Here is a 57,671-nt window from a genome sequence, read left to right on the forward strand (position 1 = left end):
CGATAGCTGCTGAACGGGCTGTCGGCAATGACGCCGCGCACATTGGCCTTATGCCCCCGTTCGGCAACCAGGGTGATCGCCAGCGAGGCGCCGAGGCTCTGGCCGAAGACGATGAGTGCGTCCGGGTTCACGTCGTCGCGTTGCCGCACCAGGTCCAGTGCCGCCTCGGCATCCCGATGGACGCCGGCGAAGTCGGGCCGGCCCTCGGATTTGCCGAAGCCCCGGTAATCCAGCAGGAAGACATTGAAGCCCTGTTCCGGCAGCCAGTGGACCGCGCCGATATGGGTGCTGATGTTCTGGGCATTGCCGTGCAGGAACAGCACCGTGCCCTCTGCCTCGTTATCCGCCGGCAGCCACCAGCCATGCAGGCGCACGCCGTCGGTCGACTCGAAATAAACGTCCTCGTAGACGATGCCGTGATCGGCCGGGTCCAGGTAGTGTTCTTTGTCGGGGAAGAAGAAAAATCCGGCGCAGCCGCTCAGCAGCAGGCAGCAGAGAAATAGCAGGCAGAACCTGATTGCACTCATGGGTCAATGTACCAGTGCAGGATCAGGTCGACACGGTTCACGTGATGATCGAAATCCTGTTCCCGGCTGGCGCTCAGTCGCAGGCCGAGATGCCGGTTCAGGCTCAGATCCTGTTCCAGGGCCAGTCGCCACTGGAACTGGTGGTCGGTGAATGCGCCACCCTCGGCACGCAGTCGGGTACGCCAGCGTTCGCCGCCGTACAGCAGGTCCAGCCGCGGGCCAAGGCCAGCCCGAACCGTATCATCCAGGTGAGCGGCGCCCCAGGCCGCGCCGCGTAATCCGGCATAGAACAGCCAGTTGTCTCCGGCCAGCCAGCTGAAACCGCCTCCACCCTCCAGACCGGTTTGCAGACCATAGCCACCTTGCGGGCGCAGGCGTTGCTCCAGGCCACCGCCGATATGCCAGGAACGGCTCTGGAAAAAGGGTTCCCGGGGCACCAGCGACTCCACGTCCACCAGGCGCAGGCGGTCCAGCTGCAGGCGGTCGCGGTCCAGGTCATACAGCAGCCGCGTATCACCAAAGCTGATATGGGCGCCGTCCCGGTAACCCGGCGCCGGATCCAGCAGGTCATGGTAGGCGGGCCGCCAGTGCAGGCCGATGTGGTTGGCGTCGTCCCGGCGGCCGCCACCGAATCCCAGGCGCAAGGTGCTATGCCCTTCGTCCGGTCGCGTATCCGGCGTCGGCGGTTCATTGCTGTCCGGCGGCGGACCCAGCTCGCTGCGGGCGACGAGTAGCGAGCGCAGGCGCTCGCGCTGGACCTCATCGCCGGCCTCCATACGGTAATGCAGCAGATCATGGGCGCTTTCCAGCATCACCTGTTGGCGCTCCGGTTCCGCGTTGCCGGCCAGGCCTTCCGGGCCGTCCTCCAGCAACCGCCGCACCTGGTCGATTTCCTCGTCGTCGAGCCCGTCCAGCTGGTGCTCCAGACGGGTTCGGCTGGCCGGCCGGTAGCGCGTATCGGCCAGCATGCCCTCGGGTTCCAGGGCAACACGGATGGTGTCTGTGGGTGTTGCCCACCAACTGAACCGGTCGCTCAGGGTCAGTCCGGGGCGGGCCACCTCCAGCAGCTTGAGCAGGCGGTAGGAACAGTTCTGATGCAGGAAATAGTAGGGAAAGGCGATGCCACGCAGTTCCCAGACGTGGCGCATCATCTGGTCGACTTCGTCCTGGTCAAGCGCCAGCTCGTACTCCCACAGGTCCCGGTTCTCCAGATGGTTGTATTCCTGCACCTTCTCGTAATAGGGCATGACCGAGAAGCGGCCCGGATAGCCGCCCGTCAGGCCGCGCACCGCGAACACCAGGCCGCTGGTCTCATCGGTATCCGCCGCATGGTTGATGACATAGGACAGCAGGCGGCTGCTGTCTTCGCCGGGCGGGTCGACGCGCAACAGCGTGTGGCCGTACATGGATGCCGGGTTGTTCATGTAGGCGTCGGCAAAGACGATGGTCACCGCGCCGGGGTTGATGGCCTCGATCCATTCCTGATAACGCTGGCACGGTGCCTCGGGGAAGTCGCCCGGATCGATCTCCAGCTGTTCCTTCAGCCAGTGATAGCGGGCGATGAACGCGCATTGCGGGTGTTGTTCGTCGCTGTCCGGCTCTACCGGCTGGAACAGGCCGCGCAGGGTCGCCTGCAGTTCGGCCTCGGGATCACGCCAGCCGTCGCTGGCGAGGAAGAATGCGGGATCGCGGGTGCCACTGCGCTTGCCCGGCAGTACCCGGCGCTGATCGTAGTGCAGCAGGTCCAGCCAGCCGCGTGATTCGGCCAGGCGCAGTTCTGTCGCGCGCTCCAGCAAGCGGTCGAGCTTCTCCTGGTCGGTTGCTGCCGCCATCGGAAGGGAGAGTCCGAGCAGTGCCAGCAGCATCCAGGTCCATCCGCGCATGGGCGGGTCTCATCCGTAAAAAAACGGCCGCCCGAAAGGGACGGCCGTTGTCGAGGGTGACGTCGATCAGACCGCGTAGCGGCTCAGCTCTGCATCTTCACGCAGGGCGTCGTCGATGGCGGAAATGACGTCGTCGGCAGTGACTTCGCTGCTGGAGAAGATGCTGCCGTAGTTCTGCTGCAGGGTCGTCTTGAAGGCCTGGCGATCCTCGGCTTCGATGCCCATCAGTTCGGCCAGCACGTCCAGGGATTCACCCTCGCCGACGGACATGTCACGAGCGATCAAATCCATGTTGCTGCCGGTGTACATGCCGAGGGCGGCGGTGGAGCGGACCACGCCGTCGCGGGTGCAGCCCAAGGTGCCGGAGGTGATGCCGAAGGTCTGGTTGCCGGAGGTGCCGTTGGTGGTCACGGCCAACACCTGCGGTGCAATCCCCGACTGGCCTTCCCAGGCCATCGAGCCGAGGCCGCAGCCGGTGTTTTCGGCCTGGGCGGAAACCGACCACAGTGCCCCCAAGGCGACGGCAGCGAGCAGTTTGGTTTTCATTGAGAACTCCTTTTTATCGATCCATCGCATGAAATCGGTGCGCTATGCCCGACGGGCAGCCTGGCCGACGCCATCACGCCGGCTGCTCCCGAGTCCTGAGTATCACAGCAGCGCCTGCCTGGTCTATGGATGCGGACCCAAAAACTGTTTTAGTTAAAAGCGTTTAGCGTCGATTTGATCGGCACCAGGGAGGTCAAGAGTGGCAAGCTGGCTGCGAGGGGACCCGCCCTAACGGAACCTCTTGCATATCGTGTCATCATGGTGGCATCCGTTGCCTGGCTGTTAGTCCGAGATCCGGCTTCAGCCTAGATCACCGGTCCTGCGACACTCGACGGCGTCATCGCCGTTGCCCGGGAGGCCCAGGCAAGTGACCTTGCACATTCCTTTCGACAACAGTTATCAACACCTGCCGGAGGTGTTTCACAGCCCGGCCGCTCCGGCGCCGTTCTCCGCCCGGAGGCTGCTGGCGGTCAATCGTGAGCTGGCCGAGGAATTGCGGTTGCCGTTCGGTGGCTACGACGAAAACCGCCTGGCCGGCACCTTCTCCGGTGTCGAGCCGCCTCCGGGTGCGGCGATGCTGGCCCAGGCCTATGCGGGTCATCAGTTCGGCAACTTCGTACCCACGCTTGGCGATGGTCGGGCGGTGCTGCTGGGCGAGGTCATGGACCGTTACGGCCGGCGGCGTGATATTCACCTGAAGGGGGCGGGGCGGACGTCGTTCTCCCGCAGCGGCGATGGGCTGTGTCCGCTGGGTCCGGCCCTGCGGGAGTATCTGGTCAGTGAGGCGATGCACGCCCTCGGCGTGCCCACCACCCGGGCGCTCGCGCTGGTGTTGACCGACGCCACCGCCTGGCGCGAGCAGCCGAAGCCTGCCGCGGTCATCGCCCGGGTTGCCGCCAGTCATGTCCGGGTGGGAACGTTCCAGTATGTCGCGGCGCGGGGCGACGATGACAATGTGCGTCGGCTGGCGGATTACGTCATCCAGCGGCACTATCCGGCGCTTGCCGAATCCGATACGCCGTATCGCGACCTGCTGGCGGAGATCGCCGATCGTCAGGCTCGACTGATCACCGACTGGATGCGGTTCGGTTTCATCCACGGCGTTATGAACACCGACAACATGGCGGTTTCCGGCGAAACCATCGATTTCGGGCCCTGTGCCTTCATGGATGAATTCCGGGCCGATGCCCGGTTCAGTTTCATCGACCAGCACGGGCGCTACGCTTACGCCAACCAGCCGTCTCTGGCGCTGTGGAACCTGAGCCGTTTGGCCGAGGCGATATTGCCTCTGCTCGATGCCGATCAGGACCGTGCAGTCGCCATCGCGCAGGATGTCCTGGCCGGTTTCATGCCGGATTTCGAGGCCCGTTGGCGCAAGGCCATGGCCGCAAAGATCGGCCTTGCCGAAACACAGGAAGATGATGCGGCCCTGGTCCAGTCGCTGCTGGAAGCCATGCAGCAGAATCGCGTTGATTTCACCCTGATGTTCCGGCGGCTGTGCGATGCGGTTGCGGATCCTGCTGCCAATGACGGCCCACGGGCGCTGTTCGAGAATGACGCCGACTGGACGGCCTGGGAGGCCCGATGGCGGCGGCGGCTGCAGGCAGAGGCGATGAATCCTGGCGAGCGGGCAAGGCGGATGCGGGCGGTGAATCCTGCGGTCATCCCGCGCAACCACTGGATCGAGAAAGCCATTCGCGCGGCCGAAGATGCGGATGATTTCAGCGTGTTCGAGCGATTGCGTGGCCCGCTGATCAGGCCGTTCGAGGACACCCCGGACAACGCCGACCTGGTGCAGCCGCCGGCACCGGCGGAACGGGTCACCCAGACTTTCTGCGGCACATAGCGCAACGCCGCGAAGGGCCAAAACCGGTCTCGGGCGCAGACGCGGTAATAAATCCGCGTTTCCCTAGCCCAGCTCGACGCGATTGCGGCCATTGCGCTTGGCCCGGTACATCGCCTGATCCGCGCGATCCACCAGTTGCTCCGGCGTGTCCGAAAGGCGGTATTCAGCAACGCCGAAGCTGAGGGTGATCGGATGGTCGATACTGAACGCGGTTTGGGCCACCACCTTCCGCAGTGCCTCGGCCAGCACCCCCGCGCCGGCCGCGTCGGTTGCCGGGCAGATCAGCAGGAATTCCTCGCCTCCCCAGCGGCCGAGGCAATCGGATTGTCGCGAGCGCTCCAGCAACAACGTCGCGAGTTCGCGGAGCACCCGATCGCCGGCGTGATGGCCGTAACGGTCATTAATCGACTTGAAGTGATCGACGTCCATCAGCACCACGGACAGGGGCTCGGTGCTGCGCTCCCGGCGCCGGATCTCGTCACTCAGGACATCATCCGCCTTGGCCCGGTTGAACAGTCCGGTCATGGTGTCGGTGACGGCCAGTCGCTCCAGGCGACGCTGGGCTTTCTCCAATGCCTCGGTGCGTTCCTGGACCATGCGTTCCAGCACCCGCGTCCGGTCCTCGATTTCCTTCAATGGGTAGGGTTCACCTGGTCCGTGAGCAGCGCTGGGCTGCGACAGGTGTTTGTGTACCACTTTCCATGCGCGTTGTTCCCGCTGCATGACAAGCGACATCCTGACGTGCCGCATGGTCACGGCCTGACCCTGGATCTGCATGTCCCAGTCGCACTCGGCCATCACCAGGCCAACGTCTTCACTCAGGGCAATGGCGCGACTGTTGTGGATACGGCAATGGATCGGTGTCGGCACCTCGGCCACATCCCGTGCATATAATTCCAGTGCGCGGTCGAGGGCATAGACGCGTTCGTCAAGTCCGGTGCCGAACCCGGTGATCCGGTCGCTGGCCAGTGCCGCCGACGCCTCGGCATCGCGCTGCTCCCAGAACGTCCGGATGTAGGTGTGGAATGCCTCGAGCAGGGATCGCTCCAGTGTCGGCGTGTTGTTGCATTGGTCTGACATGCGCTGAAGCTATAGCAGGGATTCGCGGCTGGCAACGCGTTTTTTCGGGGCATCGGGGACTCGTGGAAAACCCTGGCAGGGAGCCCGGTTCTCGGCCGCTTTTCCGGCGGTATAAGTGGCGTCGTGCCTGGCACGTAGCGATCGGGTAGGCTGACATCACACGAGAGGCCGCCGAAGCGGCCCGGATTCACGACGACGAGGAGAGACCTATGCTGCGGCGGATTCTGGTTCCCGTGAATTTCACGATGCCCTCGGCTAGGGCTGTCGCGGTGGTCCGCGATTTCTGTCCCCCCGAGGCCACGATCCGACTGTTGCATGTGATTGATCCGGGGAGCCTCGCCGAGGAAGAAGACAATGCCGTCACCAATCCGATGCTCGCGGGGGATGAGCGGACCCTGGCCGAGAAACGGGCGCAGGAGCGCCTTGACGCCTGGCTGCGCGATGGTGAGGAGTCCGTGGTGGAGATCGGCAACGCCGCCGACCGTATCGGCGAACAGGCGGACCTTTGGGATGCCGACATGATCGCGATGGGTACGCGCGGCCGCAGCGGTATCAAACAGGTATTGCATGGTTCCGCCACCGAATGGCTGGTGCGTCATGCGAAGCAGCCTGTTCTGGTGGTACACGATGTGGAACTGGGCGAGGATCAGGCACGGCACCTGCCGCCGATGGATTAATCGCAGGCCGCCGTTGTCACGGAAGCGATGCGCCACACTGGATCAGGGCTCAAACTGTTCCTTGACGATGCGCTCCTCCAGATTGTGCTCCGGGTCGAACAGCAGGGTCAGGGCGTGGGCATTGTCTTCGCGCACCGAGACGTAGCGCACGTCCCGCACCTCGGTGAAATCCGCCACCGCACTGACCGGGCGCTTGGTCGCCTGCAGGATCTCGAATTCCACATGTGCACTGTTGTGCAGTACCGCGCCGCGCCAGCGCCGTGGGCGGAACGCGGCAATCGGGGTGAGCGCCATGATGGCGGCACGCAATGGCAGGATCGGTCCGTCCGCTGACAGGTTGTAGGACGTGCTGCCGGCAGGCGTTGAGACCAGAACGCCGTCGGCTGTGAGTTCCCCCAGCCGCACCACGCCATCGACGCTGATGCGGATTTTGGCAGTCTGCCGAGTTTCACGAAGCAGCGAGACCTCGTTGATCGCGCGTGCCTCGCGCAGGCTGCCGCTGGCCGTCCGGGCCTGCATGTGCAGCGGCTTGATGGTGACCGGCTCGGCGCGGTCCAGGCGCTCCAGCAGGCCGTTGTCCCTGGCCGAATTCATCAGGAAGCCGACGCTGCCGCAGTTCATGCCGAACACCGGTTTGCCGAGATTCATGTAGCGGTGCAGCGTGCGCAGCATCAGCCCATCGCCACCGAGCGCGATGATCACGTCTGCCTCAGTGGCGGGCACATCGCCATGGCATCGACGCAATACTTCTGCGGTGCGCTGTGCCGCCTCTGAGGTACTGGCAACGATGGCAATGCGTGGATCAGACATGCGTAAACCCGTTGTTCTTGTTGCGGCTGTCCCATTCCTCGGCGCGTGCCTGGCCCCGGGCCTGGCTGACCGCCAGGCAGATCAGCATTGCCATGATAAACAGGGCGGCGCAGAACAGGATCGACGCCTGTAGCCCGACTGCCGCCTGCAGCAGGCCAAGCCCGAGTATACCGATGACGCCGGCGAGTTTGTTGGCGAGGCCCCAGAAACCGTAGAACTCGGCGGCCTTGCTGGCCGGCGCCAGAATGCCGACCAGAGCGCGGCTGGCGGACTGGCTGGAACCCAGGCTTAGCCCGGCCAGGCAGCCCACCACCAGGAACAGGTGTTGCGCCTCCCAGTCAACGCCGAAGGCCGCGTTGATGGCCTCGGTGACCACGGGCGTGCCCCAGATCGCCAGGATGGCCAGCACCCAGAGTCCGAGCGCGCACTGGTAGGTGAACTTCGCTCCAAGTCGATCCTGGAGGAAGCCGAAGCCGATGGCGCCCACGGCGGCGGTGATCTGTACCACGATGAACATGATGTTGCGCACCGATTCATCCCAGCCGATGACTTGTGCGCCGTAGATGAAGGCGAAGGTGATGATGATCGAGATGCCGGCCATTGCGAACAGCACGGAGACCAGGAAGATGCTGAGGTCGCGGAACTGCCGTAATTCTTCCCAGGTGGTCTGCAGGCGCGCCAGTCCGGCACGGAAATAGGTTTGGCCGGCGGGCAGTGCGCGCGGCACGCCGCGTTCCTTCAGCCAGACGAAGGTCGGAATCGCGGCCACCAGGAAAAATGCGGCGGCGAACGGGCCAACCCAGCGGATCCGGTCGAAGTTCTCGGCCGTGGCGTCACCCAGATAGGCCAGCGTGAAGCCCGCTGCGAACAGGCCGCCGACATAGCCCAGCGCCCAGCCAATGCCGGAAATCGTTCCGAGATCCCTGGACGGCCCCAGCTCCGGCAGGAAGGAGGCGATGAATGACTCGCCCACCGAATAGGCGTAGTTGGAGACCACCAGCAGCAGCATACCGAGCACGATGTAACCGGGTGCGACGAAATAGAGCAGGGCGGTGCTGATCACGGTCAGCACGTAGCTGGCAAACAGGAAGCGCTTCTTGGCGGCCGAGAAGTCCATGATCGCGCCAAACAGCGGCGCGCTGATCACCACCAGCAGGTAGCCGGTGGAAATCGACAGGCTCCAGAGCAGGTTGCCAAGGCGGTAGTCGTCGCCGCGATCACCGACGATCACGGTGGTGAACAGCTCGCCGAAAATCACGGTGACGATCAGCAGGGTGTAGGCCTGGTTCGCAAAATCGAACATGGCCCAGCCGAAGATCTCCCGCTTCGGCGCGCGTTGCGTTGGCCGACTGAGTCCGATCTGGCTCATCGCAGGCGTTCGCGACCGTCGGCGGTGCGCCGGTAGCGCTGCCAGTCATCGGCACCACTGCGGCACATACCGTAGGTGAACGGCGTGCGCATGCCCGGAGTCTGGAAGCGTAGATCACGGAACCAGACGCAGCGTTCGCCGTCGACGGTCTCGATCGCATACAGCGCCGGCGCGTCGGCGAACCAGTGGTAGAATTGCATCGCATCCTCGGCCCAGACGGTGCGGGCCGCGGCGTCTTCCTCGCCGTCGCCGAATTTCCGATAGCTCTGCCAGACGGCCTGCTCCACCGGCGGATAGGCGGCATGCAGCCGGCGCAGGAAGCCGGCGTCCGGACCCGGGTCGGCAAGAGCCTCGCTGCGCAGCAGATTGAACCGCGCCAGAGTGTGTCGCTCCGGTTCGCTGATGATGACCTTCCAGTTGAACCAGGAAAGCGCCTGCGGGTAGGCCTCGATGCGCTCGACGGTCAGGCCCCGCTGTTCCGCCTGGGCAATACCGACCGCCAGCGCAGCCCGGTATTGGGTGTACTGCAGCAGCACCGCCGCGGTAATCGCGACCAGCGTCAGGCTGGCCGCGAGGCGGGGTCGCCAGACCAGTGACAGCAGCAGGCCGAGCACCAGGATGGCCGAGAACCAGGGGTCGATGATGAACGTCGTGTTGAAGCCCGGGGCCCAGTTGCTGAGCGGCGCCAGGATCTGGGTGCCGTAGCTGGTGATCAGGTCGCCGAGGATATGGATCCCCAGGCCCAGGAAGCAGACGCCGTAATAGGCTTTCCAGGAATGCCGCCGGCCACCGAGCAGGGCGAAACCGATCGCCAGCACCCAGGCCCAAGCCGGCAGCAGCAACAGTGAATGGGTTTCGGCGCGATGCTGCTCCAGATACGCCACCTGGCCCCAGAGCCGGATCAGGATATCCGCGTCCGGCGCCCCGCCGGCGATGAAGCCGACGATGGTGCGCTCGCGCAAGGACAGCGTGTTGACCCGGTGTTCCGGCGCGGTGGCACGGGCAAGCACGGCGCCGCTGATGGCGTGAGTCAGGGTATCCAGACGGTACTCTCCAGATGGCTGTTCTACTAACTTGCAGGCACTCGGCCGGCCGGATCGTCGGGCCCTGCTGTCGGCCGCCGCCTAGTTCACACGATCCGGCGACGTGGCCTGTGCTGGCGGCAGGGCCTCCAGAATTGTCGCGGCCTGCCAGCCGAAACGCCGGTTGATACCGTGCACCCCCCGGCGGAACAGTGCACGTGCCTGCTCCGGCCCTGACTCCGCATCACGCAGCCAGAGCACGAAGCTGGAGACAAACAGGCTGGTCAGCGCGGTTTCCTCCAGCGCCCGGCGCAAGCCGCTGGCATTGCAGTGGGCCGCCTCGCGCAGCCACTGTACCGTGCGACTGATGCGAAGCACAGACGGAATCTGGATGTGGATGTGGCCTGGTTCCAGCTTGCCGAGGATCATTTGCCGGGTCACACGATGGCGTGCCTGCATGGCATCGAGCCAGCAGAACAACAGGTGCTCCAGGCGTGACTCCACCGGCAGGCTGACCAGTGCCGGGTCGGCGGCGGCCCGCAGCATGGCCTGGTCGGCGCGGTCAAACCAGGCGTCGGCCAGCTCCTCCTTTTCGCGAAAGTGATTGGACAGCTCCTGCAGCGGGCAGTCCAGTCGGTGCGCCACGTCCTGCAGGCGCACCGACTCCCAGTCCGCCTGCTCGGCGAGCTCCACGGCGGCATCGACTATCTGGTCACGGGTCGGGTTCATCGGTGTCATTCTCGCAACAAGACCATCATGGGGCTGAGTATAGAAAGCCAACATCGTAAACTCGCCGGTTTCCGGAACTGACAAGCAGGAAGTGACATGATTCGACACGTCTGGTTTGCCCACGGCAAGGAAAGTGGCCCCTGGGGGCGGAAGATCAGCGCGCTGGCGGAGCAGGCCAGAGATCGGGGGCTGAACGTCGAGAGCCCGGACTACGGGTTTACGATGGACCCCGACGAGCGGGTGCGTCACCTGTTGTCGCTGCGCCCTCCAGTGGACGAGGGACTCGCGCTGGTGGGTTCCAGCATGGGCGGTTACGTCGCTGCCGTGGCGAGTGGCAGCTTGCAGCCCGACGGCCTGTTTCTGATGGCTCCGGCGGTGGATATTCCCGGCTATGAAGCCGATACCACACCGCGGGCACCGGTGGTGTCCGTCGTGCACGGCTGGCAGGACGAGATCATTCCGCACGACGTTGTTTATCGCTGGAGTGAGCGGCATCGGGCACCATTGACGCTGGTCGACGCCGAACACGCACTGAACTCGCGGCTGGATGAGGTCAGCGCCCTGTTCGAGAACTTCCTGGACCGCTTGCAGGCATGAGCACGGAAAAACCGATGAGTGATTCGATACGCAAGACGCCACCGCGACTGGCGCCCCTGCTGCACGGCGTGCTGGCCCTGATCGCGGCCAGTGTGCTGTATGTGCCGGTGCTGCGTCTGCGCGAGGCCGAGGACCTGAGCATTGCCGCAATCGGTGGCGCCTGGACCACGGTGTCGCTGGTGCTGCTGATCGGGCTGCTGGTAGCCGCGGTGCTGGTGGTCGTTGTCGACCGGGGTACCTGGTCACGCCTGCTGTTGCTGGATCTCGGGGTCATCGTCGGCCTCGTCCCCGCCGTGATCGGGCTGGTGCTGGGCTGGTCGGCCCCGGAAGGCGGTGTCGACGGCCTGGCCTGGGGCTTCTGGCTGGCCATGCTGTTGCTGGTCGCCCGGATTCCACTGACCTTGTGGATCCGCACCCATGCGGCACGCATGCCGCGGGACCGGTGATCGGAACGATCGACAGGGTTTCGCGGTCGGGAAACCGTTCCCGGTTCTTTCTGATCCCATTAACGGAGACTGCCCATGCCCCGATTTCTGATCCTGCCCGGCCTGCTGCTAGCCACCTTGCCGTTGATCCTCGCCGCGGGCGACGGTATCTCCTCGGCCGAGCTGGAGGAACAAGAGGTATTGGGTCACGTCGAGGACGTGCGGCTCATGCCGGACGATATTCCGGCGCAGGCGCGGCTCGATACCGGGGCACGGCGCAGCTCCCTGCATGCGCGGGACATCGAGACCTTCGACAAGGACGGTGAGGATTGGGTGCGGTTCCTGTTCGACGACCATGACGGCGGCAAACACGATTTCGAGCTGCCGCTGGAGGACGAAATCGAGGTGACCCAGGCCAGCGGCCAGGAAACGCGGTATGTGGTAAAGATCGGTCTCTGCGTTGCCGATCAGTACGAGGAAACCGATTTCACGCTGACCGACCGCAGCGCGCTGACCTATCCAATCCTGGTCGGCCGGACGTTCCTCTCGGAGGGGGTACTGGTCAGCTCGGAGCATGACCGGACGGTAAAACCTGGATGTTAGTTTTCAGATTTCAGTGTTCAGTTTTCAGACGTCGAAGATCTGCAACGCATGGCCGTTAGCCGAATGTTTGTCTGAACACTGAAACCTGAACCACTGAACACTCGCTCATCATAGATGAGCGTTAATCACCGGCTCTAACTCCTCCCGCGTGATCTCGCGGGCGAAGCGATGCACGATATGGCCGTCCTGGTCGATGATGACGGTGTACGGCAACGTGCCGCTCTGGTTGCCGTAGGTCTCGAGGATTTCGGAAACGGCCTGTACGCCGATCAGGCTGGGGTAATTGACCTCGAACTCGGCATAGAAATCGCGGGCATCGTCCTCGCGGTCCATGGCAACGCCGAGGAAGCGCACGCCCCGTTCCTCGTACTCGTCCTGCAGTTCCATGAACATCGGAATCTCGTGCACGCAGGGCGGGCACCAGCTGCCCCAGAAGTTCAGCACCACCAGGTAGCCATCCCACTCGCTGATCGAGCGTTCCTCGCCGTCAAGATCAGGCAGCACAAACTCGGGCCGTGTCTCCGGGCCGCGCTCCTGCCAGGCCGTCCAGGCAAGGAAACCGCCAGCGCCGGCGGCGGCACCGAGCACAATAACGAGTAAAAGGGTGATCAGTTTCGGCATATTATTCCCGCGCCGCCTCCACAACCTGCACGAACTCATCCGGCGGCATGAAGCCGACGACCCGCTTGTCTTCGCGTTCCTGGCCGTCGCTGCCGTAGAAGATCACGGCGGGCGGCAGGAACACGTTAAGGTGTTCCAGCAGGGCCCGGTGGGAGCTGTTCATGCCGGTGACATCCACCTTCACCAGCTTGGTGTCCTCCAGCGCATCGCGGACCGTCTGATCGGCGAAGGTGTTCCGTTCCAGTTGCACGCAATAGACGCACCAGTCCGCGTACACATCCACCATCACCGCACGATCATCGGCATTGGCAGACGCGATGACCTGCTCCAGTTCCTCGACGTTCTCGACCACGCGCCACGGCAGCGGCTCGCGATCGTCGACCGCCAGCGGTGTCCAGAAGCTGTGGCCACCGATGGCGGCACCGGTGATCAGCACTGCACCCCAGACGCCGGCCGCCGTTCCGGCCAGGCCGCGAGCGATGCCGGCGCCACCACCGACCTGGCGCCGGAACACGGCACTAAGCAGCCAGCCGGCAACGCCGAACAGGAGCATGGCCCAGAGTGCCAGTGCCACCTGGTCGGGCAGCAGGCGACCAAGCATCCAGATGGCGACACCGATGAAGATCACGCCGAACACCCGGCGGACGGTGATCATCCACGGGCCGGAGCGGGGTAGCCAGCGGCCTGCCGCGGTGCCGATCAGCAGCAGCGGCAGACCCATGCCGTTACCCATCGCGAACAGTGCCAGACCGCCGAGCACCGCATCGCCGGTGTTGCTGATGAAGGCCAGCGCGGCGATCAGGGCGGGGCCGGAGCAGGCGCCGACGATCAATGCCGACAACACGCCCATGATGCCGGCGCCAATGAAGGTGCCACCGCGTTGCCGGCGGGACAGCGCGCCCAGCCGGTTCTGGATGGCCGTTGGCATCTGCAGATTGAAGACGCCGAACATGGCCAGCGCCAGGAACACGAACAGGGCCGAAAAGACCCCCAGCACCCAGGGACCCTGCAGGTCGGCCTGGATCGCCGAGCCGGTCATGCCGGCCGCGGTTCCGGCCAGTGCATAGGTGACGGCGGTGGCCTGGATGAACACCAGCGACAGCAGGAATGCGCGGCCGCTTGATCGTTTGGCGTCGCCGGCGATGATGCCGGACAGGATAGGGATCAGCGGGTACATGCAGGCGGTGAAGGCCAGCAGCAGGCCGGCCATGAAGAAGCCGCCGAGGATCAGCGGCAGGCTGCCGCCACCGAGCAGGCCCTGCAGATCCCCTCCAGGCAATCCGGCGATGCCGCCATTGGCGCCGCCACCCGGACCGCCGCCAGCGGTGAAGCCGGTACTCTGGGAGCCCGCCGCCATATCGAAGCTGTTCTGCATCGGCGGATAACACACGCCGTTGTCGGCACAACCCTGATAATCCACGTGCAGCACGACGCGATCGCCGTCCACCGGCCCGTCGAGCTGGATGTAGACCTCCAGGGTGCCGTAGTAGACCTCCATCATCCCGAAGTTGGGATCGTCCTTCTTGATGCCGTCCGGCATTTCGTAGCCGGCAATCTCGGCGCCGTCGACGGCGAAATCGAGCCTGTCGCGGTACAGGTAGTAGCCGTCGGCGGTGCGCCAGCGGGCAATGATGATGTCGTCGCCAATCAGTTCCGCCGAGAACGGGAAGGCCTGATCCGGTGGCAGCAGGTCATCGTCGCCGCCACCACCAAACAGGGCCCGCAGTCCCGAGGACTGGCTGCTGCCTTCCTGGTACATCGGGATATCGCCACCGTTGCCGCCGTCCACCGCGGTCGCGGTGGCAGGCAGCAGCAGGCCGATGCAGAGCATCAGCAGCAACAGCGGCAGGTGATGGAAGCGCAGTGTTGGCATGTTCGGATAGACCTGCGACAGGTCGCGGCGTTCAGCCCTCGGCGGTGGTTTGATAGCCGACCCAGGCCAGGTAGTCGTTCAGCCCGGTACTGATCGGCAGCGCAATGACCTCGGGCAGTTCGTCCGGATGCAGCCGGAGCACGGTTTCCTCCAGCTTTTTCCAGCGCCCGCGGGTGGTCTTCATCACCAGCAGCCACTCCTGGTCGCGGCAGGTTTCACCCTTCCAGCGGTAGACCGAGGTCAGGCCGGGGATGATGTTCACGCAGGCGGCAAGATTTTCCTCCACCAGGGTGTCGGCGATTTCGTTGGCGGTGTCCGCATCCGGACAGGTGGAAAGGCCCACCAGGTGTTCGGCGCTCATGGGTTGACCCTCGTCGCAATCTCCGCGATGCGCGATTGTAGCAATGGATGCAGCGTTTGGGATGCCGCGCGCGAATCAATCGGTAGCGGTGGGTCAGCGCTCGTCCGGGTCCGGCGGCTGAGCCGGCCAGTCGACGATCCGCTCCTCGATGTGTTCGGGGTGCACATGCTGCTCGTTGACCACGCGGCCGCGCACCGATACGCCGGCCCGGTGCACGGTCTCCGGGTCACCGGAAACCAACGGGTGCCACCAGGCCAGATCCCGGCCCTCGGCCAGCCGCCGGTAAGCGCAGCTTGGCGGCAGCCAGTCGGCATAGCGGGCGGTGTTCAGGGTCATGTGGAGGCACTCCGGCACCCGCCCGAAGCGATTCGTGTAGTCGCCGCAGCGGCAGCTCTGCGTGTCCAGCAGGCGGCAGGCGATGTCCGTGTGCACGACCTCGGCGGTGTCCTCGTCCTCGAGTTTCTGCAGACAACAGCGGCCGCAACCGTCGCACAACGATTCCCACTGACGCTCGCTCATCTGCGCCAGCGGCACGTGTTTCCAGAAGGCCTCGTCGCTCATGGCGCGCTCAGTTCAGCACCCAGATACCAGCGTTCAGGCTGACCGCATTGCTTACCCAGAGCAAGTACGGCACCAAGAGCCAGCCGGCCAGTCGGTGTTGCCGGAAGAAGGCCACCAGCGTTGCCAGCAGCAGGACCCAGAGCAGCAGCAGGTCCAGCAGCGCCAGCCCGACCCAGTGCAGGCCGAAGAACAGCCAGGACCAGAGCCCGTTCACGATCAACTGTGCGACGAACAGACCCAGCGCGGTGCCGGCCCCCGGTTGCTCGCGGCGGCACCAGACCAGCCAGGCCGCCACCGCCATCATCGCGTAGAGCGCGGTCCACACGGGTCCGAAGAGCCAATTTGGCGGCGTCCACGGCGGCTTGTCGATGGCCGCATACCATTCGCCCGGCGTGAACCAGGCACCGAAGGCGGCTACCGCGAAGCAAATCACCAGCCAGGCCAGCAGCGCGGGCAGTCGGGCAATGGACATGCGAGGACTCCAACGTCGGGGTCGGATCAGACAGCGCCTAACTGTATACTCTGCGCCCTCCGCGGAGACAGCCCCGTCTTCGCACCCCATTCGCAGGCAGGATCAGGAACCCGATGAGCGCCCTTGCTGAACAGGTGAACCGACGCCGGACCTTCGCCATCATCTCGCACCCGGATGCCGGCAAGACCACGGTGACCGAAAAGCTGCTGCTCTACGGGGGTGCGATACAGGTCGCGGGCACCGTCAAGGGCCGCAAGGCGTCGGCCCATGCCACCTCGGACTGGATGGCCATGGAAAAGGAACGCGGCATCTCGGTGACCTCTTCGGTGATGCAGTTTCCCTACCGCGACTGCGTCGTGAATCTGCTGGATACGCCGGGTCACGCGGATTTCTCGGAGGACACCTACCGGGTGCTGACCGCGGTCGATTCCGCGCTGATGGTGATCGATGCGGCCAAGGGCGTCGAGGAGCGCACCATCAAGCTGATGGAGGTCTGCCGGCTGCGCGACACGCCGATCATGACCTTCATCAACAAGCTGGACCGCGAGGGCCGCGATCCGATGGAGGTGATGGACGAGGTGGAATCGGTGCTGGGCATCCAGTGCGCCCCCATCACCTGGCCCATCGGCATGGGCAAGCGCTTCAAGGGCGTGTACCACCTTTACAATCAGACCGTGCACCTATTCAGCCCCACCCACGGCGGCAAGGTGCAGCAGGGCGAGGTGATCGAGGGGCTGGACAACCCGCGCCTGGACGAACTGTTCGGTGGCATGGCCGAGGAATTGCGCGAGGAAATCGAGCTGATCCGCGGCGCCAGCCACGATTTCGACAGGGACGCCTATCGGCGCGGCGAGCTGACGCCGGTGTTCTTCGGCTCGGCGATCAACAACTTCGGCATCCGTGAACTGCTGGACGATTTCGTCAGCTACGCACCGCCGCCGCAGCCGCGGCCGGCGCTGGAGCGGCACGTGGAGCCGTCCGAGGACAAGCTCACCGGCTTCGTGTTCAAGATCCAGGCGAATATGGACCCGAATCACCGCGACAGGGTGGCCTTCATGCGGATCTGTTCCGGCCGCTTCCAGCGCGGCATGAAGATGCGCCATGTGCGTATCGGCAAGGACGTGAAGATTGCCAACGCCATCACCTTCATGGCCTCGGACCGCGAGGCCGCCGAGGACGCCTGGCCCGGCGACATCATCGGCCTGCACAACCACGGCACGATCCAGATCGGCGACACCTTCAGCGAGGGCGAAGCGCTCAAGTTCACCGGCATTCCTAATTTCGCGCCGGAGCTGTTCCGCCGGGTGGTGCTGAAGGACCCCCTGCGCCTGAAGGCCCTGCAGAAGGGGATCCAGCAGCTTTGCGAGGAAGGCGCCTCGCAGCTGTTCAAGCCGCTGAACAACAATGATCTGATCGTCGGTGCCGTCGGCGTCCTGCAGTTCGACGTGGTCGCCTACCGGCTAAAGGCAGAATACAACGTCGACGCGTTGTTCGAGCCGGTGACCATCAACACCGCCCGCTGGGTGGAATGCGATGACCCGAAAATGCTAGAGGACTTCAAACGCAAGGCCGGCGACAACCTGGCGCTGGATATCGGCGACAACCTCACCTACCTCGCGCCCAGCCGCGTCAACCTGGACCTAACCCGGGAACGCTGGCCGGATGTGAGGTTTGAGGCAACCCGCGAGCATTGAGCAGCGCCATGCGCCGCTCAATGCTCGCGGGCGTTTTCAGGTTTCAGTGTTCAGTTTTCAGACAAACATCCGGCAGTTGGGTACTCGTTGCAGGCCTGCAATCTACAGGCGGTGGCCGCGTGTTTGTCTGAACACTGAAACCTGAACCACTGAAAACTTTTCTTATCAGCTTCCAACCAACCGCTCAAAAATCCGAAAGCCCGCAATATACGTCCCCGCCGCCGAGCCCAGCGTTGCGAACAGGAACACCAGCAGCGTGCGTGAGACGCGGTTGGTCCACCAGCCGCGGAGTCGGGCGACGTCCTGGCGCAGGCTGGCGAAATGGGAGACGGTCGGGCGGCGCAGGTAGAGCTCCACGCCGGCGGCGACGAAGCCGGCTCCTATGGTCGGGTTGAGCGAGGTCAGTGGCGCGGCGAAGAAGGCGGCAATCACGGTGCCGGGGTGGCCCCAGGCCAGCGCGACCCCGAGTGCGGACAGGGTGCCATTGATCAGGAACCAGTCGGTGATCAGCTCCATGCCGAGCTCGAAGTTGCGGCTGAAACCGATCACGAAACCGGCTAGCACCAGGGCCACGATGATCCAGGGTATATAGCCGGTCCACTTGCTTGGCGGCGGTGTCGCCTCCAGTGACCGCCGCTCGGGTTCCGGGTCTGCCGGGAGTTCAGCCCGCAGGTGCTCGCCCAGCCCCTTCAGGTGCCCGGCACCGATGACAACCAGCACGTTGCGATAGCGGCCGGCCGGGTTTTTCTCCACCAGCCGCAGCGCCATAAAGCGATCGCGTTCGGCGATCAGCGGCCGGTAGAGGGCTTCGGACTGTGCGGCGAATTCGTTGAAGGTGGACTCCAGCACGTCGCCCTGCTTGAGTCTCTCGATCTCTTCCTCGCTCACGGTTTGCCGCGACAGCAGGCTTGCGAACAGCCCGGAGATAAGCCCCATCCGCTGCCACCAGGGCACGCTGCGATAGACGCGCTTCAGGGTCACGCCCACCTCGCGGTCGACCAGCAGCACCGGGATGCCGGCCTTCTCCGCTTCGCTGATTGCCATGCGCATCTCGGCGCCCGGCTCGATGCCGGATTGCTCCGCGACCCGCTGCTGGAAGGCGCCGAGTGCCAGGCTGGCCGCGACCATGCCGGCCTTGCCGCTGCGGATCACCTGGAACAGGTCCATGCGCGCCATTGCATCCGGGTCGACGATGCTGCGGTGCCGGGTCTGACACAGCTCGATGGCCACCGCATCGAACTCGCCGGACTGGATCAGCTCGGCAACCTCCTCGGCGCTGGCGCGCGAGACATGCGCCGTTCCCAGCAGGGTGTAACGGCATTGGCCCAGATCGACAATATCCCGTGGGCCCTGAATGGCACTGTCCGACATGAAGGCGCTCTCTGCTTCGCGAAGGCGATGATTATCCATGCCCGGGTGCCGTATTGCGAGGCGCCGGCCGCAGGTGGGAATGTCGCAGGCCGCCATGGTGGAATACGATGCAGGTTCGGCGTTTCGCCGGCGGACAGATGAGGAATCCCAATTGCTTGACCGACTGCGGGCCTGGCGCCGCCAGCGGATCATCGAGCGCCGCGCGCCGTCACAGGCGCTATGGCTGGAAGTTGTCGGCAGCCTGCCGGTGCTGCGCGGGCTGGAGCCGCCGCAGCAGCAGGCACTGCGCGATCTCTCGACGCTGTTGCTGCACAAGGTTCAGCTGGTGGAGGTGGCCGACGTCCGTCTCGGCGAGCGCGATGTCTGGTCTCTGGCGGCGCAGGCCTGTCTACCGATCCTGGAACTGGGCCTGGACTGGTACGAGGCCTGCGCGACAATCGTGGTCTATCCCGGAAACTTCGTTGCCCGTCATCGCTACCGCGATGAGGTGGGGCTGGAGCACGAGGACGTCGTGCCGTTGTCCGGCGAGGCCTGGGACAGTGGCCCGATCGTGCTGTCGCTGGACGATGTCCGCGACGCCGGAGCCGCGGACGGGTTCAATGTTGTGATCCACGAGTTCGCGCACAAGCTGGACATGCTGAACGGCGATGCCAATGGCCATCCGCCCCTGCACGGCAACATGCGCCTGGCGGACTGGACCAGTGCCTTTACCGATGCCTACGCGGATTTCACCGCCCGTGTCCTCGCCGGGGAACATCCGGACGGCCTGGACACCTACGCGGCCGAGAGTCCGGCGGAATTCTTCTCCGTGGCCAGCGAGAGCTTTTTCGAGATACCGGGCCGGCTGCGCCGGCTGTATCCCGAGGTCTACCGCCAGTTGGCCCTGTTCTACCGGCAGCGCCCCGACGAGCGCCTGGGCTGAGCCGGTTCAGTCGTCATCGTCGCCGCAGTTCGGCTCGGCGGTGTACTTGCTGCCCGAGTCAACCAGGATGTGGTCCTTCATGAAACTGCGGCCGATCAGCATCTGGTAGCTGAGCCCGCTGCGATCCGCCAGGTTGACCTCCACCTCCCGCACGGTATTGCCGAGGCAGATCTCCATTTTCACGACGGGCCGCTCGCTGGTGCCGCTGGCGCTGCGGATTCGTGCTGTCCGATGCAGCGGTTTCTCGAAGGTGGCTTCCTCGTCTTCGCCGTTACCGACCGTGAAGCGCACCCAGGTGTCGCCATCCTTCTCGAACTCCTCCACCTCCGGTGCGTTCAGCGAGGAGTTGTCGGCACCCGTGTCGAGCTTGGCGTCGACGGCGAATCCTCCGGCCTGCAACTGCACTGTCTCGATCCAGCCCAGGATGTCCATCTGGCGTTCGGTGGACTGGCTCGGGCCGGCGATCAGCATGAGGCAGGCGGTCAACACCGACAGCGTCAACGGTTTGCGGAGGGGGTGAAAAAGCATAGGGCGGACTCCCGGAAATGTGACGTGTCCCGCATTTGTGGACCGGACTATACGCTACTACCAATTATCGGTTTGAATCGCCCATGCAAACATGTCTCAATACGGAGACAGCTTGCGCGCGTGCATTCCATTCGTGCAAGCCAGGGGACGGCTGCAAACGCGGCCAGCAGGGTGGGCGAAACAAGAACAGACCGGCCATGCCGGTTTTTTTCACAAGGGGTGTGAAAATGTTTAAAACGGCGAGAACAAGCCGTCGGGTGGGATTGGCGTCCGGCGCTCTCATGGGGCTCATGCTCTCCTCTTCCCTGCATGCTGCGAGCAACGCCACCGAGGCGGCGCAGCGTGCCATCGACAACAACCCGCAGGTGCAGGCGCTTTACCACGCCTTCGCTGCCTCCGGCGACGAGAGGCGCGAGGCCTGGGGCGGTTATCTGCCGTCCATCGATCTCAATCTGCGCGGTGGCCGGGAGTACCGCGAGCGCGATAATCGCGGCAGTTTCACCACCGGCACCGCCGAGATCCAGTTGACCCAGATGCTGTACGACGGCTTCTTCACCCGCAGCGAAGTGGAGCGGCTGGACAAGGCGCGTCTGGTTCGCTACTACGAGTTGCTCGACGGCGCCTCCGATGTCGCGCTCGAGGCCATGCGGGCCTACGAAGACGTGGTGCGTCAGCAGACTCTGGTGGAATTGGCGCGCGACAACTACGCCCGCCATCGCGAGGTGTTCGACCAGATCGAGGAGCGGACCCGCACCGGTGTGGGCCGCGGTGTGGACCTGGAGCAGATCAGTGGTCGTCTGGCCCTGGCCGAATCCAACCTCTTGACCGAGGCCTCCAACCTGCATGACGTCACGGCCCGCTACCAGCGGATTGTCGGCGAGTTGCCACAGGATAATCTGGAGCGCACCGAACTGGACGGCAGCTCGATCCCCGAAGATGTGCGTGACGTGCTGACCATGGCCTACGAGGGCAACCCGGGCTTCCATGCCGCGATCGAGAACATCTCCTCGGCCCAGGCCAATGTCAGCACCCAGCGTTCCGCGTTTCATCCGCGTCTGGACCTGCAGGCGCGGCAGTCCACCAACCGCAACGCCGAGCCGTTCCTCGGCACCGGTGACCGCGACATCACCGGAGATCGAGGCGTGGTGGAGCTGGTGCTCTCCTTCAACCTGTTCCGCGGCGGTTCGGATCGCGCAGCGGTAAGTCGTGCCACCAATGAATTGTTCGAAGCCATGGACCTGCGTGACCAGGCTTGTATCGACCTGCGGCAGGATGCCCAGGTGGCCTTCAACGATCGCCGCAGACTGGCACAGCAGAAGGATGCGTTGAACCAGCATCGCCTGTCGGTGGAAAAGGTGCGCGTGGCGTTCAAGGAACAGTTCGATATCGGTCAGCGCACGCTGCTTGACGTGCTCGACACCGAGAACGAGTTCTTCCAGGCCAGCCGTGCCTACGTCAATGCGATCCACGACCAGACCATCGCCGAGGGGCGGGTGCTGGATGCCATGGGCCGGCTGTTGCCGGCACTCGACCTGAGCCAGGATCCGGCATTGCTGCCGGGACTGGAGCAGGTGGGCGCCGATCCGGTTGTGCCCGATGGCGACAGTGTCTGCCCGCCGGACGAGGTGGGTTACATGGATCTGGACCAGCTCACCGCTGACCTGGAGCAGATGCGGGAGCGCGAACCGGATGTGGTGCTCGCCTCGGATACACTGTTCCAGATCAACAGTGCCGAGCTGATGGACCAGTTCCAGGAAGACCTGGATCGGCTGGCCGATCAGTTGCAGCGCATGGGCAACCTTGAGCGGGTGTTGATTGTCGGACATGCCGACAGCACCGGTACCGACGCGATCAATGATCCGCTGTCGGAGGCCCGCGCGCAGAGTGTGAAGGATTTCCTTGTCGAGCGCGGCGTTCCGGCGGATCGTATCCACACCGAAGGGCGTGGTTCGAGAGATCCGGTTGCCAGCAACGACAACCCTCGCGGTCGGTCCCAGAATCGACGGGTGGAGATCACCATCGACGGCGAGTGAACGGCCGGCACTGTAACGTTGCCGCCTGCACGTTGCGGGCGGTGCCACTGGTTGAAGGGCGCCTGACTGGCCGTATGGCCAGTCAGGCGTCTGTCCGGACGGCTCACCGCACATGCAGTGGCTGTTCCGCGCAGCGAGCGGAAGGCAGGACGTGGTAGAACCCCATTTCGCACGGGCCGAGGAATTTTACGAAGGTGACGGCCTGCTGGCCTGTCTGCTTGCCGTGGCGCACAGCCACGGCCGGAGCGTCACCGGCGAGGCCCTGGTCCACGGCCTGCCGCTGGAAAACGGTCAGCTCACCCCCACCACATTTCATCGCGCCGCCTCACGGGCGGGGCTGTCCTCGCGTGTCGTTCGCGAGCGGCTGCGCAAGCTGAACCCGATCCTGTTGCCGGCGATCCTGCTGCTGGAGGACGATCAGGCGTGCATCCTCTGGGAGGTCGACTGGAGTGCGGGCCAGGCCCGGGTCTCGTTCCCGGAACTTGACGATGCCGCCGTGGACATGCCGCTGAACGAGTTGACGGCGCGCTATACCGGCAAGGCAATCCTGGCGCGGCCGAATTTCCGCTTCGACGCGCGGACGCCGGAAGTTCGCAAGAACCTGCGCGAGAAGCACTGGTTCTGGGGCGTTATCGCCGAGAATCGTCGTCTCTACCGCGACGTGCTGCTGGCGGCGGTCATGATCAACCTGTTCGCAGTGGCCATGCCGCTGTTCGTCATGAACGTCTATGACCGGGTTGTACCCAATCAGGCCACCGAGACGCTGTGGGTACTCGCCGCCGGGGTCTTCCTGGTGCTGACCGCCGATCTGATCCTGCGCGTGATGCGTGCCTCGTTTGTCGATCTGGCGGCCAGCAGGGCGGATGTGAAGCTCTCTTCCTCATTGATGGAGCGCGTTCTGGGGATGCGCATGGAGGCACGGCCACAGTCCACCGGCTCGTTCGCCGCGATGATGCAGTCCTTCGAGTCGGTGCGTTCGTTCATCGGTTCGGCCACCGTGGTGTCGCTGGTGGACCTGCCGTTCGTGCTGCTGTTCGTCGGCATCATCGCGATCATCGGCTGGCCGTTGATCATCCCGATCCTGATCGGCGGTACCGTGGTGCTGCTCTACGGGCTGGCGATCCAGAGCAAGATGCACAGCCTGTCGGAAAAGGCCTGGCGAGCCGGGGCGCAACGCAACGCGACCCTGGTGGAGAGCCTGAACGGTCTGGAGACCATCAAGACCCTGGGCGCCGAGTCGCGCACCCAGTTGATCTGGGAGCGGACCACCGCCTATCTGGCGCGCACGGCGGCAAGCCTGCGCTTGCTGTCCGCCTCGGTCAGCAACGGCGCCACCTGGGCGCAGCATACCGTGGGGGTCTCGGTGATCATCATCGGCGTCTACCTGATCATGGCCGGCGAGCTCAGCCAGGGTGGCCTGATCGCCGCCTACCTGCTGTCGTCCCGGGCGATGGCGCCGATCTCGCAGACCGCGGCGCTGCTGACCCAGTACCATCAGGCCTCGACGGCACTGGAGTCGCTGGATCAGATCATGCAGGTGCCGGTGGAGCGGCCCGAGGGCCGCCATCCGATCAGTCGCGACACCTTCCAGGGTGATATCGCTTTCCGTGGCGTCAACTTCCGTTATCCGAACGAGGAATCGGATGCCCTGCGCGACGTCTCGTTCCGCATCAAGGCGGGCGAGCATGTCGCCGTGCTAGGCCGCACCGGCTCCGGCAAGACCACGCTGCAGAAGCTGGTGCTGGGGCTGTACCAGCCCAGCAGCGGCACGATCACCATTGATGGTGTGGATCTGCGCCAGCTCGACACAGCCGAATTGCGGCGCAGTGTCGGCTATGTGTCGCAGGACATCATGCTGTTCCACGGAACCCTGCGCGAGAATATCGCCGCCGGGGCGGTCCGTGCCGAGGATGCGGACATCATCCGAGCCGCCGAGGCCGCCGGCCTGGCGCGTTTCGTCAACAGTCACCCAATGGGGTTCGACATGCCGGTGGGCGAGCGCGGCCAGCAGCTCTCCGGCGGCCAGCGCCAGGCGGTGGCGCTGGCCCGGGCGTTGCTGCACGAGCCGCCGATGCTGCTGCTGGATGAACCCACCGGCGCCATGGACAACGCCACCGAGGAAGAAATCAAGACGCGACTCGGTCAAATCTCTGAGGGCCGGACACTGGTGGTCGTGACACACAGGACGTCACTGCTGGCGCTGGTGGACCGGATTATCGTTGTGGACTCCGGCCGCATCGTGGCCGACGGGCCGAAGGACCAGGTCGTCGAGGCATTGCGGCAGGGCCGGATTGGCAGCGCGCGATCATGAGCAGCAAGAAGTCGGCTACCGCCGAGCAGAAAGGGTTCGATTTCGTCGGCAAGGTCAGCGAGAAGGGCGCGAAGCCCGGCCGTTCACTGGTGGACAGGTTGTTTTCACGCTGGGTGAGTTCCGCCGACCGGCTGCCGGCGGACTGGGAGGCCGACGCCGACTGGGCGCGGATCCAGCAGGAGCCGCTGCGCGCGCGCAAGCTGCTGTTCGGCGTCTTTTTGACCCTGATCGCGCTGGTGATCTGGTCCGCCTACGCGGAAGTGGACGAGGTCACCCGTGGCGACGGCCGCGTGATTCCCTCGCAGCAGTTGCAGGTGGTGCAGTCGCTGGACGGCGGCGTCATCGAAGAGGTGAACGTACGCGAAGGGGACATGGTCGAGGCCGGCGATGTGCTGATGCGCATCGAGGCTACCCGGTTCGTTTCCACCTTCCGCGAAAGCCGTGCGCAGTACCTGTCCACCCTGGCCCGGGTGCATCGCCTGCGGGCGCTGACCGAGGGCGAGGAGTTCGTGGTGCCCGACGAGGTTGCGGAGGAGTCGCCGGAGATTGCGCAACGCGAGGAGCGGCTCTACCGCACGCGGATCGAGGAACTGGAGGAACAGTTGGAGATTGCCCGATCCCAGTTGCAGCAGCGGCAGGAGGAATTGAGCGAGGCGCGGGCCAGGGAACGGCAGGCCTCACGTGCACATGATCTGGCCTCGCGCGAGCTGGAGATGACCCGGCCGATGCTGCGTTCCGGTGCGGTGTCCGAGGTGGACATTTTGCGCCTGGAGCGGGAAGTGTCCAATGCCTCCGGTGAGCGGGAACAGGCCCGGTCCCAGATCCAGCGTTTGCAGTCGGCCATCAGCGAGGCGGAAACCAAGATCCGCGAGGTCGAGGTCAGCAAGCGCAACGAATGGCGCGAGAGCCTGAACGAGGCGCTGGGTGACCTTGCCAGCCTGTCCGAAGGTGGCCTGGGACTTGCCGACCGGGTGCGGCTGGCCGAGATCCGCGCACCGGTGCGCGGCACCGTGCAGCGCGTACACCACAACACCATCGGCGGCGTGGTGCAGCCCGGCGGCGAGGTAGTGGAAATCGTACCAATGGATGACCAGTTGCTGGTGGAGGCACGCATCCCGCCCAAGGATATCGCCTTCCTGCGCCCGGGTCAGGAGGCGACCGTGAAGTTCAGCGCCTACGACTTCACGATCTTTGGCGGCATGACCGGTACGCTGGAGCACATTAGCGCCGACACGATTACCGACGAGAACGACAACACCTATTATCTGGTGCGGGTGCGCACCGAGCAGGCGGATTTCGGCGAGGATCGCGCGATCATTCCAGGGATGACGACTCAGGTCGATATACTCACTGGCAAGAACACGATCCTGCAGTACCTGCTGAAGCCGGTCCTGCGGGCCACCTCCAACGCGCTGAGCGAGCGATGAGCAGACAGGTCTTCATTGGCCATCGACCGGATTCCATGGCGGCACGCTGGCGTGCGGCCTTTCCCGACCTTGTGCTCGCCGAAAGGGCCGATTCGCTCGATGACCTGTCCGACGCGGACAGCGTCTGGATCGTCACCGACCTGCCCGACTGGAAGGCGCAGATCGAGACTGCCTCCGCCACCGGCGCCACTGTGGTGGGCCTGAGCCTGAACCCGAATCAGGAAGAGGGCCTGCAGGCACTGGAGGCCGGTGCCCGCGGCTACCTGCATGCCCTGGCCACCGCGGAGGTGCTGCAACAGGTGGTCACCGCCGTGCGCAGCGGCGGTCTCTGGGTCGGTCCGGAACTGCTGCGGCTGGTGGTGCGCACGGTGTCCGCGCGTCTTTCTGATGGCCGACCACCGAATTCCTCATTGCTGGATTCGCTCACCCCTCGAGAACGCCAGGTGGCTATGGCCGTCGTCACCGGAGCCAGCAACAAGGAGGTTGCGCGCTCGCTCGACATCACCGAACGCACGGTCAAGGCGCACCTGGGCGTTGTGTTCGAGAAACTCGGGGTCCGCGACCGCCTGCAACTGGCCCTTCGACTCGGCAACACGCAGACCGAGGTCGAGACCACGCAGTAGCGAATCCCCTCGCCGGAGTGCCAAGCTCCGGTTCCACTGACGCGTTTCCCCTCCACCTGTCCATCGGTCCAATAGGCACTGCTTGCCTCCTTTCCTAGGGTGTTGCCTATCAGCACCAGTTTGTTGATCCGGACAGCACATACGCGCGGCCTGATGCCGGCGGAACCGAGAACAAGAGGAATGGTGTCATGGGTGATGTGATTGCGACGGTGACGTTTATCCAGGGTGAGGTCATTGCACGGGCGCCGGATGGCTCCGAACGGGTCCTCCAGATCGGCGACGAGATCCGCGAAGGCGAGGTCATCATCACCAGCGCCGGCGGACGCGTCGAATTCGACTTCGTCGATGGCGGCTTCTATGTCATGACCGAAGATGAAGAACTCACCGCGTCGATCGAGCTTGCCCAGGACACCGCGCCGACCGATGACGAGGCAGTCACCGATGACGACGTCGTTGCGGAAGTGCTTGAGGCCCTCGAAGGCGACGAGGACCTGCTGGAGGTCCTGGAAGACCCGGCTGCCGGCCCGGGCGGCGGCGACGGTGCCGGCGGCGGCCGCAGCTTCGTCCAGCTCGCCCGCATCAGCGAGCTCACCGGTGACTTGAGCTTTGCTTTCGGACAGAACGAACCGGGTGCATTTACCGGTTCCGAGGAAGAACTCTTTACCGAAGTGGCGGAAGACGAAACCACGCCGTCCACCGAACCCGAACCGCCCGCTGAAACGCCGGCATCGGGAAGCATCTCGGTGCTTTTCGAAGTGGGTTTTGCCACCAACTTGGAAATTCCCGACCGCCCGGTGCTTGAAGCCTTTGCTGTCGAGGGCGGCGAGCGAGATGTTGGTGACGACGTGCGCCTGGCACCGAGGAACCCGGACTCCACGGGGCTCGAAGGCAGCATTTCCGGCACGACCGAGAATGTCCCTGCTGGCAATGAGGTGACGATTGTCATCACTGACAGTGACGGCAACACCCTGGAAGTCGATGGTCCGGTAACGGTCCAGGAAGACGGCAGCTATGCAGTTGACGGCATCGACCTGTCCAGCTTAGTTAATGGTGAGCTGACTGTTGATGTGAGCGTTGCCGACCCGAACGGCGATACGCAGACCGACACGACCACCGGCGAAATCTTCGACGCGCCGATGGCCGACATCACCTTCAACGTGACCGCATCCGGCTTCGTAGACGGCGAAGGCTCCCCTGACATCGTACTTAACGGCTCCGTCAGCACGGAATCCACGCTCGATCAAACCATCACCGTGACTATCAGCGGGCCTGAAGGCTTCGAAGATGTGTCGTTCGACGTCGTTGCCGACGCGAATGGTTTCTGGGAAGCCAGCGAAGACGATTTGAACGCCCTGGATCTGGAAGACGGTGCGGAATATACCGCTTCGGTGACTTTTGATGATGGGCGTGGCGAGGCCACTGGTAGCAGTGCTTCCGGATTCGACCTTCCGTCCGTAGAGATCGATTATGGTCTGGAGTCGGAAGCGCTTCTTGTCGACGAACGCTTCCTCGATAACGGAACAGCCGCCGGTGAGGGTGAACCGACTGACTCAGGGGTCATACGCATCGATTCCGCGGGCGGCTTCACATCAGTAAGTATCGCCGGTCAGAAGGTCGAATTCTCGACTTTGGCAAACGACCTGCCCAGCGTCGGCGTGATTTCCACGGAAAAAGGTGAGGTAACCCTTACAAACTTCGAGGAGGTCAGTGATGGTGTTTACGACCTGACTTTCGATTATCTGCTCACTGAGAACAGTCTCGAACACAGTTCCGAAGTGCCACGGGACCAGATTTCGAAAGATCCGATTGACGTTAGCGTTGAGGTGGCGGGGAATACTGCGACCTCTCAAATAGATGTCACGATCGTCGATGATGTGCCGGTGGACAATAAGGATGCCGAGGCTGCTCTGAGCGTCCTGGTCAGCGAAATCGATCAGAACTTCGTCGATAGTGACGGCGAGTCTGTCGACGCACCCAAGGCCTCCGGCTCCTTCGATGCCGACTGGGGTGCCGACGGTCCGGCTGATGACGACGCCATCCAGTTCGGCATTGTCGGTGATGAAAGCAGCCTTGTGGGCTTCGCCGAGGCCGCGACGGAACTGACCATTGAAGGCACCTACGGCAGCCTGGTGGTCACCGACGATGGTGAGGGCAGTTTCAGCTATACCTACACGTTGAAAGACGACGCCGGCGCGGCCGTGCTTGAGGCTGGTAGCCCACAGGATGTGTTCACCTATGTGCTCACCGACGGTGACGGAGACACTGTCGACACCAACCTCACCTTCGATATCTCCGCCGAGCTACTCGAGTTCGACGGCCCGCGTATCGAGGGTCTGGTCGGCGATGGCGGCGACGCTACCGTCTACGAAGCCTTCCTCGAAGGCGGCACCCGGGTGGGCCCCGACAACGGCAACACCGACAACGGCAGCTTCAACATCATCGCCGCCGCAGGCGTGGCCAGCCTGGCATTCGCCGGCGGGGACACGGACGCCGGAACAGACTTCAGCGCCTCGTTCGATCTCGGTCAGCTCGAAGATGCCGCCGAGTCAGAGCCCCTGACCGTCACCACCACCAAGGGTGTGCTGTCGATCACCGGCTTCACCGACAATGAAAACGGCACCTACACCGTTAACTACAGCTACGAGCTCACCGAAACGGCTGATCACCCCGAACAGGGACGTGATGAACTCGAAAAGGATGTCATCGACGTCACCGTCACGGACAACGCCAACCGCACAGCCGAAAACTCCGTCGACATCACCATCGTCGATGACGTGCCGGAATTTGAAGAGGGCGGCATTGACGATGCGGCGTTGTCGGCCGCCGAAGGCAGCAATTTCTCCGGTGACCTGAACCTGACCATCGGCGCGGACAGCGAGGGCGCGTCGGTTCAGAACGTGACCCTGCAGGAGAATTCCGCTGGCTTCATCGAGGTGCAATACACAGAAAACGGAGCCAGCAAGTCAACGCTGTTGACTTCCGGTGGCAGTAAGCTGCAGTACGAATTCGATCAGGATGCGCAGCAGTTGATCGCCTTCAAAGAGGGCGAGAACAGTGATGATCCAGTGTTCACTATCGACTTCGATATCGAATCCGGCGACTACACTGTCAACGTGATTCAGGAGTTGGATGCGGTAGCAACGAGCTTTGTCGATGCCAAGGTTCCGTCCAAGAAAGGCGGCGGCGTCGCACTGGATCTGACTCTGGATGGAACCGATCTCACCGCACAGTTCACGATGCTGAAAGGCGGGAATGTCAACTGGTCGAATCAGGGGATTGGTGGTTCAAACAACCTGATCTCCGATGGCGACACGCTGGTTGCCAACTTTGATCAGGTGCTGACCGAGCTCAGTTTTACTGCGTCTCGCGGTCAAGGAAACTCCCAGACTGCAAAGTGGGAAATCTACCGTGATGGTGGGAAAGTCGGGGAGGGAACAGGTAACAGCATCGATTTTGCTTCCGGATTCGATGAGGTCCGCTTCCTTGGACATAGCGACAACCAGAGCAATTACCGTGTCAATGACTTCAGTGGCACCTATCAGGATGCCAACCTGAATTACGAACTGCCGGTGGACGTCACGGTGGTGGATGGTGACGGTGACCTCGCCGATTCCGATTTCGTCATCGATTTCACACCGGTGGGTCCCGACCTGGCGCAAGAACCGGCACCGGATCCGTTGCCGATTCCAGAAGCCACCGTGGATGTGGATCGGGAGATCGACTTCGAGACCGTTACGGTCCCGGGCAGTTTCGAGAACCTGGGCTCCGACGAGCCCGTTGGTGGCTCCGGCGACAATTTCTTCGACTCGCAGAACCCGGGCGTGGATAGCGGCTTCGCAACGCTGGATTTCGGTGCGGACAAGGCCGGGCAGATCGTCACCGTCTCCTGGACGCACCAAGCCTTCGGTGGCTGGGAAGACGGTGAAACCGGTCGCGGAGGCACCGAGGACATGTTCGAAGTCTTTGCCAACGACGCTCTGCTGGAAAAGTTCAACTACTACGATCCGCACAACAGCGACGACACGGTTTTCGATCCGGAGTCGCCGAGCTTCGACGTGGTGCTGGATGAAAACGGCAAGGTGGAGTTGGAGTTCCGCGTGACCTCCACACATGTGGACGAGATCGTCAACGTCTCGGACATCTCGGCGAGCCTGATGGCTGCCTCCTTCGTCTATCCGGTGACGCTCTCCGGCTCGATTGACGAGGGTTCCATCGAAACCTTCCTGGTGGATGTGGAAGGCGGGACGCTGGTGCAGAACGGCAACCCGCTGACGCTGAATGACGACGGCTTCTACGAACTCGATGGCGAGGACATTGCCGACCTTCAGGTCCGTCCCTTGGACGGTGCCGAGTCAATTTCGGTGAATACGCGGGCAATCTCGGACCAGGGCATGGAAAGCGCCTGGACGTCCGGCAGCGTGGACGTGCAGAACCTGGCGGCATCTGACAACAGCTCCGAGGCCAGCATCACGCTGAGCGAGGTGGAGCAGGAGCCGGTGGATGCGACGCCTGATGACGCGCAGTTCTCCCTCAGCGGCGGTGGCTTTTTTAGCGGCTCCAAAAGCACAAGCGATGAACTCCTGTTCGAAGTTCCTTCTGATGCAACCGGAGTATTGAGTTTTGGTGTGTCGGTAACCAGTAACAGCAGCTTGAGCTGGACGCTGTATCGAGACGGTGAGAATGAGGCCATTGCCAGCGGCCAAGGTGACTTCCAGTCCGAGGATTTGCCAAGCGGCGAATACGAGCTTGAGATTGATGCCTCCATCTCTTGGGGCTTTCTTGGGTCCGCCAGCGCCTCCATTACCGACCTGGAACTGATCACGATCCTGCCGCCAGAGCAGGTGCCGGAGGCTCAGGCTGTAACCGGCAACATTATCACCGACCTGGGTCCCGATGGCGCCCCGGATGTGCGTCCGGCCGATGCCGAGTTGCAGATCCTTGATGGCGATGACTTTACGCCGGTGAACGACGATCCGGTCACGGTGGCTGGTCGCTTCGGCTCACTGGAAATCAGTGGCAACGGGGCATACATCTACACGCCGGAGGCCAATGCCGAGAACATCGGTGGTGTCGAAACCTTCACCTATCAGTTGGTGCAGCCCAATGGCAATTCCGCCCAGGCGGCGCTGACCATCCAGATCAATGATCCTTCCGACAGCGTCAACGTGTTGTTCGGAACGGATGGCGGTGACACGCTGGAAGGCGGTGACGGTCTGGATATCCTCGTCGGTGGCCCGGGTGACGACACGCTGACCGGCGGCGACGGTGACGACATCTTCCGCTGGAATGATGGCGACCAGGGCGCTGCCGGGGAAGCCGCGAATGATGTGGTGACGGACTTCAGCAACGGGAGCAACGTCCTCGACCTCGCCGATCTTTTGCGGGATGCCGACCTTGGTGAAAACAACGAGAACCTCAGTGATTATCTGCAGGCCAGTACCGATGGCGAAGGCAACACCGTGATCAAGGTGAGTACCGCTGGTGGCTTGGGCAGTGAGCCGGCCTCGGATGCGGATCAGATCATCACTCTCGAAGGGTTCGAAGCGTCGGTGAACAACGGAGCCGACATCGTCGCGCAGATGATTGCGGAGGGCCAGCTAAAAGTCGACAGCGAAAGCAACGGCTGACTCTTATCGCTGATCCTCTTCAAACCACCACTGCCTCGCAGTGGTGGTTTTTTATTGTCTGCTATCCTGCTCGCCAAAGGAGGATACCCATGTTCGTCAAGCGTGACTCGGAAGGTCGCATCTCGGCGGTGAGCCGGGAGCCGTTGGCTGGTTTCGAAGAGGAACTGAAGCCCGACTCGGCGGAACTCGTCGCATTCCTGGCGGCCCACGGCAGCGGTGATGCGCGGCAGCAGCAACTCACCGAAACCGACCTGGAACTGGTCCGGGTCATCGAGGACCTGGTCGATCTGCTGATCGACCGCGGGGTGATCACCTTCACCGACCTGCCCGAAGCCGCCCAGGAGAAACTCAGTAAACGCCAGTCGCTGCGTTTGCAGCATCGCGGCTTGAATCTGCTCGACGACGATTTCTGAGATTTGCCACTGATCCCTCGGTTCAACTGATGTTCCACCCCAAGTCGCTGACTTCCCTCCCCTTACCTGTACTTCAGTCCAATAGCGCATTTTTCCGACCGGCCCTATTAATGCAATCAGACCAAGGCGTATCGGCGCGGGTCCGACGACGGCAACGGTAGCCGTCGTCCACCGGGTTGTCCTGACTGCTCCGCGCCCGCGGGGTCATCGATCAGACACCCTGTATGAGGAATGCTGTGATGGCCGAAGTGATTGCTTTGGTGGTTGCAGTCCAGGGTGAGGTGATTGCGCGTGCGCCGGATGGCTCGGAGCGCGTTCTTGCCGTGGGCGACGAAATCTTTGAGAACGAGATCATCATCACCGGCGAGGGTGCGCGCATTACGCTGGATTCCCTGGATGGCCAGCCTTTTGTGGTCGAGGCCAACCAGGAAACCCTGATGAGCCGCGAACTCGCCGGCCGTGAACCGCCGACCGAGGATGAGTCGGTGGTCACGGATGCCGCCGTGGCGCAGGTAATCGAGGCGCTGGAGGCGGGCGAGGATCTGCTGGAAGTGCTGGATCCGGCCGCGGCCGGACCCGGTGGTGCCGATGGTGGAGGCGGCCGCAGCTTCGTGCAGCTTGCGCGCATCGTCGAACAGACTGGCGATCTCGCATTCGCTTTTCCGCAGAACCTGGCGGGTTCCACGCCGGTTGCCGAAGTCCTGCCCCAGCTCGAGGCAGTTGCCGAAACCGTCGCCGGGACACCGGCCCCGGTGGTCACGCCGCCCGTTGTAGAGGATGAAACTGAAGAACCGGAGATCATCCTGCCGCCGGGTGACGAAGATCCGATCGACGAAGATCCGATCGACGAGGATCCGGGCGACGAGGATCCGGGCGACGAGGATCCGGGCGACGAGGATCCGGGCGACGAGGATCCGGGCGACGAGGATCCGGGCGACGAAGATCCGGGCGACGAAGATCCGGAGACCCCGGAGGAGCCGGAGATCATTGTCGAGGCGGCGGGGGCGTACCGTTCCGGGCAGGGTGCTTCCCAGAATCCCAATGCGACGGGTGGTAGTTACGCAAACGCCAACGGCCTGCAACAGAACGCCCTGGATGGCGACGGCAACCCCGTGTCGCGTGGAAATGCAGAGCTGACTATCGATGGGGACGGCTTCTACGGGGTCAGACACACGGCCTCGGAGAATGTGGCGCAATGGGATCCGACCGTCATCAACAACACTGAAAGTGTCGTCATCAAGCTGACGGAACTGGCGGGCAGCGCGACGTTCGAGTTCCGCGGTGACATCGGGGGGGCGCAGTATTCGCTCTACGACGAGAATGGCGCGCGCGTTGGTGGAAGCAATCAAAGCTTCTCGCTGGCCGAGGAGGTCGACGGGAACGGACTCGCCACCATCAGCTTTGATAGTGGTGGCGGCGCCACGGGCTTTCTCTACATCGCATTTGACGGCGGAAGTGGCTCGAGTTTTGCCGTCAAGCCGGTAAGTCTGGCGGCGTTCGGGGAAGCGGTCGAGAATGATGCCGAGAGCCTCGATCTGGCGCTGCTCGCTGATTTCGATGAGCCCTTCCTTTACGACAGCGAGGAACCGTCAGTTCTGCTCGCTCAGGACGAGCCCGCCGGGCAGGATCTGCTGACCGGCGGCCCGCAAGGCGGGGATGAGCAGCCGCTTACGGAGAACGAGCTGCTGGCTTCGGAACAGGAGTCTCTCATTCCGGGCGGTGATGAGCAGACGTCTGACGCCAGCGGCCAGCAGGGTCGGGGCTATCAGGATGCCCAGCTGCCGGAGTACGCTTTCATCGACGGCCCCGGTTCCCAGGATGCGGATCTGCCGGTGACCCCGCTGACAACGGATACCTGAGTCAGCAATTTTACTTCAGACGTCAGGTCCCGCTGCTGCTGCAGCGGGCTTTTTTGTTGTCTCGGTAAGGCCTCAGGCCGGTCCCACCAGCGGTCCGGTATAGCCATCGATGCCCAGATCCCGGATGCAGTCGCGTTCCGCCTCGGTGCGCACGCCCTCGGCGATGATGGTCAGGTTGATTGCGTGGCCCACCGTGCACAGCCCGCGCAGGAAGGCCTGCTGCGCCGTATTGCTGTCGATATCGCGGATCTGTGCCGGTGCCACCTTGATGTAATGCAGCCCGAGATCGTGCAGGTCGGCGATGCGGTGGAAATCCGGACCGACGTGCTCCATGCCGATCTGGCAGCCGGCCACGCGCAGGCTCAGGCAGAGGCTGCGGAAACTCTCCAGATGGCGCAGCGCCGCATGCTCCGGAATCTCCACCAGCAGACGCGAGGCAAGCGACGGGGCGGCGTTCAGACGACGTGCCAGCTCCAGGCAAAAGGCCGGATCCTCCAGTGTCTGCGGCGACAGATTGATGGCCAGTGGTCCGGCGGTGGGTGTCTGCAGCCGGGCCAGCGCCACGTTGACAACATCCCGGTCCACCCGCGCCAGCAGCCCAAGGCGGGCTGCCCACGGGATGAAGTAACCGGCCGGTTGCAGCCGGTTGTCCAGATGCAGGCGGGCCAGGCACTCCCGGTGCAGTGTTCGGCCGTGCAGGTCCACGACCGGGAACTCGGCCAGTTCCAGGCCGTACTGATCGAGCGCGCCCTCGATAACCTCACGCCATTCCACGGTCGTACGGGGGTGCGCCTGCTCGCCGATCTCGGGAGGCGCCGTCTCTGCCTCGCCATCTGCGCGCTGTTCCGCCACCGCCAGCGCCGAATCCGCCGCTGCCAGCAGCGAAGCGCAGCTCTGGCCGTTCTGGTATTGCGCCAGGCTCATCGAGATCGACGGCCGGTGACCGGCTTTCACTTCTGACAGAATTGGTGCGATACGGGACTTGACTGCCTCCACCAGGGCCTCGGACTGTTCGTCGAAATCCGGCATCAGCAGCCCGAAATCGCTGCCATTGAGCCTGCCCACCAGTGCCTGGGGCTGGTCGCCGGCGGCCTGCTCCAGTGCCGCCGCAAGCTTGCGCAGCATGACATCCGTGTCCTGGCGTCCCGCAACGCGGTTCATCTGTTCCAGGTCACCGACCCGAAGTAACAGCAGCATGCCGAGGCTGGTCGAGTGCTCGCCGGTGACCACCGCATCCAGATGGTTCATGAAATAATCCCGGTTCGCGGTGCCGGTCACCGGATCCAGCTGGGCCTGCCGCCGCAGACTGTGCAGTTTCAGGCCTTCCTCGCGCAGCATGTTTCGAATCCTGTCCGACAGGCGGTTCATGGCCCGGACCAGGCTTTTGAATTCCAGCGTCCTGGGTTCGTTAGAGGTGACGAAACGGCCATCGCCGATGGCCTCGGCCTGGTCAACCACATCCACCAGCGGGCTGGTGATGCGTCCCAGCAGCCAGGTGCCGAGCAGTCCGGCGGCAAGCCCCAGCGCCACGAACCAGCCGATCAGTTGCAGGATGCCCTGCCAAAGACTCTCCAGCGCGTAGCCGGCGTGGCTTTTCACCTCCAGCGTGCCGTACTGGCGCCAGCCGTCCTGCACCAGCGCCCGGCCCGGCTCGATATCCATGCCGACAAGGTTCGCAAACCACTCCGGCACTTGGCCCTCATAGGGTTCCCGATCCTGCCGGCGGTCCACGATGGTTTCGCCGTCAGGGTCGCTGAGCCGGATGCGTTCGTAGTGTCCGGTGTCGAACTGTGCAGCCAGCATCAGTTCGATCAGCACCGGGTCCTTTTCCAGTTGGGTCATCGACAAGGCCAGCGAGGAGGCGTTGTCCATGTTCTTGACCCGCAGTTCCTGTTCCAGGTAGCGGGTCGCGGAAAGCGTGCTGATGACAATGCTGCCCACCAGGAACAGCACCACGGTGATGAGAATGGCAAGCCAGAGTTGCTTGGTCAGTGACATGCGGATGCCTCCTGGCGGTACACGTCGGGCCGGATCATTGGCGGAAACCTTCCTGTTCCAGACGTTGCAGGACGTTGCCCCAGCGGGATATTCGCGCGGTCGGGTCGGCCTGTGAACTGCGGGCCCCGGGCGTCCAGAGTCCGTCGCTGTTGAAACTGAAAACCGGTTGCAAATCGTCGCGCTCTGCCGACGGCCGAACCTCGCCTACCAGGTTGTCGAGGATCAGCGGCTCGGCGTCGCTTGTCGGGTAATAGCCGAGCACCATGTGGGCCTGCGAGACGCTGCTGTAGCGGCCGCCGATTCGAGCGCGGACATAGATCAGGCGGAGCTGTTCATTGGGCACGCCGAGAATGCGCAGGCTTACGTACTTCGCGATCGAGTAGTCCTCGCAGTCTCCGCGCCCCTCGCCCAGGCTCTCCAGCGGCGTTGCCCAGTAATCCGGTTTGCCCCAGACGTCCTGATCCTCGCCGAACCTGATCCGTTCGTTGAAGAAACGGTTGACGTCACGCAACTGTTCCCGCACGGGGCGGCCGTCAAGCTCACGCAGCAGGCTTTCCCAGGCATTGACCGCCTCGACCCCCTGGCTGCCGTAGCGCTCCTGCATGGCGCCGCGCATGACATCGAAGTCGATACGTGCAGCCTGCTCGGCCTGCGACAGCCGGAGACCGAGTCCCATGACCAGCACGAGGCCGGACAGCAGAAGCAGTCGGACCAGGGAACGTGCGGAGAACTCGTGCATGAAACGACTGCCTGGCATGAACACCCTCGTTTTTCGCCAGTCTATTCGGTTAAGGCATTTTTTCCCCGCCCTCCGTCACAGATGTGGGAATTTCTGGACAGGGCCTGTCGGGATGCCAGACTCAAGGGAACACCAGACTTCAGGACACCCACTGAATCGAGTGATGAGGAGATAATTGCAATGAAGATGCGCCTGTTGACCCTGCTTTTCGGTATTGCGTTCGGCTCCGTGGCCTGGGCCCATGCCTGCCCTAGTGTGATGGCCGAGATTGATGCCATCCTCGAGGGCGACGAAGTGCCCAGTCACGTCGAAGCCGACGTGCTGGCCGAGGCCAAGGCCCTGCGTGAGGACGGCGAGCGCTATCACGACGCAGGCAAGCATGCAGAGGCGATGGATGCCCTGGAACGCTCGCTGGCCCTGTTGGGCGGCGAGGGGGACGAGGACGTCTACGAGGAGTGATTGCGGCATTTCCCCGGTCGCCCCGGCGTTGACTTATCTGCGCCGGGGCCTAACAATTTCCATGGTTTCCGGATCAGGAGTGACCCTTGGACATTCCCAGTAGTCCCGCATGCGGACTGGATTGCACAGTACAGCGGTAAGCAGTTCCTGATACGGATTTCCCTTCTCTCGTCGCAGGCTGCTTTCCGCTGATCTGACAGCGGCTGCGCCTGACAATACACCGAGCTTTCATCGGTGGCCCTTGCGGCTCATGCCCCTTGCCTCCCGGTTCCGTGCCCCTGGAATGCCTCCGGGCCGTCGCTCCTGTCCGCCTGACAGAACCCTCTGCCGGAGCGTGCGCAATGGAAGATCGTGAAGACGTCGTCGAGCTCAAGGATTCCCTGCTTGATCTGATTCGTGACGAGGCCTGGTCCGATGTGACCGAGGAGTTCGACAGCCTCCACGTGCAGGACATCGCCGGCCTGCTCGGCGAACTGACCGAGCCGGACACCCGGGTCAAGGTGTTCCGGCAGATACCGCAGGAGCGCTGGGTCCCTGTCTTCTCCTACCTGCAACCCGCCCAGCAGGAGAGCATCCTTGCCCAGTTGAGCAACCGCGAGGGCCGCTACGTGCTCACGCACCTGCTGCCGGATGACCGTACCGCCCTGCTGCAACAAATGGACCCGGAGCAGACCGAGCGGACGCTGAAGCTGCTTAAACCCGAAGACGTCCGCCTGGCGCTTTCGTTGCTGCACTATCCGGAGGAGAGTGTCGGTCGCCTCATGACGCCGCGCTATGTCGCGGTGCAGCCGGAATGGACCATCGCCGAGGCGCTGCGCCACATTCGCCAGGAGGGGAAGAAAGGCGAGACGGTGAATACCGTCATGGTTCTGGACGAGCAGGAACGGCTGGTCGACGTGGCCGAACTGCGCCGTTTCATCCTCGCCGAGCCGGACGAGATTGTTGACAGCATCCTGCCCGGCTACTTCGTCAGCGTGAACGCAGCCGAGGACCGGGAGGCCGCGGTCCGTGCCATGCAGCACTATGACCTGGAAGTGCTGCCGGTGACCGACAATGCCGGCGTACTGCTCGGCATTGTCACCATCGATGACGTCATGGACGTGGCCACCGAGGAGACCACCGAGGACTTCCACAAGATGGGGTCGGTAGGCGCCCTGACCCTGAGCGTCCGGGAAGCCAGCCCGGCGCTGCTGTACCGCAAGCGGGTCGGCTGGCTGGTGACACTGGTATTCGTCAACATCTTCAGCGGTGCGGCGATCGCCATTTTCGAAAGCACCATCGAGGCGGTGATCGCGCTGGTGTTCTTCTTGCCGATGATTGTTGCCAGCGGCGGTAACGCCGGCGCGCAGACGGCAACACTGATGGTGCGCTCGATGGCCACCGGCGATGTCACGATGCGCGACTGGACGCGTCTTTTCGGCAAGGAATTGCTGGTCGGCGTTGGCCTGGGCATTACCATGGGCCTGGCGGTTTCGGCCATCGGCCTGTGGCGCGGCGGACCGGAGGTGGCCCTGGTCGTGGCCCTGGCTATGGCTATGGTGGTAGTCATGGGATCCTTGGTGGGCATGGCGTTGCCGTTGTTGCTGAGCCTGGCCCGGTTCGATCCGGCCACGGCCAGTGTGCCGCTGATAACCTGTATCGCGGACATCGCCGGCATTCTCATCTACTTTTCGATAGCAACCACCTTGCTGACACTGCCACCACCGGGTTAGGGAGCCGCCAATGCGCCGTGCCATATCATCTGTCTGCAGCCTGATCCTGGGCTTGGGCCTCCTGCCGCTGGCAGTCGCCGCTGAGACGGTCAGGACGGCGCCGGCGGATGGCCGGCCCTCGGCGGTTGCAGGCGAAACGCTGGATTCCGCGGACCGTGTCAGCAGCACCGCCGATGACCGCGAGGAACTGGTCCTCACGATCTACCAGAACGCGCCGGCGCTGGTGCGCGACCGGCGCCAGATCGGATTGTCGGATGAACCGCTGTCGCTGCATGTGCTTGATGTCAGTGACCGCATGCTGGGCGCCAGCCTGAGATTGGGTGGCGAGGCCGAGCTGCGGCTGCATGCCGTGCGCCGGCCGGAACCACTGGAACGCCAGCGACTGCTGCGGTCGCTGGTCGGGCAGACCGTCAGCGTGCGGCCGGGCGAGGCGATTGATGGCGAGACCCGGGAGGCGCGTCTGGTCTCGCTGGTCGACGGTGACCCGCTGGTGTCCATCGACGAATCCCTTGAGATCATCGATGCGCGATCCCCGTGGCGGCTGGTGCTGCCGGCGGATGCCGGCATCATGCAGCGCACCGAGGGCCTCTGGATTGACCTGGAAAGCGAGCTGGCAGGACGCCAGGGTGTCGAGTTCCTGTATCAGACGCAGGGCCTGGCCTGGCAGGCGGACTATGTGCTCGATCTCGAGTCCGACGTCCTCCGCATGCAGGCCTTTGCCAGCCTCGAGAACCGCACGGCGCTGGATTTCGATGCCGCCCGCATCCGGCTGCTGGCCGGTGACCCGCAGACCGAGGCCCCGATGCAGCGCCGTGAGATGCTGGCCAGTGACGCGGTCGGCGTCAGTGCCGAGGGGCCCTACCAGCTCTTTACCTTGCCGCGGCGCGTGACATTGCCGGCCGGCGAGAATCTGCAGGTGCCTCTGTTCCCGCTGCTGGAGGCGGAGTTCGAGCGCCAGTATCGGGTCGAGGGCCATGCCGGCGGTCGCAGTGTCGGCGAGCAGCGGGTGCCGGTCAGTCTGCACCTGTCGTTCGTCACACCGGACGATGACGATCAGGCCTGGCCGTTCCCGGCCGGCGCTGCCCGGGTCTACCAGCAGGACAGCGAGGAGGAGCCGCTATTTCTTGGCCAGGACCGCATCCCGGCAAGCTCTCCCGGCTCCGAGGTCGAACTGCGCCTGGGTACCGTGTTCGACGTGACGGCAACCCGTACCCAGCGCGAATTCCGCCGCCTGGGCGAGCGCGAGGATGAACAGGCCTGGACCGTCGCGCTGCGCAACGCCGGCGACGAGGACGCCACCGTCGAGGTCATCGAACGGATCCCCGGGCAATGGACCATGCTCGAGGAAAGCAGCGACCATCGGCGGCCTGCCTCGGACCGGGCGGTCTGGCGCCTGACGGTGCCCGCCGGCGGTGACAAGGAACTGCACTACCGGGTCCAGATTCGTCATTGAGTGGGTGGCAGGCGCAGGTACGACTGTCCATTGCGTCACTGCTCACGGATAATGCATGCAGCAAGGAAACGTGGGCCCGAGCCTGCAGGCGTCAGCGCCCGAGAGCGTTTCCGGAACCATTCGCCTGTCTTCATGGAGGATTTCCCGTGAGCCGCGTCCTGTTGTTGCTTCTGACGTCCGTTCTGCTGGCTGCCTGCGCGACCACCGGTCAGGTCATCTCGCTGTCACCCAGTGGTGCGGTGGACGAGTCCGATGTCGGCGTCGGTCGTGAGGTGGCGGTGCGGGCGGTGAACGAACGTGACCGCATTCACTTGGGTACCGCCGATAGCCGCATTGCCGAAACCGAGCCCCTGGTATCGGATCGGGATCTCTCCGACGTCGTGACCGAGGCTGCGAAGGAGGCGCTGCGTCGCAAGGGGTTCCGGCCGGTGGCCTGGGATTCGTCCGCGAATCGCCGGCTTACCGTGCGCATTCGGGAGCTGGAGCATAACGTGAGCAGCGCCGTGCCGCGGCAGGTCCGCACCCGTGTGGAGCTTGCCTTCGATGCGGCCAACGATGGCCGCTCACTGTCCGGCAGCAGCCGCTCGACCCAGACCGATGCGGTGACCGTGCGGCCTTCGCCCCGGGATAACGCGGAATACATCAACAAGGCCATCGATGGCGCCCTGCGCAATCTTTACAACGATCGGTTGATGGATTTCCTCGCCAATCCGTGAACGGATGCGCGGCCGCCCGTGTCCACTGCATGACATCTGCCGATGAACGATCCAGTCCCGACCGGTGATGGTATGGGTGATCCGGCCGGGCGGCGGGCGGTCCGCGTCGGCCGGCTTGGGCCGCGACTGCAACGGGAGCGGAGAAGATGATGAGCCTTTTGCGCGTGCTGCTGGTCCTGAGTGTGCTCCTGGTGCCGGGCACGCCGCTGTTCGCCGAATCGGACAATGGCGAGGCGACGGTGGACGGCCTGCCGACCTTTTCCGCCAATTACGAGCTGCGCCGCAACAATCTGCGTGCGGCCGAACTGTCACGCAGCCTGCGCTGCGATGACGGCGTCTGCGAATTCCGTTCGGAAGGTCGCACCGTGGGACTTGCCGACCTGGTGTTGCGCGGGCGTATCGACGAGTGGACCCGATTTCGCCTGGGCGACAACGGCCTGATCGTGCCGGTGGAATATCACTACCGGCAGCGTGCCCGTGGTGACAACGACGAGTTCCGCCGCCTGTTCTTCTACCCCGAAGACGAGCGTGTCACCAGCCGTGGTGATGATCAGTGGGAAAAGACCATCCCCGGCGAGACCATGGACGAACTGCTGTCCCAGTTGCGGCTGCTGCTGGCCGTCCGCGCCGGTGAGACGGAAATGACCTTCAGCGTGGTCGATGACGATGGCGAGGTGGATGAGTACCACTTCGAGGTGGTTGGCCGCGAGACGGTGGAAACCGGCGAGGGCGAACTGGACACCATCCGGGTGGACCGGGTGGGCGGTTCCAGCAACCGCCGCACGCGCATGTGGTTCGCGCCGGAACTGGAGTACGTGCCGGTCAAGGTGCAGCACGAGCGCATTGATCGCGAGACCTATACAGCCACACTGACCGACCTGATTCGCGACTGAGAATGGTGTCGTGATTCGGGCCGGTCGTTACGGTACGACCTCTGCTTCGGGTTCCGAATCCCTGCCGATAAACCGTTCCAGCAGCCGCTCTGCCTGGCGCCGCAGGCCGCGCGAGCGTGGTTCCGTGTCGCCGATGTAGTGCACCCGCCAGATGCGGCCCACCTGGGAGTCGCTGATGTAGAGGCTGCCGTCCGGCCCCTGCGCCAGGCCCATCGGCCGGAAGCGGGCGTCTTCCGGCATGCGCGGCGGCGTATCGCCGCCCGCGAAGCCGTCAGCGAAGACCTCCCAGTCCTTGCCGTTCTGGATTCGACCGTCGTCGCCGGTGGGCACGAAGGCGACCTTGTAGCCGCGCTGGTCCAGCGGCGCCCGGTCCGATGAGCCGTGAAAGGCGATAAAGGCGCCGTTGCGGTAATGCTCGGGAAAACCGGTGCCGCGGTAGAACAGCAGGTCGTTGGGTGCCATGTGTGCCGGAAAGCCCAGTTCCGGCTGCGGGAACGTGTCGCAGTTGTGCACGGTTTCGCCGTTGCCGCCGTATTCCGGGGCGAGGATACGGCGGTCACGGATCGGGTCGTGGTAGCAGTAGGGCCAGCCAAAGTTGCTGCCGGGCTCGACCCGAAGCAGTTCCTCCGAGGGCAGCTCTGCGTTTTGTGCCTCGTCATACAGGTGGGGCCAGTTGCTGCCCAGCTGGTCGCGGCCGTGCTGTGCCGCATAAAGGGTTTCGTCCCGGGTGTTCCAGGCCATGGCGACGGCATTGCGGATACCGCTGGCGATCCGTTCGGCATCACGCTGGGCCTGGCCCCTCCGGTCGATGTCGAAACGCCAGATGCCGGCGCCGCGATTGAGTTCGGGGCAAGGCACCTGGCCGGGGGAGCCCAGCTGACGGTCCTGTCGCTGGCAGTTGTTCGACGGCGCACCGACATTGACGTACAGGCCACCATTACCGTCCAGGACCAGGCTGCGGGCGCTGTGCTGTTCCTGCTCCGGGAAATCGTGGGCGATCACCTTCGGATCGTCCTCCGGCCCCAGGTGGTCGGCATGCAGGCGATATCTCAGCACCCGCCGGTCTTCACCGAAATACAGGTAACCGCTTTCCAGCGCGATGCCGGTGCCGCCGCGTTCGCCGAAGCGGATCTGTTCGTTCAGACGGCCGTCCCCGGTGCCGTCCCGCAAGCCAACCAGGCCACCGGTTTCTCCATCGCGGTCGGCGATGGCGACGTATACATCGTGGTTCCTGGTCACGACAAGGTGCCGGGCGTGGCCCAGGCGATCAGCGACCACTTGTGCGCAGAATCCCTCCGGTAATGTCAGGCCGCCGTCATCTGCATCGCAGACCACGGTGCCCGCGACCGCCTGGTGGGCCGGTAGCAGGAACAGCAGGAGCAGGCAGAGGCTGATGCCCAGCCTTGGAGTCATACGGGTCTCCAGAAACAACGAGGGAAACGCTGATGGTGGCGAACAGAGCCTTTCCCTGAGTGGCGTCTGTCGCCGTATCCCGCATTTGCGGTATGGTGCCGCCGCGGCCTTCCGGCCCGGCTCAAGCCCGCCTGAAGTGTGGACACCAGGCCAGCGTACGCAAGTGTACGCATAGCGTCCGTCGTACACACTGCCTTGTCGGCGCACTATCGGCATTTTTCGAGACGTCAGCCGGTCTCCTGAGGACAGCCATGACCGCGGCCTTGTTCAACGTCGTCACCCCCGTATTGCTCTGCATTGCCGTGGGTTGGGTCTGGGCGCGGCAACGACGCCCGTTCGACACACGCGGCATGGCCGATCTGATTACCCTGGTCGGTACGCCCTGCCTGATCTTCTCCACCCTGACCGGCGTCCCGCTGCCCGCCGACGAGCTCTGGCAGATGGCGCTGGCGACCCTGTTCAGCATCGCGGCTTTTGGTCTGATCGGTCTGGCTGTGCTGGCACCGATGCGCTTGCCGTTCCGCACCTATCTGCCGCCATTGATGTTCGCCAATATCGGCAATATGGGCCTGCCGTTGTGCCTGTTCGCCTTCGGTGACGAGGGGCTGGCCCTGGCAATCGTGGTCCTGGCGGTGTTTTCCGCGGTGAATTTCACGCTCGGTATCTGGCTGTATGCCGGCTCCGGCAGCGCGAGCCATCTCTGGCGACAGCCCATGATCCTGGCCACCGCGGTGGCGGTGGCGTTTCTGCTGGCGGACCTGCAACCGCCGGTCTGGCTCGAGAGCACCACCGCGCTGCTGGGCGCGTTCACAATACCGTTGATGCTGGTGATGCTGGGGGTGTCACTGGCGCGTTTGCGGGTCACCCGCCTGCCGCGGGCGCTCTGGCTGTCGTTGGTGCGGATCGGGGGCGGCGTCCTGGTCGGTGTGCTGATCGCCGAGGCGTTGCAGATGGAAGGCGTGGCCCGCGGTGTACTGATCCTGCAGTCGGCAATGCCGGTGGCGGTGTTCAATTACCTGTTCGCCGTGCGTTACAACCGCGATCCGGAAACCACCGCCGGGCTGGTCGTGGTGTCCACCGTGCTGTCGGTGCTGACCCTGCCGCCGCTACTGTTCTGGCTTATGGGGTAGTTGATCGGGGTTTCGGCACCTTATCCGCGGTTCGTGGTCTGCATGGAATGAAAACGTTCGGGTTTTTCATCGTCCGGCACCGCGACCAAGCGACGCTGCCGGACCGGCAATTGAGGTTGATCAATGCATAATCGACTGCTGCCATTCACGCTGCTGGTCCTGTTTCTGGCCTCGACGGCCATGGCCGACAAGGCGACCCAGGACGGCGTCAGCCTTGATCGGGAAGTGACCGTCGACGGCGAGGCGCTGGAACTCTACGGCTACGGCACCGCCCGCTACGCCCGCGTGTTCAAGGTGTATGTCGCCGGTTTTTACGGACCGAAGGACGTGACGCCGGAAGACGTGCTGGAGAAGGATGTCCCGCGGCGGTTGGAGATCGAATACCTGCGAAGTATCGATGCGGATGACATCAACGAGGCAACCCGGGAGATGCTGGAGCGCCAGCTTGACGAGGATACTTACGCCGAGGTCAAGGATCGCTTCGCCTATCTGGCGGACCTGTACGAGGATGTCGGCGAGGGTGACCGTTATGCCTTCGAGTACATTCCCGGCGAGGGCGGCACGCTGTACTTCAATGGTGAGGCGGTAGGCAATGTCGAGGGCGAGGATTTCGCACGCGCCTACTTCGGCATCTGGCTGGGCGAGGATCCGCTGTCCAGCAGCCTGAAGCGACAGCTCCTGGGGCAGCGCTGAAGCCGATCGACCGCTGGATATAAGTAACGGATTTCGAGCGTCGGCAAGGTCTTGAGCATCGCGGACTGCTCGGATGGGGTGACAGGCATTCCACGTAGGAACGTCGGCCGCAGGGAAGCGGCCGTCGAGCGACCAGGGAGGGTTTTACCGCGTTTCCGGAGGGGAGTGCCTGTCGCCCCATCCGGATCGGAGGCACCACAGCATCGCACCGCGGGCAGTCAGCTTTGCTGCCAATAGGCTGAACACCAATCCGTTGGCGTCCGGGCCAGTGCAAGTTTTTTCCCGGCCTGACGTGCCTTCGGCCCAACAGGGCCAGGAAAAATCTTCCACTGTCCCTCCCAGGCTGCAGGTGTTGTTGCTTGATTCAAGGCTGTGAAATCGGAACGCGAAAGCGTGCTGGTTCCTGTCATCTGCACGGAGTATTCTCGAATCACGGCATCGCCGTAACCGCCACCCGTCTGCTGGAGGTGCAATGGTCAGAATCGAGAAGAAGGCTCGCCGCAGCTACGTCCTCGACACCAACGTCCTGATCCACGACCCCGCCTCGATCTGCCGTTTCGAAGAACACAGCGTCATCATCCCGATTACCGTGCTGGAGGAGCTGGACCGGCTCAAGCGCGGCACCACCGATCTGTCCCGCAGCGCCCGCCAGGCCACTCGCAGCCTGGGTCTGTTGCTGGACCAGGTGGACCAGGACCAAGTGCGTGAGGGCGTACCGGTCAAGCTGCATCCGGATGCCGCCGGGGCCAGCGGCCGCTTGTACTTCCCGTTGGCTGCCGATGTCTCGCTCAACCCGGCCCTCGATCAGTCCTCCGCCGACAATCGGATCATCGCCGAGGTGCAGGCGCTGCAGAACGCGCGTCCCGACGAGACCGTGATCCTGGTCAGCAAGGACATCAATCTGCGGGTCAAGTGCGCTGCGCTGCAGATCCCGGTCGAGGATTACCGCAATGACCGGGTGATCGACGACATCGAGGCCATGAGCAGCGGTGTCAGCGTTGCCGGTTCGGCCTTCTGGGAACAACTCTCCGACGGGGTCCAGTCCTGGAACCGGAACGGCCGCAGCTGGTACCGGGTTCATGGACCGCTGGTGGAAGGCTGGACGGCGGGCCAACTGGTTTGCGAGAGCGAAGGTAGCGGCTTCGAGGCGATCGTGCGCAGCCTTGAGGGTGACGTCGCCGAACTGGAGGTCTGCCGGGATTTCCGCAATGACCGGCACGCGGTCTGGGGTGTGACCGCGCACAATGCGCGGCAGAACTTTGCCCTCAACATCCTGCTCGACCCCGAGATCGATCTGGTCACGATGGCCGGCGTGGCCGGTACCGGAAAGACCTACATGGCGCTGGCGGCGGCCCTGCACCAGGTCTACGAGGACCGGCGCTTCGAACGCATCATCGTCACCCGGGAGACGGTCTCCATGGGCGAGGATATCGGCTTCCTGCCCGGCACCGAGGAAGAGAAGATGGCGCCCTGGATGGGCGGTATCCAGGACAACCTGGAGACCCTGCTGCGCACCGATGACGGCTGGGCCGCGGCGGCAACGCGGGAAATGCTGTCGGGGCGCATCCTGTTCCGGGCGCCGGCATTCATGCGCGGGCGTACCTTCAACGACACCCTGCTGATCATCGATGAGGCGCAGAATCTGTCACCGAAACAGATCAAGAGCCTGATCACCCGTGCCGGGCGCAATACCAAGATTGTCTGCATCGGCAACGTCAACCAGATCGACAGCCCGTACCTGACCGCGACCACCTGTGGCCTGACCTATCTGGTGCAGCGGTTCCGGCGCTGGCCGCACGCCGCGCATATCACCCTGCAGGACGTGGAACGTTCACGGCTGGCGCTGGAGGCGGAAGCGGTGTTGTAGCAGGAAGCCGAGGGCTGCTTGACCGCAGAATGACTGCGGCGCTGCGCAGCGCGCCTTACCTCGGAAAAATGCGGACTCCAACGCAGACGTGCGAATAAATCAGTGTTTCCCTAGACGGCGTCGCCCAGGCCCACGTTGTTCTTCTCCAGCACCTTGTCGGCTCGGTAGCTGGAGCGCACCAGGGGCCCGGACACCACCTCCAGGAAGCCCATGGCCAGGCCCCATTCTCGGTAGCGCGCGAATTCGTCCGGTGTCACGTAGCGCTCCACCGGCAGGTGGTTCGCGGTGGGACGCAGGTACTGGCCGAAGGTCACGATATCCACGCCGGCATCGCGCAGATCCTCCAGCGTTTGCCGGATCTCGTCGTCGGTCTCGCCCAGCCCCAGCATCAGGCTGGTCTTGGTCAACACCTCGGGCCGGTGCCGTTTGCCATGCGCCAGCACCGTCAGGGTCTGCTCGTAGGATGCCCTGGGGTCGCGCACCGGATGGGTCAGCCTGCGGACGGTCTCCACGTTTTGGGCAAACACGTCCAGCCCCGAATCGACCACGGTCTCGACATCCGCCAGGCGGCCGCAGAAATCGGGCGTCAGGGCCTCGACCGCGGTGTCCGGATTCATGGCCTTGACCGCCCGCACGCAGGCGGCATAGTGCCCGGCGCCGCCATCGGCCAGGTCATCCCGGTCGACCGAGGTCAGCACCACATAATTGAGCCCCATCAGGCGCACGGATTCGGCGGTATTGGCGGGTTCCTGCGTGTCCAGCCAGCCCTTCGGGTTGCCGGTGTCCACCGCACAGAAGCGACAGGCGCGGGTGCAGACCGAACCCATCAACATGATGGTGGCGGTGCCGGCGTTCCAGCATTCGCCGATGTTCGGGCACATGGATTCCTCGCAGACCGTGCTTAGCCGGTGTTCGCGCACATTGCGCTTGACCGCCTCGTAGCCGGCGCCCGCCGGAATCCGGGCGCGCAGCCAGGGTGGCTTCTGTCCGCGTGGCACCGGAGCCGCATCGGCCTGCTGCTTGACCCCGTTCTTGATCGCGCGAAAGCCCTGTTCGGTTTCGAACTTGGTGCCGCTGGCAACCACCACCGGGATGTCCTTGAGTCGCGTCATGCTGTCTCCCGTCCGCAAGACCGGCAGTTACTCGCCGCGCCGTGCCTTGCGGATTGTGTCATAGGCCTCGCGTAAGGCATGGGTCCGCCTGGCCGCATCGTCCAGCGTTGCCTTGTCCGCGCCGCTGGCGGCGAGTTTGTCCGGATGGGTCCGGCTCAGTCGCCGCCGGTAGGCAGTCCGCACGTCGTCCATTGAGGCATGCTGATCGATCCCGAGTTCCCGGTAGGCCGCGACCAGCCTGTTATTCGAGGGCCTGGCCGGCTGCCGGGGCGGCGGTGGCGGGGGTGCCCGCAGCACATTGCGGCGCGACAGCCACCAGCCACCCGCCAGGCCGACAAGACCACCAATCGGTCCGGCAAGGCTGTAGCCGAACAGCATGCCCATGATCATCGCCAGCCAGCGCAGCGACTGCATCAGGCCGCCTCGGCCCGCGGGAGTCTGGCGAAGTGCGCGCGGATCTGGGCCAGCTGCTCGGCCCCGGACTGCGCCCGCATCAGTTGCCTGCGGCTGGATTCCGCGCCGGGCTGGCCGGCCAGATACCAGCCGATGTGCTTGCGAGCGATGCGCAGTCCCTGGCGTTCGCCGTAGAACCCGTGCAAGGCCTGGACATGGTCGAGAAAATGCCGCTCGATTTCGTCCTGCGCCGGCGTCGGCAGGTATTCCCCGGTATCCAGGAAATGCTGGATTTCACGGAATATCCACGGTCGGCCCTGGGCGCCGCGGCCGATCATTACGCCATCGGCACCGGTGGTGGCCAGAACCTGTGCAGCGCGCCCGGCGGAGTTGATATCACCATTGGCCAGCAGGGTCCGTGGGAAGACCTGACGGACCTCGCGCAATGTCTGGTGTTCAGCCTCGCCACGGTAAGCCTCGGCCCGAGTCCGGCCGTGCACCGCCAGCGCCTGGATACCGCAATCGTCGGCGATGCGGGCAATATCAACGGCATTGCGGTGATCCGGATCGGGCCCGGTGCGGATTTTCAGGGTCACGGGCACGGCCACCGCCTCGATGACGGCCTGCAGGATATCGCGAACCAGCCCCGGTTCGGCCAGCAGTGCGGAACCGGCCAGCCGGTTGCAGACTTTCTTCGCCGGGCATCCCATGTTGATGTCGATAATTTGCGCACCATGAGCAACGTTGTGCCGGGCGGCACGTGCGAGCATCGCCGGATCGGCACCGGCGATCTGAATGCTGCGAGGTTCCGGCTCACCGGCGTGTTCGGCGCGCAACCGCGTCTTGCGGCTGTCCTGCAGTTCCGGGTTTGCGGTCAGCATCTCGGACACCGCCATCGCGGCACCGAGCCGCCGGCACAGAAGCCGGAACGGCAGGTCGGTGACACCGGCCATCGGGGCGAGCACGACCTGGCCACGGAAGCGATGGGGTCCGATTTGCATGCGCCAACAATCTGGAAGGAAGCCAAGGAAGTTACCGATTTGTTCTCGCGCCTGCCGTGGTGCCCACATTTCTCCCCGAGGCAAGGCGCTGTAATGTGTTGCACACATACTGCAGTGGCGATGCCCAACGCGGCAGTCGGAACAAATCACTATTTCCTGAGCGATGATACCCTCGCCAAGCCGTGGCGCAACTGCCTGTGGATAACTTGGTGGAAAAAATACGGCACCACGGGCGGGCGCCGGCCGTGCTCGTCAGCGATTGCGCAGGCGCGCTTGAAGCAACAACGTAATGCAATGGTTTTTATGGGAAATATGTGATGCCGTGGGACGTCGGGCCGACAATGGCCCTGTGGTCTGTCGCTCGTCAAAGTTGTGTACAACTGTTTTTGGTGAACAAAGTGCCTGACGGCATCCGGGGTTGTTGATGATGAAGGCCGTATTTCTGGACAGCGAAACCGTCGGCGAGGATGTCAGCCTCGACGCGGTGCGCGACGCCGTTGACACGCTGCACTGCCATCGGCGCACCGGTGCAGCACAGACGCTGGCGCACATGCGTGGCCACGAGGTCGTGATCAGCAACAAGGTGGTAATCCAGCGTCAGCACCTGCAGGCCCTGGAGCAGCCGCCGGGACTCATCTGCGTGGCCGCCACGGGCACGAACAATGTTGAGCTGGAGGCCTGCGCCGAGGCCGGGGTAAAGGTCTGCAACGCGCGGGCCTACGGCACCGACGCGGTGGCCCAGCATGCCCTGGGTCTGATGCTCGCCTTGAGTATCGGCCTGCTGGATTATTCAGCCGCTGTCGCCCGCGGCGACTGGCAGCGGGCGACACAGTTCTGCCTGCTGGACTATCCGGTGCGGGAACTCTCCGGACTGACCCTGGGCATCGTTGGTTACGGCACGCTGGGAAAGCGGGTCGCCCAACTCGCCGAGGCCTTTGGCATGCGTGTGCTGGTGGCGCAGCGGCCCGGTACCAGCAGTCCGGTACCCGGGCGTGTGCCCTTGGCCGAGCTGTTGCCCCGGGTAGACGTGTTGAGCCTGCACTGCCCATTGACCGAGGCGACACGGGGCCTGATCGGTGCCGATGAGCTGGCCGTGATGAAGCCGGATGCCATCCTCATCAATACCGCCCGCGGCGGCCTGGTGGATGAGCAGGCGCTTGCCGATGTCTTGCGCGCCGGGCGCCTGGGTGGTGCGGGGTTTGACGTGCTGACCGAGGAACCGCCAAGGAACGGTAATGTGCTGCTCGAGGCGGGGATTCCGAATCTGATCGTGACCCCGCATACCGCCTGGGCCAGCCGCGAGGCGCGGCAGCGGATCTGTGATCAGGTGGCCGAAAACATTCGCGCCTGGCGCGGCGGGCAGCCGATTCGCACGCTGATCTGAGTTCCATCCGTCTGCATTCAAAGGCGCGGTTCGCGTCGCCCTTCGTCGAAATCGGGCAGGTCATCCACTCCCAGGCCGGGCTCCACCCGTTCAGCGACGGGTTCCCGCGCCGCCGGCGCAGCGGCGACCGTCGTCCGCAATGCACCGATGGTGTCGGCAATTTCCTGGCGTGTCGGCAGGGCGCTGCTGCGCCAGCCAAGGAACGGTATTTTCGCGGCCTGTAACGACGTCCTGGTCGCCTTGTCGGGTTCCGAGTCGAGGCCGATGCAGGCCAGAGGCCGCATCTGGTGGTCGCAAATCAGGAAATCACTGACCTGCTGATCCAGTTCCCTCAGTTGCTTTTCGCTGCGGCGTGCCGACAGCCCGGCGGGCTCGATGAAGCCGCTGAGCGGAACGTTGATCAGCACGGCATGCCCCGGTAGCGCCTCGCGCAGAGTGTGATAGAAACTTGCCTGCACCGGGGAAAGCAGAGGGCGACCGATCAAGCGAGGCTTGCGTCCACGGCGAAAAACGACCACCAGTGCGACGACAGCAAGGATGGCGCCAACGGCGATCACGGCGGGCAGCAGGAATTCAGACATGGCCTCTCCAGATCTGACGAAGTGCCGCAATGCTGAAGCCAGTGGGTGCCGCGCGCAAGCGTCTCCAATCGGCTACGCGCGTTATGTCACTGTGGCCACCGACTCCGAATCCAGCGAGCGTTCTACCAGCACCAGCGCGTTGTCATCCGGATCCGGTCGCCGCTCGAAGCCGAGTCGCTGCATCAACGCCAGCATGCCCTGGTTTGCGCTCAGCACCTGGCCTTCGATGCGACTGAGCCCGCGTTGCTCTGCGCAATGCATCAGCGCCTCCATCAACACGCGGCCCAGGCCCCGCCCCTGCCAGTCGTCCGAGACCACCAGCGCAAACTCGCAGCTTTCGCCGTCCGGGTTGATGATGTAACGCGCAACCCCGACCTGGGTCGCCTCGCCACCATCCCCCGATAGCGCCACCAATGCCATCTCCCGGTCATAATCGATCTGCGTAAAGCGCACCAGCATCGATGTGCTCAACTCACTCATGTGTTCCATGAACCGCAGATAACGGGACCGCGGCGACAGCGAGCGGACGAAGGCAGCTTCCATGTCGGCGTCTTCGGGCCGGATCGGACGCAGCAACACGCTGCTGCCATCCCGCAGCGTGACCTCGCGTGCCAGGTTCGCCGGATACGGCATGATCGCCATGTGCCGGTAGGCGCTGTCCGGCTGCGCGCGGCAGATGTGGATCCGGGCATCCACGGCGATGGCGGTGCCGTGGTCGACGATCATCGGATTGATGTCCACATCGGTCACCGACGGCAGGCTGCAGACCAGATCGGAGAGCCGGAGCAGGACCTGTTCCAGGGCCGCGAGCGGCAGTCCCTCCCCATCATCCAGGTAGCGCGACAGGCGGGTGCGGCGGATCAGGTCACGGGCGAGGAAATCGTTCAGTGGTGGTAGCGAAACCGCAATGTCGTGAATCGCCTCCACCATCGAGCCGCCGGCGCCGAAACCGATCACCGGTCCGAATACCGGGTCGCGGGCCACGCCGAGCATGATTTCGTGGCCGTTGCGCGGCGTATGCATGGGCTCCACGGAGCAGCCATCGGTCGCGATGCCGGGATAGGTCTCTGCCATGGCCTGCATGATGTCGTCCCAGGCCCGGGCAACCGCCTTCTCGTCCACCAGGTTCAGGTGCACGCCGCCGGCGGCCATCTTGCGCGTGATTGCGGCACTGTTGATTTTTAATGCCACCGGGAAGCCAAGCGAACGGGCCTGCTCACAGGCTTCGCTGCGGCTGCGTGCGACGCGGGTTGGCGTTACCGGAATCCGGAATGCCTGCAGCACGGCCTTGGCCTGCTCCGGGGTCAGACGGTCCAGGCCGGCTTGCAGGGCGCCTTCGACGATGGCCGTGGCGGCCTTGATGTCGGGGCTTTCAAGACCGCCGGGCGCGCTCGCAAGCTGGGCAAGAAGCGCCTGGCTGCGGCGGTAGCGGGACAGGGCAGCCAGCGCCTCCACAGCGTTTTCCGGCGTCCCGTAGCTGGGGAAATGACTGCTGCTGAAATGCTGGCGTGCCGGTTCCACGGCGTCGCCACCCATCCAGCAGGCCAGCACGGGCTTCTGCGAGGTGCCGGCAACCCGGGTCACCTGCTCCGCGGTCTCGGCTGCGCCGACCCGGTTTTGCGGTGTGAAGATGGCGACCGCACCGTCGACACTGCCGTCCCGCAGGCAGTCCTCAAGGCTGGCGGCATAGTCGCCCGGCGCCACTTCGCAGGGCATGTCCACCGGGTTAGTGACCGCGTGGGACCGCGGCACGCGCAGCCGCAGCGCCTGTCGCGTGGTGTCGCTCAGCGTGGCCAGCGACAGCTGTCGCTGGCCGATGACATCGCCGGCCACCCGACCGGGACCATGGCCATTGCTCAGCACCGCGATTCGGTCACCCGCCAGGCGTCGGCCGCCGGCCAGCAACAGGGCGCTGGACAACAGTCGGGTGATGTCCGGCACGCGTACGGCACCGGCGCGCGCGATCGCCGCATCGAAGGCTTTGTCAGGGTCGATCAGCGCGCGGGCGTGGGTCCGGCAGGGCCGTGGTTCGTCAACGGCATGTCCCGATTTCATGACGATGACGGGCTTCAGGCGGGCGGCAGCGCGCAGGCCGCTGAGAAACCCGCGGGCATCGTTGACCTGTTCCAGGTAGAGCAGAATGCTGCGGGTCTGCGGGTCCAGCGCCAGATAGTCCAGGATTTCGTGCACATCGACATCGGTGGTTTCGCCCAGCGAGACCACGGTGGAAAAGCCGATGCCCCGGGTGGGTGCCCAGTCCAGGATCGCACCGCTGAGGGCTCCGGACTGGGAAATCAGCGCCAGCCGTCCGGGTTGAGCCATGGCGGTACCAAAACTTGCGATCAGGCCGGAGGCCGGTCGTAGCAGCCCGGCCCAGTCGGGTCCGATCAGGCGAATGCCGTGCAGCCGGGCCAGGCGCAGTGCCTCGATGTGGTGGATCGAGCTCGACTGATCACCTTCCGCCAGGTCTGGTGCCAGCAGGACCGCAGCGCGGATGCCGGCCTGGCCGCACTGGTCGATGACCGTGGGGATGGCCCTGGCCGGGATGCTGATAATGGCCAGGTCGGGTGTTTCCGGCAGGTCCAGCACCGAGGCGACACAGGGCAGATCGCCGATCCGGCGATGCGAGGGATTGACCGCCAGCAAGGCCCCGGTGAAACCGGCGCGCTGCAGGTTGCGGAGCACCTGGGTGCCGACGGAGCCCTCACGGTCACTGGCGCCGACCAGGGCAATCGAACGGGGGCGAAAGAAGCGGTCCAGATAATGACTGCTCATGACGCAGGCGCTCTGTTTCCGATCCTGCCCCCATCATACGTCCGGATGCTGCGTTGCCGCATCCTTGCGGCAGAGGCCTCCTGGCGCCGCGTGTCACGGATGGCGTATGCCGGCCTTGTCCAATGCGCCGCGGATTTCCTCCAGGCTGGTCGGGTCGTCGATGGTCGAAGGCACCGGCACGTCCTTTTCCACCGACAACTGGCGGATGCTCTTGCGCAGGATCTTGCCCGAACGGGTTTTCGGCAGCTTCTGCACGATGGCGACCTGCCGCAGGCAGGCAAAGGCGCCGATTTCGCTGCGTACGATATCGACCAGGTCCTGCTCCAGCGTTGCATGGTCAATCTCGGCGCCGTCCTTCAGGACAACGAACCCCATCGGCGTCTCGCCCTTCATCTCGTCGCGCAAGCCGACCACCGCGCATTCGGCAACCGCGCTGTGGCCGCCGATCAGCTCCTCCATTTCGCCGGTGGACAGGCGGTGGCCGGCGACATTGATCACGTCGTCCATGCGACCCATGACGAAGATGTAACCATCCTCGTCGATAAAGCCGCCATCGGAGGTGTCGTAGTAGCCGGGGAAACGTTCCAGGTAGGCGCTCTTGAAGCGCGCCGGATCCTGCCAGAGTGTCGGTAGGCACCCCGGAGGCAATGGCAGCTTGATGGCAAGATTGCCCTGGGTGCCGGTTGCCACCGGCTGTCCCTCGGGGTTCAGCACCTCGACCCGGTAGCCGGGTACCGGGAACGTCGCCGAGCCGCTTTTCTCCGGCTGTGGCTCGACGCCCATCGGATTGCTGGCGATTGGCCAGCCCGTCTCGGTCTGCCACCAGTGATCGATGACCGGCAATCCGGTGATCCGCTTCAGCCAGTCGTAGGTTGGGGGATCAAGCCGCTCGCCGGCTTGGTAGATGGCGCGCAGGCAACTGATGTCGTAGTTGGCGAGCAGCTTCGCCTCCGGGTCCTCCTTCTTTACCGCCCGGAAGGCAGTGGGTGCGGTGAAGAACACCTTCACCTGATGCTCCGAGATGACTCGCCAGAAGGCGCCGGCATCCGGGGTTTTTACCGGCTTGCCCTCGAACACCACCGAGGTGCAGCCGTAAATCAGTGGTCCATAGACGATATACGAGTGACCGACCACCCAGCCCACGTCCGAGGCGGTCCAGAACACTTCCCCCGGATCCAGGTTGTAGACGTATTTCATGCTGAAGTTCAGCGCCACCGCATAGCCGCCCGTATCGCGCACCACCCCTTTTGGCTTGCCGGTGGTGCCGGAGGTGTAAAGGATGTAAAGCGGATGCGTGGCGTCAACCGGGACCGGGTCGGCCGGCGCGGCTCCGTTCGCGACCTTCTGCCAGTCCAGGTCACGCTCGTGATCCATTTCGGCCGCGCATTGTGGACGCTGCAGCACCACGGTGTGCGGTGGCGGTTCGGCGCTGCGCCTGATCGCCTCGTCCACCAACGGCTTGTAGGGAATGACTTTGGTGAACTCGATCCCGCAACTGGCCGTCAGCAGGACTTTCGGTTTCGCATCATCGATGCGCACCGCCAGTTCGTGCGGTTGAAAACCGCCGAATACCACTGAATGAATGGCACCCAGGCGTGCGCAGGCCAGCATGGCGATTACTGCTTCCGGGATCATCGGCATGTAGATCACAACCCGGTCGCCCTTGTCGACGCCCAGGTCCCGCAACCCGCCGGCAAACTGCGCAACGCGGTCGCGCAATTCACGGAAACTGAGTGTGGACTGGGTCTCGGTGACCGGTGAGTCATAGATGATTGCGGTCTGGTCGCCGTGGCCCGACTCCACATGGCGGTCCAGTGCCAGTTCCGAGATGTTCAGTTGGCCGCCGGCAAACCAGCGGTAATGGCCTTCCTCGTCCTGGCTCAGGATCTGTCTGGGCGGCTGTCGCCAGGGCAGTTGCTCTGCCTGTTCCCGCCAGAAGCCTTCCGGGTCACGCTCGGCGCGCTGATAAAGATCCTGATAGGACATGACGTGTCTCCTCCTTGTCATGGCGATTCCGGTGTTCCCGCCATGGGGTGACTGGCATTCAGATCGGGCTGGCGTTGTTGTCTGTGACCCTTCGGGCGGGCCTTGGCGCCACGTCGAAGAGTCCTGCCACTGCTTTGACCGTAGCACCAAAACCGGGCAGTTTTCCTCACTGAGGTGTCAATAGTTTTCAGGAGGTTTGATGAACAACCGGCTTGCAGTTGTCACCGGTGGCGGCTCCGGCCTCGGGCGCGCCCTGTGTCATGCCCTGGCTGATCGCGGACTCGAGGTGCTGGCGGTGGGGCGCCGGCAGGCACCCCTGACCGAGACCTGCAGGGCGTATCCGGAACGGATCCGTTCCCTGTCGGCGGATGTGGCGACGGAGTCCGGCCGTGATGCGATCGCTGCGGCGGTTGGCGGGCAGGCCGTGGCGGCTCTGGTCCATAACGCCGGTGTGCTTGAGCCGGTGGCGCCGCTTGAGCGGATCAGCTTGCAGGACTGGCGGCACAGTCAGGCAATCAACGTCGAGGCCCCACTTTTCCTGACGCAGTTGCTGCTG

Annotated in this window: 48 protein-coding genes (2 of these 48 cut by a window edge); 24 read left to right on the forward strand and 24 right to left on the reverse strand. The window is 64.1% G+C overall.

Annotation, left to right across the window (positions count from 1 at the left end):
* The 3 genes from M0534_RS03710 to M0534_RS03720 all read right to left on the reverse strand — a co-directional run.
* Positions 1-527 carry the 5' portion of an alpha/beta hydrolase gene (locus tag M0534_RS03710; protein WP_248567066.1) on the reverse strand. Its footprint begins 325 nt before the window's first position, so the window shows 527 of its 852 coding nt (coding positions 1-527); the start codon lies at positions 525-527; its stop codon lies beyond the left edge, outside the window.
* A complete protein-coding gene (locus M0534_RS03715; protein ID WP_248567067.1) occupies positions 524-2,410 on the reverse strand; it encodes an Lnb N-terminal periplasmic domain-containing protein in 1,887 nt (628 codons plus the stop codon). Before M0534_RS03715 ends, M0534_RS03710 begins: the two co-directional genes overlap by 4 nt.
* Positions 2,411-2,476: 66 nt before the next feature.
* Positions 2,477-2,956, reverse strand: coding sequence for a DUF3015 domain-containing protein (locus M0534_RS03720; RefSeq protein WP_248567068.1), 480 nt, complete (start codon positions 2,954-2,956; stop codon positions 2,477-2,479).
* A 367-nt stretch (positions 2,957-3,323) separates the two neighbouring features.
* On the opposite strand from M0534_RS03720, the gene M0534_RS03725 reads away from it, so the two are divergent.
* A complete protein-coding gene (locus M0534_RS03725; protein WP_248567069.1) occupies positions 3,324-4,802 on the forward strand; it encodes a protein adenylyltransferase SelO in 1,479 nt (492 codons plus the stop codon).
* 63 nt (positions 4,803-4,865) lie between these two features.
* Here the strand turns inward: M0534_RS03725 and M0534_RS03730 are convergent, their stop codons facing one another.
* Positions 4,866-5,882 (reverse strand): GGDEF domain-containing protein, encoded by a 1,017-nt coding sequence (locus M0534_RS03730; RefSeq protein WP_248567070.1) that lies wholly within the window; start codon positions 5,880-5,882, stop codon positions 4,866-4,868.
* A gap of 209 nt (positions 5,883-6,091) precedes the next feature.
* Between M0534_RS03730 and M0534_RS03735 the strand changes: the two genes are divergently transcribed.
* Positions 6,092-6,559, forward strand: a complete 468-nt coding sequence (locus tag M0534_RS03735) for a universal stress protein (protein WP_248567071.1) — start codon at positions 6,092-6,094, stop codon at positions 6,557-6,559.
* Between the two features lie 42 nt (positions 6,560-6,601).
* On the opposite strand, the gene M0534_RS03740 is transcribed toward M0534_RS03735, so the two are convergent.
* From M0534_RS03740 to M0534_RS03755, 4 genes are all read right to left on the reverse strand, one after another.
* Positions 6,602-7,369: an NAD kinase gene (locus M0534_RS03740; protein ID WP_248567072.1), complete on the reverse strand. Its 768-nt coding sequence runs from the start codon at positions 7,367-7,369 to the stop codon at positions 6,602-6,604.
* Positions 7,362-8,738, reverse strand: coding sequence for an MFS transporter (locus M0534_RS03745; protein WP_248567073.1), 1,377 nt, complete (start codon positions 8,736-8,738; stop codon positions 7,362-7,364). Before M0534_RS03745 ends, M0534_RS03740 begins: the two co-directional genes overlap by 8 nt.
* Positions 8,735-9,781, reverse strand: coding sequence for a metal-dependent hydrolase (locus M0534_RS03750; protein WP_345894697.1), 1,047 nt, complete (start codon positions 9,779-9,781; stop codon positions 8,735-8,737). The genes M0534_RS03745 and M0534_RS03750 overlap by 4 nt, the downstream gene beginning before the upstream one ends.
* 81 nt (positions 9,782-9,862) lie before the next feature.
* Complete coding sequence (locus M0534_RS03755) at positions 9,863-10,543, reverse strand: TetR/AcrR family transcriptional regulator (RefSeq protein WP_248567075.1); 681 nt, start codon at positions 10,541-10,543, stop codon at positions 9,863-9,865.
* Between the two features lie 42 nt (positions 10,544-10,585).
* Between M0534_RS03755 and M0534_RS03760 the strand changes: the two genes are divergently transcribed.
* The 3 genes from M0534_RS03760 (at position 10,586) to M0534_RS03770 (ending at position 12,114) form a co-directional block, all read left to right on the forward strand.
* Positions 10,586-11,086 carry an alpha/beta hydrolase gene (locus M0534_RS03760; protein WP_248567076.1) on the forward strand — a complete coding sequence of 167 codons (501 nt, stop codon included), beginning with the start codon at positions 10,586-10,588 and terminating at the stop codon, positions 11,084-11,086.
* 14 nt (positions 11,087-11,100) lie between these two features.
* Positions 11,101-11,532 (forward strand): hypothetical protein, encoded by a 432-nt coding sequence (locus tag M0534_RS03765; protein WP_248567077.1) that lies wholly within the window; start codon positions 11,101-11,103, stop codon positions 11,530-11,532.
* Between the two features lie 75 nt (positions 11,533-11,607).
* The gene (locus M0534_RS03770; protein ID WP_248567078.1) at positions 11,608-12,114 is read left to right on the forward strand and encodes an ATP-dependent zinc protease family protein; all 507 of its coding nucleotides are present in this window, start codon (positions 11,608-11,610) and stop codon (positions 12,112-12,114) included.
* Between the two features lie 108 nt (positions 12,115-12,222).
* On the opposite strand, the gene M0534_RS03775 is transcribed toward M0534_RS03770, so the two are convergent.
* The 5 genes from M0534_RS03775 to M0534_RS03795 all read right to left on the reverse strand — a co-directional run bounded on the left by M0534_RS03775 (position 12,223) and on the right by M0534_RS03795 (position 16,002).
* Positions 12,223-12,735 carry a TlpA family protein disulfide reductase gene (locus M0534_RS03775; protein ID WP_248567079.1) on the reverse strand — a complete coding sequence of 171 codons (513 nt, stop codon included), beginning with the start codon at positions 12,733-12,735 and terminating at the stop codon, positions 12,223-12,225.
* 1 nt (position 12,736) lies between these two features.
* On the reverse strand, positions 12,737-14,608 hold the full coding sequence (dsbD, locus tag M0534_RS03780; RefSeq protein ID WP_248567080.1) for a protein-disulfide reductase DsbD: 1,872 nt from the start codon (positions 14,606-14,608) through the stop codon (positions 12,737-12,739).
* 31 nt (positions 14,609-14,639) lie between these two features.
* A complete protein-coding gene (gene cutA, locus M0534_RS03785; RefSeq protein WP_248567081.1) occupies positions 14,640-14,969 on the reverse strand; it encodes a divalent-cation tolerance protein CutA in 330 nt (109 codons plus the stop codon).
* A 93-nt stretch (positions 14,970-15,062) separates the two neighbouring features.
* Positions 15,063-15,530, reverse strand: a complete 468-nt coding sequence (locus M0534_RS03790; protein WP_248567082.1) for a YcgN family cysteine cluster protein — start codon at positions 15,528-15,530, stop codon at positions 15,063-15,065.
* A 7-nt stretch (positions 15,531-15,537) separates the two neighbouring features.
* Positions 15,538-16,002: a TspO/MBR family protein gene (locus M0534_RS03795; RefSeq protein WP_248567083.1), complete on the reverse strand. Its 465-nt coding sequence runs from the start codon at positions 16,000-16,002 to the stop codon at positions 15,538-15,540.
* Between the two features lie 113 nt (positions 16,003-16,115).
* On the opposite strand from M0534_RS03795, the gene M0534_RS03800 reads away from it, so the two are divergent.
* Positions 16,116-17,696 carry a peptide chain release factor 3 gene (locus M0534_RS03800; protein WP_248567084.1) on the forward strand — a complete coding sequence of 527 codons (1,581 nt, stop codon included), beginning with the start codon at positions 16,116-16,118 and terminating at the stop codon, positions 17,694-17,696.
* 165 nt (positions 17,697-17,861) lie between these two features.
* On the opposite strand, the gene M0534_RS03805 is transcribed toward M0534_RS03800, so the two are convergent.
* Complete coding sequence (locus M0534_RS03805) at positions 17,862-19,106, reverse strand: TraB/GumN family protein (protein WP_428348256.1); 1,245 nt, start codon at positions 19,104-19,106, stop codon at positions 17,862-17,864.
* A 40-nt stretch (positions 19,107-19,146) separates the two neighbouring features.
* Between M0534_RS03805 and M0534_RS03810 the strand changes: the two genes are divergently transcribed.
* Positions 19,147-19,989, forward strand: a complete 843-nt coding sequence (locus tag M0534_RS03810) for a M90 family metallopeptidase (RefSeq protein ID WP_248567085.1) — start codon at positions 19,147-19,149, stop codon at positions 19,987-19,989.
* Between the two features lie 6 nt (positions 19,990-19,995).
* On the opposite strand, the gene M0534_RS03815 is transcribed toward M0534_RS03810, so the two are convergent.
* Entirely contained in the window at positions 19,996-20,517 is a 522-nt protein-coding gene (locus M0534_RS03815; protein ID WP_428348258.1) for an ATP-dependent zinc protease family protein, read from the reverse strand.
* A gap of 281 nt (positions 20,518-20,798) precedes the next feature.
* Between M0534_RS03815 and M0534_RS03820 the strand changes: the two genes are divergently transcribed.
* From M0534_RS03820 to M0534_RS03860, 7 genes are all read left to right on the forward strand, one after another.
* Entirely contained in the window at positions 20,799-22,550 is a 1,752-nt protein-coding gene (locus tag M0534_RS03820; protein WP_248567086.1) for a TolC family outer membrane protein, read from the forward strand.
* Between the two features lie 112 nt (positions 22,551-22,662).
* The gene (locus M0534_RS03825) at positions 22,663-24,861 is read left to right on the forward strand and encodes a type I secretion system permease/ATPase (RefSeq protein WP_428348260.1); all 2,199 of its coding nucleotides are present in this window, start codon (positions 22,663-22,665) and stop codon (positions 24,859-24,861) included.
* The gene (locus M0534_RS03830) at positions 24,858-26,288 is read left to right on the forward strand and encodes an HlyD family type I secretion periplasmic adaptor subunit (RefSeq protein WP_248567088.1); all 1,431 of its coding nucleotides are present in this window, start codon (positions 24,858-24,860) and stop codon (positions 26,286-26,288) included. Before M0534_RS03825 ends, M0534_RS03830 begins: the two co-directional genes overlap by 4 nt.
* Positions 26,285-26,911 carry a response regulator transcription factor gene (locus M0534_RS03835; RefSeq protein WP_248567089.1) on the forward strand — a complete coding sequence of 209 codons (627 nt, stop codon included), beginning with the start codon at positions 26,285-26,287 and terminating at the stop codon, positions 26,909-26,911. The genes M0534_RS03830 and M0534_RS03835 overlap by 4 nt, the downstream gene beginning before the upstream one ends.
* A 188-nt stretch (positions 26,912-27,099) precedes the next feature.
* A complete protein-coding gene (locus M0534_RS13710) occupies positions 27,100-32,538 on the forward strand; it encodes a retention module-containing protein (protein ID WP_282571260.1) in 5,439 nt (1,812 codons plus the stop codon).
* A gap of 89 nt (positions 32,539-32,627) precedes the next feature.
* Positions 32,628-32,951 carry a tryptophan synthase subunit beta like protein gene (locus M0534_RS03855; protein ID WP_248567090.1) on the forward strand — a complete coding sequence of 108 codons (324 nt, stop codon included), beginning with the start codon at positions 32,628-32,630 and terminating at the stop codon, positions 32,949-32,951.
* Positions 32,952-33,190: 239 nt separating this feature from the next.
* Positions 33,191-34,810 (forward strand): retention module-containing protein, encoded by a 1,620-nt coding sequence (locus M0534_RS03860; protein ID WP_248567091.1) that lies wholly within the window; start codon positions 33,191-33,193, stop codon positions 34,808-34,810.
* Positions 34,811-34,882: 72 nt separating this feature from the next.
* Here the strand turns inward: M0534_RS03860 and M0534_RS03865 are convergent, their stop codons facing one another.
* Both M0534_RS03865 and M0534_RS03870 read right to left on the reverse strand, forming a co-directional pair.
* Entirely contained in the window at positions 34,883-36,808 is a 1,926-nt protein-coding gene (locus M0534_RS03865) for a bifunctional diguanylate cyclase/phosphodiesterase (protein WP_248567092.1), read from the reverse strand.
* A gap of 34 nt (positions 36,809-36,842) precedes the next feature.
* Positions 36,843-37,565 carry a transglutaminase-like cysteine peptidase gene (locus M0534_RS03870; protein ID WP_248567093.1) on the reverse strand — a complete coding sequence of 241 codons (723 nt, stop codon included), beginning with the start codon at positions 37,563-37,565 and terminating at the stop codon, positions 36,843-36,845.
* Positions 37,566-37,727: 162 nt separating this feature from the next.
* Between M0534_RS03870 and M0534_RS03875 the strand changes: the two genes are divergently transcribed.
* The 5 genes from M0534_RS03875 to M0534_RS03895 all read left to right on the forward strand — a co-directional run bounded on the left by M0534_RS03875 (position 37,728) and on the right by M0534_RS03895 (position 42,780).
* Complete coding sequence (locus tag M0534_RS03875; protein ID WP_248567094.1) at positions 37,728-38,006, forward strand: hypothetical protein; 279 nt, start codon at positions 37,728-37,730, stop codon at positions 38,004-38,006.
* A gap of 341 nt (positions 38,007-38,347) precedes the next feature.
* Positions 38,348-39,718, forward strand: coding sequence for a magnesium transporter (gene mgtE, locus M0534_RS03880; RefSeq protein WP_248567095.1), 1,371 nt, complete (start codon positions 38,348-38,350; stop codon positions 39,716-39,718).
* A 10-nt stretch (positions 39,719-39,728) separates the two neighbouring features.
* Positions 39,729-41,171 carry a DUF4139 domain-containing protein gene (locus tag M0534_RS03885; protein WP_248567096.1) on the forward strand — a complete coding sequence of 481 codons (1,443 nt, stop codon included), beginning with the start codon at positions 39,729-39,731 and terminating at the stop codon, positions 41,169-41,171.
* Between the two features lie 146 nt (positions 41,172-41,317).
* Positions 41,318-41,887 (forward strand): YajG family lipoprotein, encoded by a 570-nt coding sequence (locus M0534_RS03890; RefSeq protein WP_248567097.1) that lies wholly within the window; start codon positions 41,318-41,320, stop codon positions 41,885-41,887.
* A gap of 146 nt (positions 41,888-42,033) precedes the next feature.
* On the forward strand, positions 42,034-42,780 hold the full coding sequence (locus M0534_RS03895) for a DUF3108 domain-containing protein (protein ID WP_248567098.1): 747 nt from the start codon (positions 42,034-42,036) through the stop codon (positions 42,778-42,780).
* 27 nt (positions 42,781-42,807) lie between these two features.
* On the opposite strand, the gene M0534_RS03900 is transcribed toward M0534_RS03895, so the two are convergent.
* Positions 42,808-44,193 (reverse strand): PQQ-dependent sugar dehydrogenase, encoded by a 1,386-nt coding sequence (locus tag M0534_RS03900; RefSeq protein ID WP_248567099.1) that lies wholly within the window; start codon positions 44,191-44,193, stop codon positions 42,808-42,810.
* 251 nt (positions 44,194-44,444) lie between these two features.
* Between M0534_RS03900 and M0534_RS03905 the strand changes: the two genes are divergently transcribed.
* The 3 genes from M0534_RS03905 (at position 44,445) to M0534_RS03915 (ending at position 47,883) form a co-directional block, all read left to right on the forward strand.
* Positions 44,445-45,323 (forward strand): AEC family transporter, encoded by an 879-nt coding sequence (locus M0534_RS03905; protein WP_248567100.1) that lies wholly within the window; start codon positions 44,445-44,447, stop codon positions 45,321-45,323.
* A 123-nt stretch (positions 45,324-45,446) separates the two neighbouring features.
* On the forward strand, positions 45,447-46,016 hold the full coding sequence (locus M0534_RS03910) for a chalcone isomerase family protein (RefSeq protein WP_248567101.1): 570 nt from the start codon (positions 45,447-45,449) through the stop codon (positions 46,014-46,016).
* 472 nt (positions 46,017-46,488) lie between these two features.
* On the forward strand, positions 46,489-47,883 hold the full coding sequence (locus M0534_RS03915; protein ID WP_248567102.1) for a PhoH family protein: 1,395 nt from the start codon (positions 46,489-46,491) through the stop codon (positions 47,881-47,883).
* 110 nt (positions 47,884-47,993) lie between these two features.
* On the opposite strand, the gene lipA is transcribed toward M0534_RS03915, so the two are convergent.
* Genes lipA through dusB form a run of 3 tightly spaced genes read right to left on the reverse strand, consistent with a single transcriptional unit; the run spans position 47,994 to position 50,389 of the window.
* Entirely contained in the window at positions 47,994-48,995 is a 1,002-nt protein-coding gene (gene lipA, locus M0534_RS03920) for a lipoyl synthase (protein ID WP_248567103.1), read from the reverse strand.
* 27 nt (positions 48,996-49,022) lie between these two features.
* A complete protein-coding gene (locus M0534_RS03925; protein ID WP_248567104.1) occupies positions 49,023-49,409 on the reverse strand; it encodes a J domain-containing protein in 387 nt (128 codons plus the stop codon).
* Positions 49,409-50,389 carry a tRNA dihydrouridine synthase DusB gene (gene dusB / locus M0534_RS03930; RefSeq protein WP_282571261.1) on the reverse strand — a complete coding sequence of 327 codons (981 nt, stop codon included), beginning with the start codon at positions 50,387-50,389 and terminating at the stop codon, positions 49,409-49,411. Before dusB ends, M0534_RS03925 begins: the two co-directional genes overlap by 1 nt.
* A gap of 427 nt (positions 50,390-50,816) precedes the next feature.
* Here dusB and M0534_RS03935 point away from each other — a divergent pair, with 427 nt between their 5' ends.
* The gene (locus M0534_RS03935; RefSeq protein ID WP_428348281.1) at positions 50,817-51,773 is read left to right on the forward strand and encodes a 2-hydroxyacid dehydrogenase; all 957 of its coding nucleotides are present in this window, start codon (positions 50,817-50,819) and stop codon (positions 51,771-51,773) included.
* Positions 51,774-51,790: 17 nt separating this feature from the next.
* Here M0534_RS03935 and M0534_RS03940 read toward each other — a convergent pair whose 3' ends face one another.
* The 3 genes from M0534_RS03940 to M0534_RS03950 form a co-directional block, all read right to left on the reverse strand.
* Positions 51,791-52,354 (reverse strand): DUF2726 domain-containing protein, encoded by a 564-nt coding sequence (locus tag M0534_RS03940; protein WP_248567106.1) that lies wholly within the window; start codon positions 52,352-52,354, stop codon positions 51,791-51,793.
* An 81-nt stretch (positions 52,355-52,435) separates the two neighbouring features.
* A complete protein-coding gene (locus tag M0534_RS03945) occupies positions 52,436-55,129 on the reverse strand; it encodes a bifunctional acetate--CoA ligase family protein/GNAT family N-acetyltransferase (RefSeq protein ID WP_248567107.1) in 2,694 nt (897 codons plus the stop codon).
* Positions 55,130-55,222: 93 nt separating this feature from the next.
* Complete coding sequence (locus tag M0534_RS03950) at positions 55,223-57,115, reverse strand: propionyl-CoA synthetase (RefSeq protein ID WP_248567108.1); 1,893 nt, start codon at positions 57,113-57,115, stop codon at positions 55,223-55,225.
* A gap of 199 nt (positions 57,116-57,314) precedes the next feature.
* On the opposite strand from M0534_RS03950, the gene M0534_RS03955 reads away from it, so the two are divergent.
* Positions 57,315-57,671: the start of an SDR family NAD(P)-dependent oxidoreductase gene (locus M0534_RS03955; RefSeq protein ID WP_248567109.1), read on the forward strand. The gene runs 405 nt beyond the window's last position; the window shows 357 of its 762 coding nt (coding positions 1-357); its start codon is at positions 57,315-57,317; the stop codon falls past the right edge of the window.

The organism is Methylonatrum kenyense (assembly GCF_023195885.1).
GTDB lineage: Bacteria > Pseudomonadota > Gammaproteobacteria > Nitrococcales > Aquisalimonadaceae > Methylonatrum > Methylonatrum kenyense.

Coding starts and splice junctions, on each gene's coding strand:
- M0534_RS03825 (WP_428348260.1), top strand. CDS start 22,663: ATGCAGTGGCTGTTCCGCGCAGCGAGCGGAAGGCAGGACGTGGTAGAA.
- M0534_RS03800 (WP_248567084.1), top strand. CDS start 16,116: ATGAGCGCCCTTGCTGAACAGGTGAACCGACGCCGGACCTTCGCCATC.
- mgtE (WP_248567095.1), top strand. CDS start 38,348: ATGGAAGATCGTGAAGACGTCGTCGAGCTCAAGGATTCCCTGCTTGAT.
- dsbD (WP_248567080.1), bottom strand. CDS start 14,608: ATGCCAACACTGCGCTTCCATCACCTGCCGCTGTTGCTGCTGATGCTC.
- M0534_RS03835 (WP_248567089.1), top strand. CDS start 26,285: ATGAGCAGACAGGTCTTCATTGGCCATCGACCGGATTCCATGGCGGCA.
- M0534_RS03925 (WP_248567104.1), bottom strand. CDS start 49,409: ATGCAGTCGCTGCGCTGGCTGGCGATGATCATGGGCATGCTGTTCGGC.
- lipA (WP_248567103.1), bottom strand. CDS start 48,995: ATGACGCGACTCAAGGACATCCCGGTGGTGGTTGCCAGCGGCACCAAG.
- M0534_RS03865 (WP_248567092.1), bottom strand. CDS start 36,808: ATGTCACTGACCAAGCAACTCTGGCTTGCCATTCTCATCACCGTGGTG.
- M0534_RS03860 (WP_248567091.1), top strand. CDS start 33,191: ATGGCCGAAGTGATTGCTTTGGTGGTTGCAGTCCAGGGTGAGGTGATT.
- M0534_RS03900 (WP_248567099.1), bottom strand. CDS start 44,193: ATGACTCCAAGGCTGGGCATCAGCCTCTGCCTGCTCCTGCTGTTCCTG.
- M0534_RS03715 (WP_248567067.1), bottom strand. CDS start 2,410: ATGCGCGGATGGACCTGGATGCTGCTGGCACTGCTCGGACTCTCCCTT.
- M0534_RS03885 (WP_248567096.1), top strand. CDS start 39,729: ATGCGCCGTGCCATATCATCTGTCTGCAGCCTGATCCTGGGCTTGGGC.
- M0534_RS03745 (WP_248567073.1), bottom strand. CDS start 8,738: ATGAGCCAGATCGGACTCAGTCGGCCAACGCAACGCGCGCCGAAGCGG.
- M0534_RS03875 (WP_248567094.1), top strand. CDS start 37,728: ATGAAGATGCGCCTGTTGACCCTGCTTTTCGGTATTGCGTTCGGCTCC.
- M0534_RS03815 (WP_428348258.1), bottom strand. CDS start 20,517: ATGCTTTTTCACCCCCTCCGCAAACCGTTGACGCTGTCGGTGTTGACC.
- M0534_RS03945 (WP_248567107.1), bottom strand. CDS start 55,129: ATGAGCAGTCATTATCTGGACCGCTTCTTTCGCCCCCGTTCGATTGCC.
- cutA (WP_248567081.1), bottom strand. CDS start 14,969: ATGAGCGCCGAACACCTGGTGGGCCTTTCCACCTGTCCGGATGCGGAC.
- M0534_RS03730 (WP_248567070.1), bottom strand. CDS start 5,882: ATGTCAGACCAATGCAACAACACGCCGACACTGGAGCGATCCCTGCTC.
- M0534_RS03765 (WP_248567077.1), top strand. CDS start 11,101: ATGAGTGATTCGATACGCAAGACGCCACCGCGACTGGCGCCCCTGCTG.
- M0534_RS03755 (WP_248567075.1), bottom strand. CDS start 10,543: ATGTTGGCTTTCTATACTCAGCCCCATGATGGTCTTGTTGCGAGAATG.
- M0534_RS03830 (WP_248567088.1), top strand. CDS start 24,858: ATGAGCAGCAAGAAGTCGGCTACCGCCGAGCAGAAAGGGTTCGATTTC.
- M0534_RS03895 (WP_248567098.1), top strand. CDS start 42,034: ATGATGAGCCTTTTGCGCGTGCTGCTGGTCCTGAGTGTGCTCCTGGTG.
- M0534_RS03720 (WP_248567068.1), bottom strand. CDS start 2,956: ATGAAAACCAAACTGCTCGCTGCCGTCGCCTTGGGGGCACTGTGGTCG.
- M0534_RS03820 (WP_248567086.1), top strand. CDS start 20,799: ATGGGGCTCATGCTCTCCTCTTCCCTGCATGCTGCGAGCAACGCCACC.
- M0534_RS03735 (WP_248567071.1), top strand. CDS start 6,092: ATGCTGCGGCGGATTCTGGTTCCCGTGAATTTCACGATGCCCTCGGCT.
- M0534_RS03795 (WP_248567083.1), bottom strand. CDS start 16,002: ATGTCCATTGCCCGACTGCCCGCGCTGCTGGCCTGGCTGGTGATTTGC.
- M0534_RS03910 (WP_248567101.1), top strand. CDS start 45,447: ATGCATAATCGACTGCTGCCATTCACGCTGCTGGTCCTGTTTCTGGCC.
- M0534_RS13710 (WP_282571260.1), top strand. CDS start 27,100: ATGGGTGATGTGATTGCGACGGTGACGTTTATCCAGGGTGAGGTCATT.
- M0534_RS03740 (WP_248567072.1), bottom strand. CDS start 7,369: ATGTCTGATCCACGCATTGCCATCGTTGCCAGTACCTCAGAGGCGGCA.
- M0534_RS03805 (WP_428348256.1), bottom strand. CDS start 19,106: ATGGATAATCATCGCCTTCGCGAAGCAGAGAGCGCCTTCATGTCGGAC.
- M0534_RS03790 (WP_248567082.1), bottom strand. CDS start 15,530: ATGAGCGACGAGGCCTTCTGGAAACACGTGCCGCTGGCGCAGATGAGC.
- M0534_RS03775 (WP_248567079.1), bottom strand. CDS start 12,735: ATGCCGAAACTGATCACCCTTTTACTCGTTATTGTGCTCGGTGCCGCC.
- M0534_RS03810 (WP_248567085.1), top strand. CDS start 19,147: ATGTCGCAGGCCGCCATGGTGGAATACGATGCAGGTTCGGCGTTTCGC.
- M0534_RS03940 (WP_248567106.1), bottom strand. CDS start 52,354: ATGTCTGAATTCCTGCTGCCCGCCGTGATCGCCGTTGGCGCCATCCTT.
- dusB (WP_282571261.1), bottom strand. CDS start 50,389: ATGCAAATCGGACCCCATCGCTTCCGTGGCCAGGTCGTGCTCGCCCCG.
- M0534_RS03915 (WP_248567102.1), top strand. CDS start 46,489: ATGGTCAGAATCGAGAAGAAGGCTCGCCGCAGCTACGTCCTCGACACC.
- M0534_RS03905 (WP_248567100.1), top strand. CDS start 44,445: ATGACCGCGGCCTTGTTCAACGTCGTCACCCCCGTATTGCTCTGCATT.
- M0534_RS03950 (WP_248567108.1), bottom strand. CDS start 57,115: ATGTCCTATCAGGATCTTTATCAGCGCGCCGAGCGTGACCCGGAAGGC.
- M0534_RS03770 (WP_248567078.1), top strand. CDS start 11,608: ATGCCCCGATTTCTGATCCTGCCCGGCCTGCTGCTAGCCACCTTGCCG.
- M0534_RS03855 (WP_248567090.1), top strand. CDS start 32,628: ATGTTCGTCAAGCGTGACTCGGAAGGTCGCATCTCGGCGGTGAGCCGG.
- M0534_RS03760 (WP_248567076.1), top strand. CDS start 10,586: ATGATTCGACACGTCTGGTTTGCCCACGGCAAGGAAAGTGGCCCCTGG.
- M0534_RS03870 (WP_248567093.1), bottom strand. CDS start 37,565: ATGCCAGGCAGTCGTTTCATGCACGAGTTCTCCGCACGTTCCCTGGTC.
- M0534_RS03935 (WP_428348281.1), top strand. CDS start 50,817: ATGAAGGCCGTATTTCTGGACAGCGAAACCGTCGGCGAGGATGTCAGC.